Origin of the sequence: Chryseobacterium sp. JM1, from assembly GCF_000737715.1 — a bacterium.
Taxonomy (GTDB): domain Bacteria; phylum Bacteroidota; class Bacteroidia; order Flavobacteriales; family Weeksellaceae; genus Chryseobacterium.
The window spans coordinates 114,060-171,730 of record NZ_JPRN01000007.1; the positions used below are offsets into that span (position 1 = coordinate 114,060).

The 57,671-nt window shown below is 38.2% G+C and carries 55 protein-coding genes (2 of these 55 cut by a window edge); 20 read left to right on the plus strand and 35 right to left on the minus strand.

The features are described from left to right. From IW22_RS13620 to IW22_RS13660, 9 genes are all read right to left on the minus strand, one after another. On the minus strand, positions 1-84 hold the beginning of the coding sequence (locus IW22_RS13620) for a hypothetical protein (protein WP_034727270.1). Its footprint begins 1,083 nt before the window's first position; only the first 84 of its 1,167 coding nucleotides appear in the window; its start codon is at positions 82-84; its stop codon lies beyond the left edge, outside the window. Between the two features lie 17 nt (positions 85-101). Next, entirely contained in the window at positions 102-320 is a 219-nt protein-coding gene (locus tag IW22_RS13625) for a PRTRC system protein C (protein ID WP_002978317.1), read from the minus strand. A 27-nt stretch (positions 321-347) separates the two neighbouring features. Beyond that, positions 348-950 carry a PRTRC system protein E gene (locus IW22_RS13630; RefSeq protein WP_034727273.1) on the minus strand — a complete coding sequence of 201 codons (603 nt, stop codon included), beginning with the start codon at positions 948-950 and terminating at the stop codon, positions 348-350. Positions 951-955: 5 nt separating this feature from the next. After that, positions 956-1,156 (minus strand): hypothetical protein, encoded by a 201-nt coding sequence (locus tag IW22_RS13635; protein ID WP_034727275.1) that lies wholly within the window; start codon positions 1,154-1,156, stop codon positions 956-958. Next, the gene (locus IW22_RS13640; protein WP_034727277.1) at positions 1,153-1,629 is read right to left on the minus strand and encodes a hypothetical protein; all 477 of its coding nucleotides are present in this window, start codon (positions 1,627-1,629) and stop codon (positions 1,153-1,155) included. Before IW22_RS13640 ends, IW22_RS13635 begins: the two co-directional genes overlap by 4 nt. A 52-nt stretch (positions 1,630-1,681) precedes the next feature. Beyond that, positions 1,682-2,755, minus strand: coding sequence for a DUF932 domain-containing protein (locus IW22_RS13645; protein WP_034727280.1), 1,074 nt, complete (start codon positions 2,753-2,755; stop codon positions 1,682-1,684). Between the two features lie 44 nt (positions 2,756-2,799). Next, positions 2,800-3,177, minus strand: a complete 378-nt coding sequence (locus IW22_RS13650) for a single-stranded DNA-binding protein (protein ID WP_034727283.1) — start codon at positions 3,175-3,177, stop codon at positions 2,800-2,802. A gap of 675 nt (positions 3,178-3,852) precedes the next feature. Then, positions 3,853-4,866 (minus strand): hypothetical protein, encoded by a 1,014-nt coding sequence (locus IW22_RS13655; protein ID WP_131401731.1) that lies wholly within the window; start codon positions 4,864-4,866, stop codon positions 3,853-3,855. Between the two features lie 122 nt (positions 4,867-4,988). Then, complete coding sequence (locus tag IW22_RS13660) at positions 4,989-6,254, minus strand: site-specific integrase (protein ID WP_034727288.1); 1,266 nt, start codon at positions 6,252-6,254, stop codon at positions 4,989-4,991. A 238-nt stretch (positions 6,255-6,492) separates the two neighbouring features. Between IW22_RS13660 and IW22_RS13665 the strand changes: the two genes are divergently transcribed. From IW22_RS13665 to recG, 7 genes are all read left to right on the plus strand, one after another. Next, positions 6,493-6,801: a hypothetical protein gene (locus IW22_RS13665; protein ID WP_051891232.1), complete on the plus strand. Its 309-nt coding sequence runs from the start codon at positions 6,493-6,495 to the stop codon at positions 6,799-6,801. A gap of 125 nt (positions 6,802-6,926) precedes the next feature. Next, a complete protein-coding gene (locus IW22_RS13670; protein WP_034727420.1) occupies positions 6,927-8,582 on the plus strand; it encodes a peptide MFS transporter in 1,656 nt (551 codons plus the stop codon). 132 nt (positions 8,583-8,714) lie between these two features. Further along, positions 8,715-10,469 (plus strand): peptide MFS transporter, encoded by a 1,755-nt coding sequence (locus tag IW22_RS13675; RefSeq protein ID WP_034727291.1) that lies wholly within the window; start codon positions 8,715-8,717, stop codon positions 10,467-10,469. Positions 10,470-10,527: 58 nt separating this feature from the next. Next, a complete protein-coding gene (locus IW22_RS24650; protein WP_228384047.1) occupies positions 10,528-11,160 on the plus strand; it encodes a DUF1016 N-terminal domain-containing protein in 633 nt (210 codons plus the stop codon). Between the two features lie 35 nt (positions 11,161-11,195). Next, positions 11,196-12,671, plus strand: a complete 1,476-nt coding sequence (locus tag IW22_RS13685) for a peptide MFS transporter (protein WP_034727293.1) — start codon at positions 11,196-11,198, stop codon at positions 12,669-12,671. 41 nt (positions 12,672-12,712) lie between these two features. Further along, on the plus strand, positions 12,713-13,246 hold the full coding sequence (locus IW22_RS13690; protein ID WP_034727295.1) for a thioredoxin family protein: 534 nt from the start codon (positions 12,713-12,715) through the stop codon (positions 13,244-13,246). 118 nt (positions 13,247-13,364) lie between these two features. Continuing rightward, entirely contained in the window at positions 13,365-15,449 is a 2,085-nt protein-coding gene (gene recG / locus IW22_RS13695; protein ID WP_034727297.1) for an ATP-dependent DNA helicase RecG, read from the plus strand. Positions 15,450-16,049: 600 nt separating this feature from the next. Here the strand turns inward: recG and IW22_RS13700 are convergent. From IW22_RS13700 to dapA, 4 genes are all read right to left on the minus strand, one after another. Beyond that, positions 16,050-16,496, minus strand: coding sequence for a response regulator (locus IW22_RS13700; protein ID WP_034727299.1), 447 nt, complete (start codon positions 16,494-16,496; stop codon positions 16,050-16,052). Then, positions 16,489-17,070, minus strand: coding sequence for a helix-turn-helix domain-containing protein (locus IW22_RS13705; protein WP_034727301.1), 582 nt, complete (start codon positions 17,068-17,070; stop codon positions 16,489-16,491). Before IW22_RS13705 ends, IW22_RS13700 begins: the two co-directional genes overlap by 8 nt. Positions 17,071-17,364: 294 nt before the next feature. Continuing rightward, the gene (locus IW22_RS13710) at positions 17,365-17,868 is read right to left on the minus strand and encodes a GNAT family N-acetyltransferase (protein ID WP_034727303.1); all 504 of its coding nucleotides are present in this window, start codon (positions 17,866-17,868) and stop codon (positions 17,365-17,367) included. A gap of 345 nt (positions 17,869-18,213) precedes the next feature. Next, on the minus strand, positions 18,214-19,086 hold the full coding sequence (gene dapA / locus IW22_RS13715; RefSeq protein ID WP_034727304.1) for a 4-hydroxy-tetrahydrodipicolinate synthase: 873 nt from the start codon (positions 19,084-19,086) through the stop codon (positions 18,214-18,216). Between the two features lie 192 nt (positions 19,087-19,278). On the opposite strand from dapA, the gene IW22_RS13720 reads away from it, so the two are divergent. The 4 genes from IW22_RS13720 to recO are packed head-to-tail and all read left to right on the plus strand — an operon-like array spanning position 19,279 to position 23,930. Next, positions 19,279-20,037, plus strand: coding sequence for a 5'-nucleotidase C-terminal domain-containing protein (locus IW22_RS13720; RefSeq protein ID WP_034727306.1), 759 nt, complete (start codon positions 19,279-19,281; stop codon positions 20,035-20,037). Next, a complete protein-coding gene (locus IW22_RS13725; protein ID WP_034727308.1) occupies positions 20,037-20,987 on the plus strand; it encodes a bifunctional metallophosphatase/5'-nucleotidase in 951 nt (316 codons plus the stop codon). The genes IW22_RS13720 and IW22_RS13725 overlap by 1 nt, the downstream gene beginning before the upstream one ends. 1 nt (position 20,988) lies before the next feature. Next, the gene (locus IW22_RS13730) at positions 20,989-23,244 is read left to right on the plus strand and encodes a T9SS type A sorting domain-containing protein (RefSeq protein WP_034727311.1); all 2,256 of its coding nucleotides are present in this window, start codon (positions 20,989-20,991) and stop codon (positions 23,242-23,244) included. Then, on the plus strand, positions 23,244-23,930 hold the full coding sequence (recO, locus tag IW22_RS13735; RefSeq protein ID WP_034727314.1) for a DNA repair protein RecO: 687 nt from the start codon (positions 23,244-23,246) through the stop codon (positions 23,928-23,930). The genes IW22_RS13730 and recO overlap by 1 nt, the downstream gene beginning before the upstream one ends. 47 nt (positions 23,931-23,977) lie before the next feature. Here recO and IW22_RS13740 read toward each other — a convergent pair whose 3' ends face one another. The 4 genes from IW22_RS13740 to IW22_RS13755 form a co-directional block, all read right to left on the minus strand. Then, the gene (locus IW22_RS13740; protein ID WP_034727316.1) at positions 23,978-26,638 is read right to left on the minus strand and encodes an MGH1-like glycoside hydrolase domain-containing protein; all 2,661 of its coding nucleotides are present in this window, start codon (positions 26,636-26,638) and stop codon (positions 23,978-23,980) included. Positions 26,639-26,846: 208 nt separating this feature from the next. Next, positions 26,847-27,656, minus strand: a complete 810-nt coding sequence (locus IW22_RS13745) for a glucose 1-dehydrogenase (RefSeq protein WP_034727318.1) — start codon at positions 27,654-27,656, stop codon at positions 26,847-26,849. A gap of 73 nt (positions 27,657-27,729) precedes the next feature. Further along, the gene (locus IW22_RS13750; RefSeq protein WP_034727320.1) at positions 27,730-28,203 is read right to left on the minus strand and encodes a GNAT family N-acetyltransferase; all 474 of its coding nucleotides are present in this window, start codon (positions 28,201-28,203) and stop codon (positions 27,730-27,732) included. A 5-nt stretch (positions 28,204-28,208) separates the two neighbouring features. Then, a complete protein-coding gene (locus IW22_RS13755) occupies positions 28,209-28,826 on the minus strand; it encodes a DUF1684 domain-containing protein (protein WP_034727322.1) in 618 nt (205 codons plus the stop codon). 134 nt (positions 28,827-28,960) lie between these two features. Between IW22_RS13755 and IW22_RS13760 the strand changes: the two genes are divergently transcribed. Beyond that, the gene (locus tag IW22_RS13760; RefSeq protein WP_034727324.1) at positions 28,961-30,544 is read left to right on the plus strand and encodes a GMC family oxidoreductase N-terminal domain-containing protein; all 1,584 of its coding nucleotides are present in this window, start codon (positions 28,961-28,963) and stop codon (positions 30,542-30,544) included. Here IW22_RS13760 and IW22_RS13765 read toward each other — a convergent pair. The 3 genes from IW22_RS13765 to mqo all read right to left on the minus strand — a co-directional run bounded on the left by IW22_RS13765 (position 30,541) and on the right by mqo (position 33,489). Further along, complete coding sequence (locus IW22_RS13765) at positions 30,541-31,413, minus strand: AadS family aminoglycoside 6-adenylyltransferase (RefSeq protein WP_034727326.1); 873 nt, start codon at positions 31,411-31,413, stop codon at positions 30,541-30,543. The two genes, IW22_RS13760 and IW22_RS13765, sit on opposite strands and share 4 nt — an antisense overlap. Positions 31,414-31,422: 9 nt before the next feature. Continuing rightward, positions 31,423-31,830 carry a hypothetical protein gene (locus IW22_RS13770; RefSeq protein ID WP_034727328.1) on the minus strand — a complete coding sequence of 136 codons (408 nt, stop codon included), beginning with the start codon at positions 31,828-31,830 and terminating at the stop codon, positions 31,423-31,425. Between the two features lie 153 nt (positions 31,831-31,983). Then, the gene (mqo, locus tag IW22_RS13775; protein ID WP_034727331.1) at positions 31,984-33,489 is read right to left on the minus strand and encodes a malate dehydrogenase (quinone); all 1,506 of its coding nucleotides are present in this window, start codon (positions 33,487-33,489) and stop codon (positions 31,984-31,986) included. Positions 33,490-33,931: 442 nt separating this feature from the next. Here mqo and IW22_RS13780 point away from each other — a divergent pair, with 442 nt between their 5' ends. The 4 genes from IW22_RS13780 to IW22_RS13795 all read left to right on the plus strand — a co-directional run bounded on the left by IW22_RS13780 (position 33,932) and on the right by IW22_RS13795 (position 37,854). Beyond that, positions 33,932-34,699 carry a hypothetical protein gene (locus IW22_RS13780; protein ID WP_034727332.1) on the plus strand — a complete coding sequence of 256 codons (768 nt, stop codon included), beginning with the start codon at positions 33,932-33,934 and terminating at the stop codon, positions 34,697-34,699. A gap of 4 nt (positions 34,700-34,703) precedes the next feature. Next, positions 34,704-35,441, plus strand: coding sequence for a hypothetical protein (locus IW22_RS13785; RefSeq protein WP_034727334.1), 738 nt, complete (start codon positions 34,704-34,706; stop codon positions 35,439-35,441). A gap of 16 nt (positions 35,442-35,457) precedes the next feature. Then, positions 35,458-36,237, plus strand: a complete 780-nt coding sequence (locus IW22_RS13790) for a hypothetical protein (RefSeq protein ID WP_131401732.1) — start codon at positions 35,458-35,460, stop codon at positions 36,235-36,237. 219 nt (positions 36,238-36,456) lie between these two features. Continuing rightward, positions 36,457-37,854 carry an aminopeptidase P family protein gene (locus IW22_RS13795; protein WP_034727337.1) on the plus strand — a complete coding sequence of 466 codons (1,398 nt, stop codon included), beginning with the start codon at positions 36,457-36,459 and terminating at the stop codon, positions 37,852-37,854. A 105-nt stretch (positions 37,855-37,959) separates the two neighbouring features. On the opposite strand, the gene IW22_RS13800 is transcribed toward IW22_RS13795, so the two are convergent. After that, positions 37,960-39,000 carry an NAD(P)H-dependent glycerol-3-phosphate dehydrogenase gene (locus IW22_RS13800; RefSeq protein ID WP_051891233.1) on the minus strand — a complete coding sequence of 347 codons (1,041 nt, stop codon included), beginning with the start codon at positions 38,998-39,000 and terminating at the stop codon, positions 37,960-37,962. A 226-nt stretch (positions 39,001-39,226) separates the two neighbouring features. On the opposite strand from IW22_RS13800, the gene IW22_RS13805 reads away from it, so the two are divergent. Next, the gene (locus IW22_RS13805) at positions 39,227-40,255 is read left to right on the plus strand and encodes a M23 family metallopeptidase (protein WP_034727339.1); all 1,029 of its coding nucleotides are present in this window, start codon (positions 39,227-39,229) and stop codon (positions 40,253-40,255) included. 450 nt (positions 40,256-40,705) lie between these two features. Here IW22_RS13805 and IW22_RS13810 read toward each other — a convergent pair whose 3' ends face one another. The 5 genes from IW22_RS13810 to IW22_RS13830 form a co-directional block, all read right to left on the minus strand. Beyond that, positions 40,706-41,881, minus strand: a complete 1,176-nt coding sequence (locus IW22_RS13810; RefSeq protein WP_034727341.1) for an MBL fold metallo-hydrolase — start codon at positions 41,879-41,881, stop codon at positions 40,706-40,708. Between the two features lie 18 nt (positions 41,882-41,899). Beyond that, on the minus strand, positions 41,900-42,553 hold the full coding sequence (locus tag IW22_RS13815; protein WP_034727342.1) for an NAD(P)-dependent oxidoreductase: 654 nt from the start codon (positions 42,551-42,553) through the stop codon (positions 41,900-41,902). A gap of 58 nt (positions 42,554-42,611) precedes the next feature. After that, entirely contained in the window at positions 42,612-43,022 is a 411-nt protein-coding gene (locus tag IW22_RS13820) for an Rrf2 family transcriptional regulator (RefSeq protein ID WP_034727344.1), read from the minus strand. Positions 43,023-43,088: 66 nt separating this feature from the next. Then, the gene (locus tag IW22_RS13825) at positions 43,089-44,039 is read right to left on the minus strand and encodes a hypothetical protein (protein WP_034727347.1); all 951 of its coding nucleotides are present in this window, start codon (positions 44,037-44,039) and stop codon (positions 43,089-43,091) included. Between the two features lie 268 nt (positions 44,040-44,307). Beyond that, complete coding sequence (locus IW22_RS13830) at positions 44,308-44,742, minus strand: FKBP-type peptidyl-prolyl cis-trans isomerase (protein WP_051891234.1); 435 nt, start codon at positions 44,740-44,742, stop codon at positions 44,308-44,310. A gap of 367 nt (positions 44,743-45,109) precedes the next feature. On the opposite strand from IW22_RS13830, the gene IW22_RS13835 reads away from it, so the two are divergent. Further along, positions 45,110-46,114 carry a catalase gene (locus tag IW22_RS13835; protein ID WP_034727349.1) on the plus strand — a complete coding sequence of 335 codons (1,005 nt, stop codon included), beginning with the start codon at positions 45,110-45,112 and terminating at the stop codon, positions 46,112-46,114. Between the two features lie 73 nt (positions 46,115-46,187). Here the strand turns inward: IW22_RS13835 and IW22_RS13840 are convergent, their stop codons facing one another. The 9 genes from IW22_RS13840 to IW22_RS13880 all read right to left on the minus strand — a co-directional run bounded on the left by IW22_RS13840 (position 46,188) and on the right by IW22_RS13880 (position 53,624). Beyond that, positions 46,188-46,601, minus strand: a complete 414-nt coding sequence (locus IW22_RS13840; RefSeq protein WP_034727351.1) for a DUF1348 family protein — start codon at positions 46,599-46,601, stop codon at positions 46,188-46,190. A gap of 3 nt (positions 46,602-46,604) precedes the next feature. Continuing rightward, positions 46,605-47,132: a TetR/AcrR family transcriptional regulator gene (locus IW22_RS13845; protein WP_034727352.1), complete on the minus strand. Its 528-nt coding sequence runs from the start codon at positions 47,130-47,132 to the stop codon at positions 46,605-46,607. Between the two features lie 422 nt (positions 47,133-47,554). Next, positions 47,555-48,598 carry a TerC/Alx family metal homeostasis membrane protein gene (locus IW22_RS13850; protein WP_034727353.1) on the minus strand — a complete coding sequence of 348 codons (1,044 nt, stop codon included), beginning with the start codon at positions 48,596-48,598 and terminating at the stop codon, positions 47,555-47,557. A gap of 175 nt (positions 48,599-48,773) precedes the next feature. Next, positions 48,774-49,382 (minus strand): TerD family protein, encoded by a 609-nt coding sequence (locus IW22_RS13855; protein WP_034703446.1) that lies wholly within the window; start codon positions 49,380-49,382, stop codon positions 48,774-48,776. 59 nt (positions 49,383-49,441) lie between these two features. After that, entirely contained in the window at positions 49,442-50,365 is a 924-nt protein-coding gene (locus IW22_RS13860) for a hypothetical protein (protein ID WP_034727431.1), read from the minus strand. A gap of 40 nt (positions 50,366-50,405) precedes the next feature. Then, positions 50,406-51,575: a toxic anion resistance protein gene (locus IW22_RS13865; RefSeq protein ID WP_034727355.1), complete on the minus strand. Its 1,170-nt coding sequence runs from the start codon at positions 51,573-51,575 to the stop codon at positions 50,406-50,408. Positions 51,576-51,577: 2 nt separating this feature from the next. Further along, positions 51,578-52,135, minus strand: coding sequence for a TerD family protein (locus IW22_RS13870; protein ID WP_034727356.1), 558 nt, complete (start codon positions 52,133-52,135; stop codon positions 51,578-51,580). After that, positions 52,125-52,949, minus strand: a complete 825-nt coding sequence (locus IW22_RS13875; protein WP_034727359.1) for a phosphoribosyltransferase family protein — start codon at positions 52,947-52,949, stop codon at positions 52,125-52,127. The genes IW22_RS13870 and IW22_RS13875 overlap by 11 nt, the downstream gene beginning before the upstream one ends. A gap of 6 nt (positions 52,950-52,955) precedes the next feature. Continuing rightward, positions 52,956-53,624 (minus strand): HAD family hydrolase, encoded by a 669-nt coding sequence (locus IW22_RS13880; protein ID WP_034727362.1) that lies wholly within the window; start codon positions 53,622-53,624, stop codon positions 52,956-52,958. A 511-nt stretch (positions 53,625-54,135) separates the two neighbouring features. Between IW22_RS13880 and fusA the strand changes: the two genes are divergently transcribed. Continuing rightward, on the plus strand, positions 54,136-56,202 hold the full coding sequence (gene fusA, locus IW22_RS13885; protein WP_034727364.1) for an elongation factor G: 2,067 nt from the start codon (positions 54,136-54,138) through the stop codon (positions 56,200-56,202). Between the two features lie 407 nt (positions 56,203-56,609). Further along, positions 56,610-57,671 carry the 5' portion of a SulP family inorganic anion transporter gene (locus IW22_RS13890; RefSeq protein WP_034727366.1) on the plus strand. It continues 468 nt past the right edge of the window, so the window shows 1,062 of its 1,530 coding nt (coding positions 1-1,062); the start codon lies at positions 56,610-56,612; its stop codon lies off the right edge, out of view.

The following is a 57,671-nucleotide window of genomic DNA, read 5'->3' on the forward strand; positions in this document are numbered from 1 at the left end:
CCCAACTGTCGGTGTAACTGCTGTTGTCGTTTCTGTTCGGGTATGTTGATTATTCCCGATATGATATTGCGTTGCATAATTCATCGTTTTAAAATTTTGGTTTAACCTTTCGTACCCATTACGCTCTCAAATTTGTACTCGACTGCATCATCTTTTATCTGTGGTGCAGATGCTTTTGCAGTTGTCAAAATCGGGTACATATTGGCGTAAAAATTCATTACGGCTTCCACGCTCCAACGTGGTTCGGGGTCGGTCAGCCTGATGTCCTGTCCTTTATCTTTGAGTATGAAAACTCGTTCTAACTGTGTTGCTAATAACATAACTTTCTAATTTTTGGGTTAACACTTTTATTCTTCCTCGTCCGCTTCATCAATGGGATAATCGGCAGTAAGTTCTTCCACCTTTGGCGGTTCGGGCGTTGCTTCTTCCATTGCTCCGAAAAGGCTCGGTGTTGCGAACTTGTCGGACAATGATGTTTTGCGTTTGCGTATCTCGTCCGCTTTTTCGGAGAACTCCGTTATATCGGGAACTTTTATCCACGCTTCACGGAATTTGCCCTCTTTTTCCAACTCATCCGCCTTTGCCATTGCATCTTTAAACTTCTTGTCTTTGGCTTCTTTTTCTTTTTTCTCTTTTTCGGTTTTTGCTTTCTCGATTGCCGATTGTGCTTTGGCTTCATCAAGTTGCTTTTGAAATTTTTCCATATCCACCATTAAGCCCGATACCTTTTGTATAGGTGTTGTTATCTGCTCAAAAAATCCCTCGTCAAACTCTTGGGGTGTGGCGTTGAATGTCAATGGGGGAATACCGTTTTTGGCACTATCTCCGCATTGTTCGTTGTTAAGCAATACTGTTACAATTAGGTTGCTTTCTATTCCTTTTGAAATGTTCAGTTGTAAAACTCCTGTAAAGTCCAACTGCTGTATCTGATTGAAAAAATTTGTATTCATCGTTCTTAAATTTTAATTGTTGAAGATTGTTTTTTGATTGCTATCAATTTCTTGTGTATATCCGTCCAATAGGCATTTTGCCTTTTATCGAAGTCTGAAAAACTTTTGTCCTCGTGGCTATATCCTGTATTTCGCTTCGCAATACGGATAGCTTCTTTTAGGTCGGTTACTTCAATTTCGTAACCGTTCAAATCCGTTACTTTCATAGTGTTACAATTTTGCGTTCCAAAAGAGTTTCCAATATCTCATAATCACTTTCGTACTCTTCTCCCTCAAAGTGGTAGAGGTCTGTTTCTTCATCCTGTTCGTAGGCTTCAAAATCATCATCGCCCAAAAATATATCGCTGAGTATGCCATCCCGATAAGTTGCTCTCCCGTAAACAAGGTTTCCCATTTCTTCATAGTCCTGTACAAAATCCACTTGGTAGTATTCTGCTATCTTTTGAATAATTTCAATATTGGGCGACCATTTTGTTTCATATTGAAATTGCCCTTCATCGCCCTCGTTCCAATAGATATTGAAGAAATACCCACCGTTGGTATCTTCCATAAATTCGGGTAGTTGCCCTTCTTCGGTTTTTTCTTCCTTTTCCTTCATTGATTGGAAAAGTTCTTGTATTGCTGTGATTGCTTCGGGAGTTCCCTCGAATACAACCGTGTTACTGCACCAATTTGCCATAATGAATATTTTTAGTAGGCTACCACCGATTAAGGCGGTAGCCTGTTGTTATTTAATTAAGGTTTAGGATTTCCGCACCGTCCAAAGCAAATGCGGTACACAGTTCAAATGCTTTTTGCGATTTCAGTTGGGCAGTACCACCCAATACAATGCTCTGCAATTTGGCTTCGTCATTCTTGTAATTTCTCACGTTCTGATAGTAGCCTGTGACAGCGTTATACGCTCCGAACAAAGTGCCTTTTGTTGTGTCCATTTGTTGTGTATCGCTTATCATTGCGTATGCAAATGCGTCCTCAACGGTATTTTTAAAAAGGGTTGAAATTTCATCTTCCGCACCTTTTTTGATTAAATCAAAGGTTTCCTTATTCGGGCAAAGTGCCAATTGAATTAGCTTTTTTACCTCTCGGTCTGTGACCTTTACTTTTGCCCATTCATTGAAAATTCCCTCTAATTGGTTGCTAAATGTATTGGCAAGTCCCATAATCTTATGGGCATTCTCAACACGTTGTTTTGCTCCCGAAGTGTGTTTGATGCGGACAACATTTGTCATACTGCGTAACGAAGCATTTAAGGTGTTTTGGCAAACAATTCTGATAGGTGTAAATGCGGCTGTGATACTTCCGCTACCATCGTGCGAAGTGGTTAGGAAAATGTATTTTTCCGTAACGTCATCGCCATTCCCAACTCGGATATAGTCGGGTAATTTGGCGGTGATAAAAATACGTTCTCCATTGCCTAACGCTCCTGCGGTTTCATAGAGAATGCCCTCACCACCGCCTACAATAGCATCAAAGAAATTAAAGGCTTCACGGTTTTGTACAATGTGGTAATCCTTGCCAACCACGCCCAATACGGCATTGTTATCGGTGCGGATGTTGGCGAAATAGTTAGGTACTTGTAATTCGCTACTGCCTATCTCTATGCTGTTGGTGGTTTCGATAATGCCCGAACCTTTTGTAAATAGTGGGGATTTTACGACTTCGTAATCTAACCCTGCGTGTTTGATAGCTTCCTCGCTTGTCGGGTACTGTTCTACGATTTGCCCCAAACCGTGCCACGCTTTTTGTTGTACACTAAAAAATGAATAACGTCCTGTTCTCTCGTTGAAATTGATATTATGTGCCATAATGCTTAAAATTTGATGTGAAAAAAATGATTGAATACTCGTTGTTAAAATGGGAGGTCGTCTTCTGTCGTGTTATTGTTTGTGCCTGTGGTAGTTAGTACCGTTTCCTTTTTTTTGCTACCTCCGTGCAATTTGATTTGTGAGGTATGGAAATTCAGACCTGCTCTTGGCTCTCCGTCATTACCTGTCCACGCTCTGGTACTTACTCGTCCCGATAGTTCTACCAAAGTGCCTTTTGTAAGTAGCTTGGCTACATTCGGGGTTATCCAATAGGAGCAGTCGAAATAGGTTGTTTGCTCAATGCGTTCGCCCTGTTTGTTACGGTAGCTGTCGTTGGTCGCTACTGAAAAATTTACTACTTGTTTGTCCTGTGACGTTGTGCGTACTTCCGCATCTCTTGTCAGTCTTCCTGTAATGTTCATGATTTCTACTTTTTTGCGTTATTAATTTTGTTCTGATTTTTCCCTTGATTTATTCGGCAATGAGAGGAGGTGCTGAAGTTTCGTTTCACTCTTTTGCCATTTTCAATGCTGTATTTTTTCATTTCTGACATTTTTTTTATTCGTCTAAAGAGCCGGAGTATGCTTTGTTTCGTTTCACGAGCATAAAAAGGTTAGTGTTTAGCAGGAACAAGGTTTTGTCAAAAAAATACGACCCGAATGGGTGGAGATTTTTTTGCAAATCTGGAAGGCACGACCTTGTTCCTGCGTTAAGAACACGGAAATACCTTTGCTCTTGAAATGGAACAAAACAGCATATCGGTTCTTGAATAAAAATCATGTGGAAGCACGTGAAAAAGGCATTGAGTAAATGGCCTTGTGATTACAAAACCTGCAATTACATTTTGCAGAATTTATAAATTTGGAGTTTAGTATCTTAAAGTATTGTGGCTTTTGGAAGCCACGTAAACGGTACTGAAAAATATTTATTGAGGATATATTAGGAGTTTTTCAGTATGGTTTATTAACTCATCCTGCCAAAGCTCTTTTATTGCATGGGATGGGCGCTGGAGGAATAAATGTGCTTTGAAGATTAGTATAGGCTAAAAAAAGCCGAGGATTATTTACCTCGGCTATCTGTATAATATTATATGCAATTTATTTGGTGACATTGAAAAGTTTAGCCATATAAGCTACGGTAAATTCAAAAACCTGCTGTTTTGAGTATTTAATTAAGTTATTGTCATCACCATTGATAAGACTCTGGATATACCTTTCTTTTTGTAGCACCGGAGCGTCGACACCAAATAGCTTTCTCCAGAACATATCAAACATATCTCGGTAGTATTGTATTGTTTTCTTAACCTTTTCATTGACGATTACCGTATTGAGAAAAACCTTTCTTTCTGCATTGTCAAATATTTTAAAAGCAAAAGATTCTTCGTTGATGTTTATAGCAGAGACAAAAGTTTCTTGTTCATTTAGTCCATGGAAAGGTAGAAATTTTATTGCATCTTCATTCTCGTAAACCTGTATAACAAAATCATTCATGAAGACAATAAAAGGGTTTTTATCATCAGTAAATCCAATGTAGTTTTCTGTATATATCGCGTTTCCTCCAAGAGTTTGGAGATGTGTCACCGAAAGGGGGATGGATGTGTCACCATTTTTTTGGAGGATACTGTGACGTAACTTCTCCTTAAACTCAGGTGAAAACGCCAAAATATCTTCACAGACTGCACTTCTGTACAACTGTATGTGAAAGAAGTTACGAATTGTAACAACATCAGCTTCGCTCACTATTTTGAGACCTGAAAGATCTGCTTGTCGGAAGTGTGGTAGTATGTTTTGAATAAATGGTGTTTCAATATCTGTAAACAGGTTTTCGCAATCACTACAAAATACGTAATCCACTGAAAATGGAATGGATTTCGCATTTTCAATTTCTTCCTCTGTTGGTTTTCTTCCAATTGTAGTCTCGAGGGTCAGCTCATCAAGACGTTGGAAATTAAAGTCTATAAATGGATTGGTATTATCCAGAGCAAAATATAATCCTTTCTCGCGTTCATTACTACCTTCTATGTTAAGACAGGTGCGGATAATTGCATCAGTAAGATAGTGAGTATTCTTTTTGTTTGCTTCGCGTTCAAGACACAGTTTACATAAAGACATAGTTTTTTTGTTTAAAGAATTGTTGTAAGTAAATTTAAAAAAAAGAATTTTATTAAAAGCACCCAGCTTCTCGAAACAAACAAAGCAGGAAATCATCCTGCTTTGTTTAGTAAGCAATAATTCTAAACGAGAACTTCTTTCTCCATTTCTGCAAATGATGCTTCCATTCCAGCAAATTTATGCGATACCAAATCCATATCTTTACTTATTTTCTGGCTTGTAATTTTAGCATAAATCTGTGTGGTAGAAATATTTTTATGCCCCATCATTTTACTAAGGCTTTCAAGTGGTACGCCTTCAGTCAAAAACATTGTTCCAAATGTGTGTCTTGCGGTGTGAAAGGTTACTTTTTGTTCTGTAACAATACCTAATTCTTGAATTAGTTTGTCTATATGGCTGTTACAAATTTTGTTTGTAGGAACAGGAAAAATAGAATCATTTCGGGTGGTACCTTTATATTTTTCAATAATTCGTTTGGGTATTTCCATAAGCCTTACATTAGAAGCAACATCAGATTTCTGTCTTCGGCTTATAATCCAATCGTGACCATCAAAAAAGGATTGTATGTTAGTACTTTTAAGTTGTTTAATATCTATGTAAGATAGTCCTGTAAAACAGCTGAATACAAAAAGATCCTTTACAATTTCATAATTTTGTTTTGAAGGATTGTGTAATAACAGGGATTCAACGTTTTCCTTAAGTAAATAGCTACGGTCATTTTCCTTCATCGATATTTCATAATCTTCAAAAGGATTTTTCCTGATAAGACCGTTTTTGACAGCTATTTCCGCAACACGATAGAGTGGCATAGTATATACCCAAACAGTATTGTGTGTGCACTTTTTGTCTATTCGAAGGAAGAAATCAAACTCTCTGATAAAATCACACGTCAATTCCCTGAACGCCATGTCATCACGATGATACCTGCTTTTGATAAATTCAGCAACGTGGTTATAGACAATTTTGTACTTGTAGTAGGTACTTTCGGAGCGTTCTCCTTGTACTACCATTTTCCCAAAATCATCATTGTTCTTTTTAAATACTTTCAGCAAGGAATCTTCCATAATACCAACACCGAGAAATGCAAGTTTCAGCTTTTGTGCCGTTACAAAACCCTCGTGTTTCAGCATATCTTCATAAAGGGTATCGATACGTGCCCTTATATTATCCAATTTTTGGTTAATACCTAGTGCTTTTGCACTCTTACCTTCAACTCTTCCATACTTTAAATCCCAATTCTTTGGATTGATCTCTAACTTTGTTCCTAAAGTCTTAGGTGTTCCATCAATAGTAATACGTGCCATAATCGGGGCATTACCGTTCTTTTTCGGCTCGTTCTTTTTCAGGTAGAAAAGTAATTTGAACGTAGATTTTTTTGTCTGCTCCATAACTCAAATGTTTAATGTTTAAAATTAAATTGTATTGAGTTACAAGGGAATATGAAAAATAGGGCAAAACACTGAAATATAACCTGTTACATCTTTGATTACCTTTGCTAATCGGTAACGAATTAGTAACCTATCTTTGTATTTTTAAGACCAAAACCTATCAGACACCGAGTTCCAAACTAAGACTACTGTTTTATAAAGCATTGTATATAAACGGTTTTAACCGTTTTGCTTATTTTTGCTTTATACTAATCTTTTTATAGTAAAAAATTCTGAATACAGAACGATTAACGGCATTAAGGTACTTCACATAGAATATAGTGCGAATGTTAAAGGATTAGATTTTGAATATATTGCGAATCTGTATCTTACCAACGAAGGTTATTGCAGTATTTCCACTTACACATATGCCAATCAGTTTGATGCTGATAAAAAAGAAATGGAAAATTTCGTGAACGGCATTGTAAAAGTTGAAAAAGGAAAAGATGTTGTAGAAATTATAGAATCCGGACCTCCACCACCAATGCTTCCTAAAAAATCAAAGTAAAACTAACATCCCCTTCATTCTGGAGGGGATTTTTTATTCATTTCATTAATCGTTTTCCACAAGTATTATTTATTTTATCAATTAAAATTAAAAGACTATTTTTGGGAAATTTGAAATTTGATTATATGAAGACTAAACATCCTAAAGGCCTGCCCTTCCTCTTTTTCACAGAAATGTGGGAGCGTTTCGGGTACTACCTGATTCTTGGAATCTTTGTTCTTTATGTCATTGAGCCTACCGGAATGAAAGGCGGACTTGGACTTCCGGATAAGACAGCTGATGATATTTTCGGAACATACATCGCTTTGACCTATTTAACGCCATTCCTTGGAGGATTTCTGGCGGACAGAGTTTTAGGATATATAAAATCTATTTATCTGGGCGGAATTTTGATGGCTGCCGGATATATCGGAATGGGAGTATTCAAAGAACTTCCTCTTTTTTATGGTTCATTAGCACTGATCATCATTGGAAACGGTTTCTTTAAACCTACTATTTCCACATTGTTAGGAAACCTTTATTCTGAAGAGCCTTACAAAGCCAATAAAGACTCCGGATACAATATTTTCTATATGGGAATCAATATCGGAGCGTTTATCTGTAATATTATTGCGGCTTTCATGCGTAATAAATTCGGATGGGGTGAAGCTTTCATCACTGCCGGTGTAGGAATGCTGGTAGGTCTTGTGATCTTTACAATCGGAAGAAAACATTACATTCATGCAGCACAAATGAAACCTGTTGAAGAAGGGGACACTAAACTTTCTGAAATTTTAATCAAGGTTTTCGTTCCTGCGATTGCCATTGGGGCTATTGGCTGGTTTATTCCAGGAAATATTTTTGGAAGCGACAGTACAGATGCCTTTATTTTCGCGTGTGCTCCTGTGATTTACTTTTATGCTTCATTATACTTTAAAGCTAAACCGGAAGAAAAACCTTCAATCGGGGCTTTGCTTTCCGTATTTCTGATCAGTATGTTCTTCTGGGCGGTGTTCAAACAGAACGGGACAGCGCTTACAAGATGGGCCAATTATTATACGGACAGAAGTGTTCCTGCCTCTCTGGAAAAACCTCTTGAGGATATCTATATGGTGGAAGGAAAGAGCTATGAAGACAAAGAAGTTCCTGTATACGACAACCAGTTCCAGTCTCAAAAAGATAAAGATGGAAAAAGCATCAAAGAAACCGGAAAAGATATTTACTTTAAAAACATTTCACCTGAACAGCGTGCAGCTCTGGAAAGAAATCCGGAATCTAAAGTCTACCTATACAACACAGAACTATTCCAGTCTATCAATCCATTCTGGGTGATTGCACTGACTCCTGTGGTGGTAGGATTCTGGGCTTTGCTGAGGCGAAAAGGAAAAGAACCGCTGACCCCTACAAAAATTGTATTGGGACTATTCATCTCCGGATTGTCATGTTTAGTGATGGTTCTTGCCGTTATGGCCGGGGATAATGGCGCTGTAAAAGTTTCTCCGTTATGGCTCGTTGCCGGATATGGCGTTATCACTATCGGTGAATTATGCCTTTCTCCAATGGGACTTTCTTTTGTATCCAAACTTTCACCTGCGAGAATTACCGCATTGATGATGGGAGGTTTCTTCCTGGCCAACTCGGTAGGAAACAAGCTCTCAGGGATTCTGGCGAGTACATGGTACAACTACGACAACAAAATGAATTACTTCCTGGTGAACTTTGCTTTGTTAATATTTGCGACACTTTTAGGGCTGTCTATGTTAAAAAGATTAAACAAGATCATGAAGGAAAAAGGGCACTAATCCCTGTTTATCATAAAGAATATTAAGCTGCAGAATCACTCTGCAGCTTTTTTATTTAAATATAAAATTAAAACCTTGCCAAAAACTCAAAAAAAACTATATTTGTCAGTCTTAACAAAAATTAACAATAGAATGGATAATATTGAAGCATTAAGTCCGAAACCGGATGAATTTGTAGAGAATAAGAATTCAAGGCATCCAAAAGGGTTGTGGGTTCTTTTCGGAACAGAAATGTGGGAGCGTTTCAACTTTTATGGGATGAGAGCACTTTTGACGCTCTTTATGGTAAATTCCTTATTAATAAAAGAGGCTGATGCGGCAATCATTTACGGTGGATTTTTAGCTTTATGTTATTTAACACCTCTTTTGGGAGGATTTATTGCAGATAAATATATCGGAAACAGAAATGCCATCTTAATCGGTGGATCTCTTATGGCTATCGGTCAGTTTCTATTATTTATCAGTGCCTCTACTTTCTCTGCCGATCTGGGCAGCTCCAAAATGATCATGTGGCTGGCGTTATTCGTTATCATTTTCGGTAATGGATTCTTCAAGCCGAATATTTCCTCAATGGTAGGAAGTCTTTATCCTAAGCAGGAAAAATCCAAACTGGATTCTGCTTTTACCATTTTCTATATGGGGATCAACATTGGAGCATTCCTTGGACAGTTTATCTGCCCGTACGTAGGAGATGTGAAAGATGCAACAACAGGAGTAAGAGATATTTTTGCTTTCAAATGGGGATTCTTAGCCGCTTCAATTGCGATGGTGATTGGAACCGTAACATTCTTTATCCTTAAAAATAAATATGTGGTAAATCCGGAAGGAAGACCTATCGGTGGTTTACCCAAGAACAATACAAGTGAAGACTTTGAAGAAGGGGAAACTCAAACCGCTAAATTCTCAGGTTTATCTTTAGGGATCACCGGAATTATATTTGTTGTTTTATTCTTTGCTTTCCGATATTTACTGGTAGGGGAATTCGGATTTAAAGCAGTAGAAATGGGTCAGCTGATCAAAGGAATTATTTATCCTTTCATCTATGCAGCCGGTATTTCACTTGCTTTCCTGATCATGAGTTCTGCAGAAAACAAGATTGAAAGACAGAGAATCTGGGTAATTTATATCGTATCCTTCTTTATCATTTTCTTCTGGGCAGCTTTCGAGCAGGCAGGATCTTCACTAACGTTTATCGCAGATAATCAGACAGACAGAAACATTTTCGGATGGAATATGCCTCCTTCAATGGTTCAGATCTTCAACGGTATCTTCGTAGTTCTGTTAGCCGTTCCATTCAGTTTGACATGGGATAAATTAAGAACAAAAGGAAGAGAGCCAGTTTCACCTTTCAAGCAGGCAATGGGACTTGCATTGATCGCTCTTTCTTACTTCATCATTGCACACAATGTAAAAGATCTTGGGAATTCAGGATTATTAGCTATCAAATGGTTAATGCTTCTTTACTTCATCCAGACTTGTGGTGAGCTTTGTTTATCTCCAATCGGTCTTTCATTGGTAGGAAAACTAGCCCCAAAAAGATTTGCATCATTATTATACGGAGTATTCTTTATTTCCAATGCTGCAGGTTATGCTTTGGCAGGTTCATTGGGAGCGCTTATTCCTGCTACAGGTGATAAATTCACAAAGGCACAGGAAATAGGCGTAAACCTTCAGGACGTTTTAGATAAAAAAGTAACGCTAACTGCTGAACAAACAGTAGCATTTGAGAAAGCTCAGTTACCATTACACAATCCTACATTTGCAGGATTTGAGATCCACAATCTGTTCGAATTCTTTATGGTATTCGTAGTACTTTGTGGTATTGCAGCTGTGATTTTGGGTCTGATCTCTCCAATCTTAAAGAAAATGATGCACGGTGTAAAATAACTGCATCAATAAAATACAACAAAACCTCTGCTAAGTCAGAGGTTTTTTTTATTTTCGTATGATGGAAATTTCCGAAGATTCTTTATTTCAATCCGTAAAGGAAATTATTAGGCAGTCGCGCGAAAAAGTGTTTCGGATAGCGAATTCTACTTTACTGCTTACGTACTGGCAGATCGGAAAACTGATCGTAGAAGATGAACAGCAGGGAAAGGAACGCGAATATGGCAAGCAAACCTTAAAAAATATTTCTAACAAACTTTCTCTGGAGTTTGGAAAAGGTTTTGATTGCTCCAACCTTTCCAATATGCGCAAATTTTATCCAGCTTTCCCAATTGTTGACACATTGTCTCTACAATTGAGCTGGTCTCATTACAGATTGCTTTTTGGACAGGATGATAAATCAAAAAGAAGCTATTATCTTAATGAAGCTGTACAAAATAAATGGAATGTACGGGATTTGAAAAGACAGATCAATTCACTTGCCTACGAAAGAGTTTTGGAACATAAAAAATCCTTAATAGAGAATATCCACAGCATTATACAAGACCCCTATATTTTTGAATTTTCAGGCTTTCTACCTAAAAAACAATCTCTTTGCCAGCAAATACTTACTCTAACTTCCAAAAGAAGAACAATTAAAAGAAATCATAGACCAGGACAGAATCCGTTTCGAGCTGGATCAAAACAATAATAAACAACCTTAATTAAAATCAATCATATACGATTATGAGCTTAACTCTAGAAGAAATACAAAATTTTAAAGGGAAATATCCTAAACAGCTTTGGACGCTGTTCACGGTAGAAATGTGGGAGCGTTTTTGTTTTTACGGAATGCGGGGTGTCCTTACCATCTTTATGGTAGATCAGCTGGGTCTGTTGGAAGATAAAGCCAATCTACAGTATGGAGCTATACAGGCTTTTATCTATGCATTCACATTCATAGGTGGAATTTTTGCCGATAAAATTCTTGGATTCAAAAAGTCTCTGGTATTCGGAGGACTTATCATGACGGTAGGAAACCTTATCATTGCTTTTTCTCCGCATGATTTCTTCTATTTCGGGATTACCTGTTCGATTATCGGTACAGGATTTTTCAAACCCAATATTTCTTCCATGGTAGGAGAACTTTACAAGGAAGATGACCCCAGAAGAGATGCCGGATACGGACTTTTCTATGCCGGAATCAATATTGGCGGACTTTTAGGAGGAGCACTTTGTGTTTATCTCGGAAAGTATCATTCGTGGTCGTGGTGTTTCTTGGCAGCAGCTATTGTAATGCTTTTAGGTTTAATCACCTTTTTTGCTACCAAAAAATCATTGGGACCTATCGGAGATTCACCGTTACAGGTACTTCCACAGTCTAAAAGAACTTTACGTGAAGTCTTGGTATATATTGGTGCATTGCTAAGTATGCCTCTTATTTTTATTATGGTTAAAAATACTGACTATACAGATTATTTCATGTATTTAATCGGTATTGCGGCTGTAGGTTATTTTATTATTGAAACATTGAAACAGACAACGCCTTATCAAAAGAAACTTGTTGCTGCTTTCATCTTTATCTTCATGTACTTCCTGTTCAATTCCATCTATGAACAAAGTGGAGGATCTCTGTCTTTATTTGCAAAAGACAACCTGGTTCACAATCTGTTAGGCTTTGGGATGGATCCGAATATCATTAACAACAGTGCCAATTCTTTTTTCATCATTCTTTTCAGTCCGCTTATTGGTCTGGCATGGGTTGCTTTAAATAAAAAGAAGCTGGAACCCAATACGATTAATAAGTTTGGAATTGGATTTTTATTCCTTGCCGGAGGTTTCTTTCTGTTTTACAGCTTAAGATATTTCGCAGGTGCAGACGGTAAGTCTTCCCTTAATTTATTTACGTTCACGTGGTTGGTGATCACATTCGGTGAATTGTGTCTGGGACCTATCGGAATGTCTATTATTACGAAATTATCTCCAAAGAAAATGTTCGGGATGATGATGGGATTATGGTTTCTGGCCAGTGCTTTCGGACAGTTTGCTGCAGGAAAAATCGGAGCGAGTTTATCTGAAGCCAATACAGGAAATACCAACATGAGTAAACTTATCGCGTATACCGATGGATACAAAACTCTGGGAATCTATGCCTTAATTGCCGGTGTGGTACTAATTTTGCTATCCTCGTTCGTAAGAAAATTAATGCAGGATGTAAAATAGAATAAGCAAGATTATGCTTATTTTTACGTAAATATCAAATTATGAAAAAAATTATAAGCATATTTCTTCTTTTTATAGTAAGTTTCAGTTTTGCTCAGGTAAAATGGATGACTATTGAAGAAGCTTTAAAAGCTCAGAAAGAAAATCCAAAAAAAATCCTGATCGATTTTTATGCAGACTGGTGTGGCCCGTGTAAGATCATGGATAAAAAAACATACGGTCATGCTATCATTGCTCAGTTTTTAAATGAAAATTACTATCCTGTAAAGTTTAATGCTGAAGAAAAACAATCTATTGATGTTTTCGGAAGAACATTTTCCAATGATAATACAGAACATAAAAAAGGGAAAAATTCTCTTCATGAATTTACCCAATATATGAATGTAGGCGCCGTTCCAAGTACCGTGTTTCTGGATGAAAAAGGCGGACCAATAACCATTCTACAGGGAGAATTATCTGCTAAAGAACTTGAACCTTATCTGGAATTCATCTCTAAAGATCTCTTCAAAAAGATCCGCTCCAGGGAACAGTGGGAAGATTATCAGAAAAAATTCAAATCTAAAATTAAAGATTAAGACCATACAGCGGCTTTCAACAATTGGAAGCCGCTTTTTTTGATTGTAACGGCCCATATTTTCAACAAAAAATTTTAATCTTAAATCTATTTTTCCGAAATTAGGCCTCATTTTTAAAATGACCTTAGAAACATCCATAGAATTCATCAAAGGAATTGGTCCTGACAGAGCCAAACTCATCAAAAGTGTGTTGGGACTCTCCACCGTAGATGACCTTCTGAACTTCTACCCTATCCGCTATCTGGATAAGAGTAAGGTATTTAAAATTTCCCAGCTCGAGGAAAGCAGCATTGAAATACAGCTGAAAGGAAGAATCACGCAGGTACAGGAGGTTCAGACTGGAAAAACAAAAAGACTTTCGGCGAAATTTAATGATGATACCGGAACAATGGACTTGGTTTGGTTCCAGTATTCAAAATGGCTGAAAGAGCAGCTCCCGATCAACCGTGAGGTTTATATTTTCGGAAAAATCAATGTGTTCAACCGTCAGTTTTCCATGCCGCATCCTGAAATAGAAGCGGAGGAAAAAAAAGAAGGTGACAATCGGCTCAAACCCATTTATCCAAGTTCAGAAAAGCTGACCAAAAGAGGTTTGAATCAAAGATTCTTCCAGGTAGTTTTAAGGAATATCTGCAAAGAGATCCCCAATCTGGTTGAAGAAAACTTTCCGGATTATCTGACGAAAGCATTTAAATTTTTATCAAGACAGCATACTTATTTAAATATCCATTTCCCAAAGGATATGGAGTATTATGAAAAGGCTGACAACAGGCTGAAATTTGAGGAATCCTTCTTTTTTCAGTTAGGATTTGCCCTAAAAAAGTTACATCACAAAAGCCATTCACCCGGAAATCCGTTTCCAATTATAGGTGATCACTTTAATAATTTTTATAATCATCATATTCCTTTTGATCTTACCAATGCACAGAAAAGGGTTTTAAAGGAAATCCGTCTGGATATGAAAAGGCCAATTCAGATGAACAGGCTTCTGCAGGGCGATGTAGGATCCGGAAAAACAATGGTTGCCTTAGTTACCATGCTCATCGCAATGGACAACGGTTTTCAAAGCTGTATGATGGCTCCGACTGAAATTCTGGCGCAGCAGCATTATAATGGTATCAAAGATCTTTTAGAGGCTACGGGTATTAACGTCCGAATTCTGACGGGTTCTAGTAAAACTTCAGAAAGAAAGATCATTCACGAAGAACTTGAAAATGGCAGTCTTTCTATATTGGTAGGAACACACGCTGTTTTGGAAGATAAAGTGAAATTTAAAAATCTTGGACTGGCTATCATTGATGAGCAGCACAGATTCGGTGTGGCACAAAGAGCGAAATTATGGGCTAAAAATAAGATTCCACCACACATTCTGGTGATGACGGCAACTCCTATTCCCAGAACGCTGGCCATGAGCTTTTATTCTGATCTTGATGTCTCTGTAATCGATGAAATGCCGGTGGGAAGAAAACCGATTATCACAGCTCACAGGCGTGAAAAAGACAGAGATTACGTTTATAATTTCTGCAGGGATGAGATCAAAAAAGGAAGACAGGTTTATTTCGTGTATCCATTGATTGAAGAATCTGAAACCCTGGATTACAAAAATCTGATGGAAGGTCTCGACCATGTCATGACTGCATTCTCCGACTACAATACTACGATGCTCCACGGCAAAATGAAACCTGCTGAAAAAGATGCCGCAATGAATTATTTCGCATCTGGAAAAGCAGAAATTATGGTCGCTACGACCGTCATTGAAGTAGGTGTGAATGTTCCGAATGCTTCTGTAATGGTGATCGAAAGTTCAGAAAGATTCGGGCTTTCCCAGCTCCATCAGTTGCGGGGCCGTGTAGGAAGAGGTGCAGAACAGAGCTACTGTATCCTGATGACTTCCGATAAACTGTCTAAGGAGAGCAGAACCCGCATCAAGACGATGACGGAAACCAATGATGGATTTAAAATTTCAGAGGTGGATATGCAGCTCAGAGGTCCAGGAGATATTCTGGGGACACAGCAGAGCGGTGTTGTCGATTTCAAAAGACTGGATCTGGTGAATGATTCCGCCATTATCAAAACCACGAAAAACACGGTTGACAAAATACTGGAAGCAGATCCGCATCTGGCCAATCCGGACAACCTGATCATCAAAAACTACTACCTGCGGTACTACAAAGGAAAAAATAAGTGGAGTAAAATTTCATAAAAAAACCGCGAAAAGAAATCTTTCCGCGGCCCCCTTATAAAACTGTTATTTAGAAGAAATTACTTTTGGTCTGTTTAAAAAATTTATTTTAATAGCAAGAACTAATATCCTGTGATTTGGTGTGAAAATATTTATATACTACTTGAATTTTTTCAGCTCATACTATTAAAATAAATTAAAAAAACAAAATGAATTATTTTTCCAACTTGCTTATTATAAAAACTAACTGTTCAGGTTGAAGGAAGTGGGAATGAAACGAATAAATACCCTTCAACTTTCTTAAGTTTTCATGATTGTACCGTTTTGTTTAAAGATCTTCTATGCTTTATAGTTGGAAATGAACATAATTCATTTTGTTAAAACTAACATTGTGATTTATATTTTTATTTCTAATGAAATAATCTATTCTCTACCATCCACTGCTTTTTTATATAGCTAATTTGTGTTGCAATGTTTACATTTACAAAATTGCTGATATTGCGTGGATTTCTCCTTATATGATTTTAATTATTAGTTATACAATTTTCACCTTTATGTGAATAGTATGCTTTAAATACAAAATATTTATTCATAATCAAATATCTTTAAAGTCTTTATTCATCACACTTTCATAATGAAATTATCTTTATTGAGTCCTGATGTGTGATACTGCCAGTTGATGGTAATAATTTCTGTTAGTGCTTTTTTAAGGCCTTCATACGTTTCAGGTTTCTTCATAAAAATATTCGCCCCGTTCACAAAAACCTCTTCTATTTCAGTTTCAGAAATCTGATCCGCATAAGCAGCAATAGTTATATTGCTGAACTTTGGATCTTCTTTGATTTCTTCCAGACATTCCTGAAATTTTTTTCCCGGAATATCATATTTAATGAAAACTATTTCCGGAACAATAGCGCTGCAGCTGTTCAGATATTTCATAAGATCCTCACCGTTTGAGAAACACTGGGACTTTACGCCTATCTTTAAACCTTTGAAGATATTTTTAAAGAATATTATATTGCCCTCGTCATCATCTGCTGCCAGTATATTTAAATATTCTTTATTCATACAGCATTGTAGAATTTATAGCCATGCTTTGAATTTTTCTCCTTTTCGTAATGATTTTCTGAAACTGGGACGGCGTAATCCCGGTTGTATTTTTGAACTGGGTACTCAGATGCGCCACACTGGAATAATTCAGTTTGTGGGCAATTTCCGTAAGGCTTTGCTTGTTATTTAAGATCAGTTCCTTTGCATACTCGATCTTCTGCAGGATAATAAAATTTTCTATAGATGTAAAAGCAACCTCTGAAAATAGATTGGAAAGATATCCGTAACTGTGGTTCAGTTTCTCAGCAATATAAATAGAAGCTTTCACGGGAACTGCGTTTTCAGAAAAAACAAGCTCTACGATAGCATCCTTTATTTTCTGTACTAAAGCCGTCTTCTGGCTTTCAATAATCTCTATGCCGTAATCTTTAAGGTTCTTCTTAAAGAGATTATGCTGCTCCTGGGTAATGGGTTCGTAGAACTCCACTTCCCCAAAGTTCAGCAGGCGGTATTTCAGCCCGTGCTCTTTTAGCTTCTCATCCAACACTTTCTTACAGAGCGCGTTGAAATCAAATTTTACATACATTTTCATCCTGGTATAAGTGTGTCAAATTTCGGAGTAAATATAATAATTTATTTCATTTAAAAGTGAAATAGTATTGAATATTTTTAACATAATGTATAAATACAAAAAACTCCTGCATTATGAATACAGGAATTTAAACACTAAGGATGAAAAAAATATACTGATAAAAAGCTACTGTAGCTCAAAACCAAGCATATGAATGTATTATTGAAAGTGATTTGGTTCTGATACAAAGATGAACCAAAAAGAAACATCACATGTTATAGAATTAAAATTAAATGTTACACAATTTTAAGTCAATCAATTGTGAATTAAGAACTCCATAAGATAGTCATCCATCACATATCCGCGCCCTATATCAAAGACTCCTTCATCATAAACCGTATATCCCTGAGACTCATAGAAGTTTCGGGCAGCATTGTTTTTATTTACATTCAGGATGATTCTTTTGTCTCCGTTTTCAGATACTTTACCGTTCAAAAACTGTAACGCGCCTTTTCCAAAACCTTTTCCTTTGCTTTCCGGAACCAGATAAATACGGTGAAGTTTTGTAGTCTCTTCTTCATAATGATGCTGATACCCAATAAAGCCTTCATAAGAGCCGGTACTTTCGTCCTGAATCATATAATAATGATAATCCGGATTCCTGAGATGGCTCCCGATTTCAGCTTCGGAATACATCTCTGAAAGCATATATTCCATCTGTTCGTCTGAAAGAATGTCTGCATAAGCATTTTCCCAGGATCTTCTCGCCAGATCCTGAATAAGGGGAATGTCTTTTTCTGTTGCTTTGAGTAATTTCATAATTTTTATGATTAAAAAAAGTGAAAAGCCGGAACTTTTCACCTGTTATTTTTTTACGTTAATGGTCAATTTTGCTTCGCAAGTGAATGGTCAATTTCTCACCGTCATTTAAAAATTCACAATTGACAATTGACATTTCACTATTTACGGCAATAGTCAATTTTGCTTCGCAAGTGAATGCTCAATTTTTTAACCGTCATTTAAAAATTCACGATTGACAATTCACAATTCACGGCAATGGCCAATGGTCAATTTTGCTTCGCAAGTGAATGGTCAATTTTTTAACCGTCATTTAAAAATTCACGATTGACAATTGACAATTCACATTTTCTCCATTCCTATTTTTTAAATCTTCTCCATCTCAGCTTTGATCTTCGCATACAATCCTTCTGAAGCAGGAACTAATGGAAGTCTCAGATAGTTTTTAATGATTCCTTTTTCTGTAAGGATTACTTTAATTCCGCAAGGGTTTCCTTCTGCAAAAATCAATCTTGTGATGTCTACCAGTTTGTTGTGGATTTCATAAGCTTCTTTCACTTTTCCTTCAAAAGCTAACTGAACCATGGTAGAAAATTCTTTCGGATATCCCTGCCCGATTACGGAAATCACACCGTTTCCACCCGCTAAAGTGACAGGAAGTGTATATTCATCATCACCGGAAACCAGTGAAAATCCTTCAGGTTTTTTTCTTAAGATATCGAAATACTGAAGAATGTTCGGTGCCGCTTCTTTGATCATGAATAAATTCGGGAATTCATTGGCAAGACGGATGGTAGTATCTGCTTCAACATTCTGACCTGTTCTGGACGGAACGTTGTAGATAATAATATTTTTACCCGTAGCAGCAAGCGCTTTATAATGCTGATAAAGTCCTTCCTGATTAGGTTTATTGTAATATGGAGACACAGAAAGTACCGCATCAAATGCAGAAAGATCTGCATCTTCTATCTGTTTCTTTACTTCCAGAGTATTATTTCCGCCAATTCCTAAAACCAAAGGAAGACGTTTATTATTAACCTTAATGATATGCTCAATCACCTGTTTCTTCTCCTCTTCAGAAAGCGTTGCTGCTTCCGCTGTAGTTCCTAAAACAACTAAATAATTGGTTCCGTTTTCGATATTATACTCAACTAGTTTTGTTAAACTGTCGAAATCAACGGATAAATCTTCATTAAAGGGCGTTACCAACGCAACACCTACTCCTTTTAAAATGCTCATCTGTTAGAATTATTTTTGCCAAATTTAATAATTTACGATAAGAATTTATAATAAATAATAATGTTTTATTCTACATATAATTATATTTGCATATACTAAAAGATATTATGACATCGTGATGACCAAAGTTGCTGATCAAAGCACTATGGTACCGGCGATTACATATGACCTTTAAAAATAAATTTGCAACATATGAAAAATAAATTCTTGTTACTAGGAATTGCTCTGGCCTCCCTTACTGCCTGCAAGACAGCTTCTACGCTGCAGCTGGCGGAAGTAAAGACCCAGAAGAATATTTCTATTAATAATGAGCTGAAAAATGATGAGGAGTTTGTAAAGATTATCGAACCTTATAAGCAGAAACTGGATAAGGAGATGAATCAGAAGATCTCCCACACCAGCATCGATCTTACCAAACAGGGCGATAACAGCAATCTGGGCAGTCTTTTGGCCGACTATACCTTCGAAGGTGCAGATGCCTGGACGAAAAAAAATCTTCAGAAAAACGTAGATGCGGCTCTGATCAACATCGGAGGAATTCGTACTACCATTGGAAAAGGAGATATTTTCCTTAAAAACGTCTTTGAAGTAATGCCTTTTGAAAATGAAGTGATCATTGTAAAAATGAAAGGATCAGACCTTCAGGGGCTTTTTGATTATTATGCAAAAACTCAGGTGAACAATCCTGTTTCCCACTTATACATTGAAACCAATAACGGACAGCTGACCAAATCTCTGATCAACGGAAAGTCTGTAGATCCTTCAAAGGAATATTACATCGCGACTTCAGATTATCTGGCGCTGGGCGGTGACAATATGAAATTCTTTTCCAAAGGGGAATCTATTTCTACAGGAATCAGACTGAGAGATCTTTTCATTGAGTATTTCAGGAAAAATTCTGAAGTGGTTCCGAATACAGATGTTCGTTTAAATTTTATCGGTAAGAAATAATGGATAGAAAAAGTTTTTTAAAAGTAATAGGCGGTGGATCTTTAGCAGCAGCTTTAGCTCCCAATATGATGATGGCAGAAGAATTGAAACTCAACCCTTTCACTTCTGCGAATAAACTCACCATTCTTCATACCAACGACCAGCACAGCAGAATAGAGCCTTTTGACGCCAGCTATACCAGAAATCCCAATCAGGGAGGATTTGCCAGAAGAGCAAGTCTGATCCAGCAGATCAGAAGTCAGGAAAGCAATGTGCTTCTTCTGGATTCCGGAGATATTTTTCAGGGAACACCTTATTTCAATTTCTTTGGCGGTGAACTTGAATTCAAACTGATGTCTATGATGAAATATGATGCTTCCACCATGGGAAATCATGATTTCGACAACAGTCTGGATGGTTTCTTAAAAGTACTTCCCAACGCGAAGTTCCCATTTATCTGTTCAAACTATGATTTTAAGAATACAGTTCTGGACGGTAAGACTTCACCCTACAAGATTTTTAATAAAAACGGAATTAAAGTAGGCATTTTCGGAGTAGGTATCCAGCTGGACGGCCTTGTGGGCAAAAAGCAGTATGGCGAAACTGTGTACTCAGATCCTGTAGAGGTAGCTCAGCATTATTCCAACTTCCTTAAAAACGAACAAAAATGTGATCTTGTGATCTGCCTTTCTCACATTGGCTATGATTATAAAGATGAACCTAATAAAATAAGCGACAAAGTTCTGGCTGCCAAAACAGAAAATATTGATATTATCTTAGGCGGACATACCCACACTTTCTTATCCGAACCACAATCTTTTACCAACAGACAGGGTAAAAATGTTCTGGTCAATCAGGTAGGATGGGCCGGCCTTCTTCTGGGCAGAATAGATTTTTACTTTGACGCCAATAAAAACGTAAAGCATATTTCCTGGAATAACCAGGCGATAGACAGCAGTATAACCGTATAATATGAAAAAACTCTCTTTAATCTCTCTGGGTATTTTAGCATCCCTGCAATTCATAGATGCACAGGTCATTTCATCAAAAAAATGGACGGATCTTTTTTCCTATAATAATGTTCTGGCCATGAAGGAGGACAACGGGAAGATAATTGCAGCCACAGAAAACGGACTGTTCTACTATACCATTGCAACCGGAGAAGTGACCAAACTGTCAAAAGCCAATGGTCTACACGATGTCAGCATCACTGCATTCGACTATAATCCACAAACTAAAGTAGGAGTTATTGGATATGCAAACGGATCTTTGGACATCGTTACTCCACAGGAGATTAAATATGTTGTTGATATTCCTATCGCTACCGGCTATAACGGCAGCAAAAAAGTCAATCACATTTCTATTACAGGAGATCAGGCTGTCATATCTGTTGGATACGGTCTTTCTGTATTCAATCTGAAAAAACTGGAATTCGGAGACTCTTCATTTTTTATGAACGGAGGAGTGTATGAAGCCAGTAATGAAGCAACAATTTTTGGAAACAAAGTCTATTCTGTGACGAATAGCGGTCTGAAAAGCCATGAAATGAACATCACATTTCCGGTATTCTCTACATGGACCACAGAAATAGCCGGATCATTTAAACATATAGACGCCGATGCTTCCTCAATGATTTATTCTTCCGCCACCTCTGCATTCATCTATAATAATGGGACCGGTACTCCGCTTCCTTCTTCTTTTGGAAATATCAGGGATATTGTTTTAACATCAAACAACATCGTTGTAACAGACAACAGGATTTATACATTCGGCTTAAACGGAATATCTTTAAATGCCGTAAGTTTAGGAGAGGAATGCAATACAGCGATTACAACAGGCAGTGGAAAAATATATGGAGGAACTCTATTATCCGGAATAAAAGATGAAGGAAGTACTACCTATAAACCTTCAGGTCCTTATTTAAATTCTGCCTACAAAATCAATCTGTATGATAATAACCAAATGCTGGTATCATCCGGATCCAGGATAAACAGATTTAATCAGGTCGCATTAAACCCCAAAAATCCCGGGTTTTATTATTTTAACGGATCAGAGTGGATATATTCTTCCTTTTTTGTAGGAAATACAACGACTCGATTCAATGTCCTGGATGCCGTTGTCAACCCTACTGATACCAATGAGGTTTTCTTTACCAATTATTTAGGTACTGCAGGAGGTGAAGGAGTTTACAGAATGAAATATAATGCCACCAATAAAGATTTCGAATTTGTGAAATATTATACGGGAACTTTCCGTCCGGTAGGTTTTGCATCAGACAACCAGAATAATCTTTTTGTATCCATCGCATTCAATAGCGGTAACCCCACGATTTGGATTTATGATAAAGCGGCAGATAATTTTCTCTTAAAAAAAGTAGTATTAAGCAGTGATGGTATACAAAAACCTGTTTTTTATGAAAATATGTTATGGATCCCGCTTCCCAGAACCAATAACTTCCTGGTATATGACTATAAAGCTGCCCTCAATCTTTCTGACGATACCGAATATATATTAAAAGATACAAATGGTTTCGCAGGAAACTCCAAAGGAACACTATCGGTAGCATTCGACAAGTCCGGAGATGCCTGGATTGGTACTGACAGCGGTTTGAGAATATTAGCCAATGCTGCTGCAGAAATAAAAACTCCAAACCCAACGGTAGAGCCTATCATTATAGAACAGAGTGGGCTTGGAGAAGAACTTTTCAGAGACGGGCAAATCCTCCAGATAGAAGTAGATGCCGGAAATTACAAATGGGTTTCTGTAGACGGAGGTGGGGTATACTATCTTTCTGCAGACGGTCAGCAGACCATTAAGCATTTTACAAAAGAAAACTCTCCTCTTCCTACCAATTCTGTAACCGATATCAAGGTGGACAAGAAAACAGGAAAGGTATATTTTGCAACCTTCAATGGTATCGTAGCCTATCACGGTGATGTAGGTGATGTAACATCCAACTTCGGAAATGTAGTGGTTTACCCTAATCCGGTAGTCTATTCCAACTTTAAAGGAAAAGTAACGATAAAAGGGTTGGCAGAAAAAACAAATATCAGAATCACTGATGCGGCAGGAAATGTCATCCACTCTGCAGTAGCCAGAGGAGGTTATTATGAATGGGACCTTACCAATCAAAAAGGAACCAGAGTAGCTTCAGGTATGTATTTCGTACTGATGACCAATGAGGACGGATCGGATAAAGCTACCGCAAAAATAGGTGTGGTCAATTAATGAATTCACAAAACGGATTTTTATTATCTTTTATAAAATACGGCGAAAATGATGCAGTTCTGCATTGTTTTACAGAGGAGGATGGCTTTCAGACTTATTTCGTAAAGGGGATTTATTCCAAAAGAAATAAAAAGAAAGCCCTGCTTCAGCCTTTGAGCATGCTCAGCTTTACCATTAATCCCACGAGAGGCAACGGAATCCCTTCCGTTTCAAGGTTTGAACTGGTGAAAAGCCATGATATGTATATGGATATCAAAGCCAATACCGTAATATTCTTTATCTCTGATTTCCTGAATCAGGTTTTAAGACACGAAAATAAAAACCCGGGTCTCTTTTTCAGTATAGATCAATTTATCGATGAGCTGAATGGGAAAAACTACCAGTGTCATCTTCTTTTTTTAATTACGATACTCAAAATTCAGGGCGTAGCTCCTTTGATCAACAACGGGCCATATTTAGATCCGGAGACCGGAACTTTTTCTATGGTTTCGACTCACCATCTGTTTACTGAAGAAATTTCAGCCATATGGAAGACAGCACTATACTCTGAAAACCTCTACACGACAAAGATTCCCAACGCTTTAAGAAAAGATTTTCTGGACAGTCTTCTCGTCTACTATCATTATCATATTACAGATTTTAAAATCCCGACATCGCTGGAAGTTATTCAGCAAATCTTTGAGTAGTTTGAGGTCCTAAAAGTAACTCCCATCTTCCCTCTTCCATCACCCAACTATTCACTCTTCACTTCACCCGGCATTTCCGTTTCAGACTCCGCTATTTCTTTTTTGGAGAATCTTGGCTGCAGGATTTTTGCAATCAAACCCGTCCATCCCGTTTGGTGGGAAGCTCCTACTCCTCTCCCATTATCGCCATGGAAATATTCGTAAAATAAAATATAGTCTTTGAAATCAGGATCGGTTTGAAACCTTTCATATTGGCCATTCACCGGGCGATTTCCGTTTTCATCCTTTAAAAAAATCTTTGATAACCTTTTGCTCAAAGAATCTGCAATTTGATCAAGGTTAGAATAATTTCCGCTTCCCGTAGGATATTCCACCATAAAATCCGGGCTGTAATAGAAGAAAAACCGTTGAAGACTTTCAATAATCAAAAAGTTAATAGGAAACCAGATCGGTCCGCGCCAATTGCTGTTTCCTCCGAAAAGACCACTATCGCTTTCTGCAGGCGTATATTTTACACAGTAATCCGTTCCGTTTAAGTTTAAGGTATAAGGATTATTTTCATATTCTTTGGACAAAGCCCGAACACCATAATCGCTTAAGAATTCTTCAGGATTCAGCATTCTTTTCAAAAGTCTCTTTAATCTGTGCCCGCGAAGCAATGACAGAAGGTGCTTGGAGTCCTGCCCTTTTACTTCCCATCTCGATACAAGTGAGGCCAGCTCAGGCTTATTTTCAAGAACCCATTTCATTCTTTTTTTGAAATTGGGCAACTTTTCGATCATCTCGTCATCAATGACCTCAACAGCAAACATCGGAATCAGTCCAACAATAGTCCGAAGCCTCAGATACATATGATCACCGTCGCTGGAAGCAATGGCATCGTAGAAAAATTCATCTTCCTGGTCCCAAAGACTGAACTCTTCATCACCCATATTATCCAGTGAATTGGCGATAGAAAGGAAATGCTCAAAAAACTTCATGGCCATTTCTTCATACACATTATTGTAAAGAGCAAGCTCAAGCGCAATTCTCATCATATTCAGCGCAAACATGGCCATCCAGCTTGTTCCGTCCGATTGTTCCAGCTGCTCACCATTCGGAAGCGTTGTATTTCGGTCAAAAACACCGATATTATCGAGCCCTAAAAAGCCTCCTTCAAAAATATTATTGCCGTTGCTGTCTTTTTTATTCACCCACCATGTAAAATTCATGAGCAGTTTTTGAAAAGCACTTTCCAGAAATTCAAGATCAGGCTTTCCATTGATATATTCATCAATTTTAAATACCCTGAAAACGGCCCAGCCATGAACCGGAGGATTCACATCGCTAAAGTTCCATTCATAGGCAGGAAGCTGTCCGTTGGGGTGCATATACCATTCAAACAGGAAAAGTTTCAGCTGATGTTTTGCAAAATCAGGATCGATTAATGAAAAACTGATCGTATGAAACGCCAGATCCCAGGTCGCATACCAAGGATATTCCCATTTATCGGGCATTGAAATGATATGTTCATTATTCAGATGCTTCCAGTCGTAATTCCTGATCTTCTCACGGGATTTAGGTGGTGGCATTTCTGCAGGATCACCTTTCAGCCATTTTTCTACGTTGTAATGATAAAACATTTTATTCCAGAGCATTCCTGCGAAAGCCTGCCGCTGAACCAGTTTTTCATCTTCCGTTTTTATTCCCTCCTGAATTTCAGCATAAAACTCATCTGCTTCTTTTTTTCTCAGTTCGAAAACCTTATCAAAATCAGCAAACGGTGTTTTTAAATCTTTATCGGTCAACCTGAATTCAAAAGTTTTGGATTCTCCGGCTTTCAGGATTTCATCAATGAAAAAAGAAGCTTTTGTTCCGCTACCTTTCGGATTGACCGCCTGAGAATTTCCGTTAATGACAAAATCATTGATCCCGTCTTTGCAGTATTTTGATTCATTTGCAGATTGATACAGTCTTTCAATATTCGTTTCGTTGTTACAGAACAATGTTTTTGAGGACTGCTTTGCGTAGATATTTTTAATGGTAAGATCTTTATGGCTAATCTCAATACGTTCCGCATCTTCGCTGTCCAGTTGCGGTTTGTAGTCGTCATATCCCCAATTCCACGTATTCCTGAACCAAACCGTTGGCAATATCACAATCGGAGCTTCTTTTTCAGATTTATTGATGACCGTAAGTTTTATCAAAATATCATGTTCGCTTTCTTTGGCATACTCAATGAACAGATCAAAGTATTCATTCTGATCAAAGATTCCGGTATCAATTAATTCATATTCCGCTTCATCCTTACTTCTTTCTGAATTGTTTTTTAAAAGATCTTCATACGGAAAAGCATTCTGTGGATATTTGTACAGCATTTTCATGTAAGAATGCGTAGGTGTGGAATCCAGATAGTAGAAATATTCCTTCACATCTTCCCCGTGATTTCCCTGTCCGTTGGTCAGGCCAAAGAAGCGTTCTTTCACCATTTTATCTTTCTTATTCCAGAATCCTATGGAAAAGACCAGCTTCTGGAGATCATCACAAATTCCACAAATCCCTTCCTCACCCCAACGGTAAGTTTTGGCTTCTGCCGTATCATGATTGGTGTAATTCCAGGCATCCCCGTTGGCGCTGTAATCTTCACGGACGAGCCCCCATTCGCGGTTGCTGACGTAGGGTCCCCATTTTTTCCATGCGAGATCTGAAAGTCTTTGTTTTTCGGACATGTGTTTTTTGGTGTATTAATGTATTGATGTAAAATGTATTAATGATATCAGATTTCAGATATGGGAGTCGTTATCAGTGGTGGCTTCGGGAGCCTCATCCACCGGGTATTTGTCGTTTGTTCAATACTTTCGGATTCACAGCTTTCAACTCTAATGCTCTCCACTCTAAAACTCTCAAACCCTAAAACTCTCAAACCCCAAAACTCGCTTACCCTCCTGTAGAAAAGCTCTCAAAAGTCGTCATCCCGCCATCTACAAAAATGCTGGTTCCGGTGATGTAGTCTGCAAGATCACTTGCGATAAAAGCGGCTAAGTTTCCGATATCCTGTGGCTGTCCTATTCTGTTGTATGGAATAAGGTTCAGTAATGAATTCAAGGCTTCCGGAGTACTCCATGCATCTTTATTGATCGGTGTTTGAATAGCACCGGGACAAATTGAATTGACACGGATCTTATTGGCTCCGTATTCCTGTGCAAGCGTCTGCATCAGCATTCTGACGGCGCCCTTGCTGGATGCATAATTGGCATGACCGGCCCACGGAATAATTTCGTGAACGGAACTAATATGGATGATTTTTCCACAGGCAATGGAACGGGAAGGATCTATACCTCTGCGCAGGAACTCTTTGATGGCTTCGCGGGCGCACAGAAACTGTCCGGTAAGATTCACACCTATCACCGCATTCCATTGATCGATGGTCATTTCTGTAAATTTTGCGTCTTTCTGAATTCCGGCATTATTGATAAGAATATCTACGGTCCCGAATTGTGAAACAGCATCCTGAAACATTTTAATGACCTGATCTTCTTTGGAAACATCACACTGGTATGTGATTCCTTTTCCACCGGCATCTGTAATTTCCTTTAAAACAGCTTTCGCCTCATCGGTTGATCTTTCTGAAGAATGATTGACGATTACTGTAGCACCGGCATCTGCCAGAGATTTTGCGATTCCTGAACCTATTCCGCTGGATGCTCCTGTAACGACAGCTACTTGATTGCGAAGTGATATTTCCATATTTTATGATTTGATGTTACTCAAAGTTATGGAAACAATTCACCAGGATGGAATTTTTAAATTTAAAATTTTCTTAAAGTTTTTTGTACATCAGATATTGCGGACCACTTCTTCCCATTCTGCTTTTACCATCATACGCATATCCTGTTTTCAGATAAAGATGATAGGCTGAAAGATTTTTCTGATTGACTGCAAGAACAATTTCATCACAGTCAGGAAAGGTTTTCTTCACAAACTCATCAACGATCTGCATGGCTTCTTTTCCAATCCCTCTTCCCTGTAAGGCTGGGTTTATGGATAAGGACCTCAACAATGCCGATTGAGTATTATCCGTCAGTTCGAATTTATCTTCTCCAAAATCCAGAACGAAAAATCCGGCAGGTTCGTTATCTTCAAAAACAGTAACGGAAAAAGACTTGGAATCATTTCTCTCACTGATCCTATTCAAAGCCTGTTCTACGGTTGACGTATACTGTTGCTGATTTTCATCCAGGGCATAATTAAGCGCGGAGAAATCTTCCTGTTTAAAAAGTTCTAATCTGACCATATTTTTTAATGATGATAAATATCCTGATACATCACACCCGCTCTGATCTCTACCGGAAGTTTGTTTTCTTCAGGAACAATCGGGCAGTTGTAATCGTAAGCGTTATAGGCGCAATAGGGTTGATAAGATTGGTTGAAATCCAGAACGATGGTGTTTCCTTTCGGTATCTTCAGATCCATATATTTTCCGCCTCCGTATGTGTCTTTTTCGTTCGTCGCATCACGGAAGGGAAGAAAAAGATGGTCTTTATATTTTTCCTGCTTGATCAGGTCGAGACTTTGATAAAGCGTCAGTGTATAAGGTTTTCCATCCAGCTCAAATGTTGCTTTTCCATATTCACGGTAAGACTTGGTTTTACCTGAAGAAGTAGGAAGGTCGAAAGGTTGTGGGTTTTCTGTTTTGGTGAATTGAGCAGTCACTCTGTATTTTAAATCAACCGGAAAGAAAGGATGTTCTTTAAAATGAGTAAAATTATCTCCGCGTAAAGGCGTTTCCTTCGGATTAAGGTATTCTGCATTAAGTTCTTTTTGAAATTTCTTAATCTCCAAAATCTCTTTTGAAACCTTTTTCTGGGCAAAAATAAACAGTGGGGACAGCAGAAATATGATTAGGTATTTTTTCATGAATGCTTCAAATTATAAGTAAAACTATGAATTTTTCATGGCATGAAAAGTTAAAATTGTAATAAAAACACACAATCTGTTTTAAATAATACCTGTTCCATTTTCTTTAGCATATTTTTTGACCCACTGAGCACATGGACAGAAAGAAATTCATTAAAACAGGCATTCTCGCTGGAGCGGGTTTTTATTTTCTCAATACGGATCTGTTTAAGGCGATGCAGCCCAAAACCGGTCAGCAGGAAAAAGAAATCACCGATGCTCCCATCCTGATTATCGGAAGCGGATATGGAGGGGCTGTTTCTGCCCTGCGTCTTTGTGAAGCCGGAAAAAAAGTGGTAATACTGGAGATGGGTCTCAACTGGGAAAAATCCGGAATTCCATTTTCTAATATGCTAAAACCCGGAAAAAGTGCAGCGTGGCTGAAAAAGAAAACGATTGCTCCGTTTATGAATATTTTTTCTTTAACGCCTTTTACCGGAACGCTGGACCGAATGGATTTTGAACATATCAACATTTGGGTAGGAAGAGGTGTTGGCGGCGGTTCTCTGGTGAATGGCGGAATGGCCGTGACTCCCAAGGAAAGCTATTTTAAAGAAGTTTTTCCTGATCTGGATGCTAATAAATTTTACAGCACGTATTTTCCGTTAGTCCATAAAGAATTAAAAGTCAATGTCATTGGCGAACAATTTTTACAGGACTGTCCTTATTATAAATTTACCCGGGTTGGTGAGGCTGAAGCCCATAAAGCAGGCTTTAAAACGATTAGAGTTCCGAACGTCTACGATTTTCAATACATGGAGAAGGAATATAAAAATGAGGTTCCCCGCTCGGCTTTCAATACGGAAGTGATTTATGGAAATAATCATGGTAAAAACAGTCTGGATAAAACCTATCTCAAAAAAGCTTTGGAGACCGGAAACCTTGAAATTCTGGATCTTCACTGCGTAGACAATATCAAGCTTAATGATGATAAAACCTATACTTTAAATGTTCAGCAAACGGATACTTCTGGAACTGTCGTTGCAGATAAAGTATTCAACTGTAAAAAACTGATTCTCGCCGCAGGAACCATGGGAACTTTGAAACTGTTGTTAAAATCCAATGCTACCAATAATTTTCCTATTCATGAACAGATCGGAAAAAGCTGGGGCAACAATGGCAATTTCATGACCGGGAGAAACTGGGTAAAACCTCTGTCAGGGGGAACCGGTGCCAAACAATCAACGATTCCTGTGGGTGGTATTGATAACTGGGAAGATAAAGAACATCCGTTTTTCACAGAGATTGCACCGCTTCCGATGGGAATGGATGTGGCTACCGCATTATATCTGCTGATCAACCGGGTGGATAAAAAAGGGGAAGTTTCTTATGACAGTATCAACAAAAAGCTCAGTCTGAACTGGGATCAAAGCAATACTGCGAAAATGAAAGAGAATGCCGATTATTTCATCAAAAAGATGAACCGGGCGAATGGCGGGACCAGAAGTCACTTCCTGTTCAATAACGGATTCGGGGCAGATGTGTGCTATCATCCTCTGGGCGGTTGTGTATTGGGTAAAGCGACTAATGAGTATGGAAAATTAAAGGATCATGACAATCTGTATGTTTTGGATGGTTCTTTAATTCCGGGAACCATTGGGGTCAATCCGTTTGTCACCATTACGGCTATTGCAGAATACTGTATTGAAAATTTAATCCGACAGAATGAATTTGCCTAAGGCTGAGGCATGGATTTCACCTCATCCAGGTATTTCCTGATATCATTTTCCAGTTTCTGAGGATATTCGAAATGAAGTTTTTCAGCTAAAGCTGTCCCGAGTTCATGAACCAGATCCGCGAAAGCGTACAGTGCACGCCAGTTGTCCTCTATATCACTTGCTGAGAAAGTAGCTTCTACTTTTGTCCAGAGTTCCGCGGACAAATGTTTTTTGAAAAGGCGGCCGTGTTTATTGGTGGTTATATTGTTCCAGTCATGAGTGCTGGCGATATACCATTCGATGAGAGGAACCAGATAATCTGTCCTGATCACATCTTCGGACATGAATTTAGCATAAAAAAGATCTCCACGTTTAAGACATTTGGCCACATAAGTCGTATCCCACCAGAAATCATTCATCAGTTGTCCAAACTTTTGTTCTGTCGGCCGATGGATCATAATGGATTGATAGGTTGGCGGTTTCAAATCCTTAGTCAGGTTGTCTTTATCCACCAAAACTTTATACCCCACATCCCAATCCTCGGGAAGAGTTTCTGCCTGAACCTCTTTTATAAATTCTGATTTTTGATACAGTTTAAAATCAACCTTCACATGATCGGCATACAGCACCATTTTCATCGCGTGTTTCCCGTCAAAATAAGTCTCATCTTCTTCCACCATGGAAACAGGCTCACCAAAAAGAGAGATCCATTGCTTATCGGTCACATATTCCTGCAAATTTTCAAAGACCAGCTCTACATCAAGATCACTGAAATCATCTACAGGTGCATACGGATTCACAAGCGAACTGGTCAGCAGCACGGCACGGATGTCGGGATTATTTTCTGCCCAGCTGATGATCTGTTCCAATTTTTCTTCCCGCGCCTTCATGGTTTTCTGTTAATAAGATTCTGAGATTTTCACCCGATACACATCAAGCGAATTTCTTTTAATAGATTCCACAAAAAATCCGCCTTCTTCAGGAATCACTTCTTTCAGATCAAAGCTTTTGCAGTCTCTCGGCAACCCGGAAAACACCAAGGTAAACCAAAAATCCTGCATAAACGGTACAGCCGTCCAGTTGGGATAGATGGTAATGTTTTCAGCATGAATCAGCTTACTTTTATGATCAGACTGATTGTCCAAAAGATAAGTGGAATTCCAGATCCTGATGAGATTTCCTAAAAACGGTGATGCCGGAAAACAGCAGTGAACAATGACCTGCTTCTCCTCTTCTATTTTGGTTTGAAGGGATTCCAGCAGTTCTTTTGCGATAATGGGTTTTACGAGTATTTCTTCAACCTCCATAAATGATGAGTAATAGGTAATGAGTGGTTAGTGGTTAGTTGTGAATTTTGCTTCGCAAGTCAATTGTCAATGGTGAATTTTGGATTCTGAATTTCTAAACATGCAGTTAAGAATTCACTATTCACTTGCAAAGCAAAATTCACCATTCACTATTTAATATTCCAGTTCCAGTTTTTCTTTTGTATAATTTCTCACCTTTTCAGTAAGCTCGGCATTGTGGGCTAATTTTTGGCCGTAAGAAGGGACTATTTCCAGCAGTTTGTCTTTCCACTCGCCCTGCAGTTTTTCAGGGAAGCATTTTTCAAGAACGTTCAGCATGGCATACACCGCAGTGGAAGCACCCGGAGAAGCACCCAGCAATGAAGCGATAGTTCCGTTTTTATTCACAACCACCTCAGTTCCGAATTCCAGCTTTCCACCATCTTTTTCATCTTTTTTGATGATCTGTACTCTCTGTCCGGCTACTTTCAATTCCCAGTCTTCTTCGTTGGCATCTTTGATAAATTCTCTCAGATGCTGCATTCTCTGGGATTTTGTCATCGCTACCTGCTGGATAAGGTATTTCGTCAGAGGAAGATTATGCCACCAGGCACCAAATAATGATCTTAAATTTTTTGTATTAACGCTTTCCGGCAAATCCAGATAACTTCCTTCTTTCAGGAATTTTGTAGAAAATCCGGCAAAAGGTCCGAAAAGAAGTGCTTTTTTGCCATCAATAATTCTAAGGTCTAAGTGAGGAACTGACATTGGCGGCGCGTCTACAGTCGCCTGAGTATAAACTTTGGCGTGATGCTTTTCTACCAATTCCTGGTTATGACTTACCAGCCACTGCCCGGAAACAGGAAAACCTCCATAACCTTCACTTTCTTTGATATCTGAACTGTCCAAAAGAGGAAGCGCATAACCGCCGGCACCGATGAATACAAAATCAGCCACTACTTCCTGTTTGTGATTGTGGATTCTGTCTTTCACCTTCATCTCCCACTTGCCGTCTTCTCTCGGATCAACATCTTTGACTTCGTGGTACAGGAAAACCTCAACATTGGAATCTTCCAGCAAATGTCTTCCCATTTTTCTGGTTAATGTTCCGAAATTGACATCGGTCCCCATATCCATTTTGGTAGCCGCCATCACTTCAGACTGATTTCTTTTGCTCATCACCAATGGAAGCCATTCTCTGAGCTGCTCATGATCCATAGAATATTCCATTCCGGAAAACAGAACGGAGTCTGCCATTTTCTCATGACGCTTTCTAAGATATTCAGCATCTTTTTCACCGAACACAAGACTCATATGCGGACATGAATTGATAAAATCTTTAGGATCCTGAACATATCCTTTGGTTACCAGATACGCCCAGAACTGTTTTGACATTTCAAACTGTTCTGCGATGCTTTCCGCTTTGGTAATATCAACGGTTCCGTCTGGTTTTTCAGGAGTATAATTGAGTTCACAAAAAGCCGAATGCCCCGTCCCGGCATTGTTCCAGGCTGCTGTACTTTCTTTCGCAAACCTTCCAAGTCTTTCGAATATGGCGATTTCCAGATTGGGATCAAATTCGTGAAGCAGTGTTGCTAAAGTGGCGCTCATAATTCCGCCGCCTATCAGTACAACATCATATTTTGGTTTCGGTGTTCTGCTTGTAAGCGAGTGTGGCATAATTCTAAAATTTACATCAAATTTCGGGAAAAGTTTTATAAGTATGGATGGGTTTAACGATTTTAACACGTTAATTTTTGGTACCTAAACGTTTTCATTTCCTACCAGAAGAGAGCACTACAACTAAAAAATATAGTACCTAGTGATTTTCAACAATCTGATTTCCTCTTCTGTTATTATAATAAAACACACAACAATTCCACAAGCATAGATTCATTAAAAAAAAGAATGGTTCATTAAAAAAAAGAATAAAAAATAAACAAACACAAAAAACAGTTGAAAAATTAAAATAAAACAAAACAATAAAAATTAATCAAAAAACATCATGAATAAAGATAAATTATTTAAAAAAAATATAGTTGAATAATTAAAAACGAAAAAATGAAAACTTTAAAATTATTGTATTTTTTTTACTATAATTTTGTATAAAACACAAGAAGTAATGAAAATTATTTATTTTACATGGCTATTTATCGTGACTAACCTATTAGCACAAAAGACAAGTGTGGGTCTAGGTACGCCTCAACCTGATGCTTCTGCAATCCTTGATATCAATTCATCAAATAAGGGATTGATGCTTCCTGTAGTTTCTCTTACATCGTCTTCAGATGTAACAACGATTCCCAATCCTAAAACAGGTTTTGTAGTCTATAACAAGAATGAAGCTGGGACAGGAAATACTATCGTTAAAAAAGGACTTTATGTGTTTAATGGAGCCAACGGTATTCTATGGGAAAAGATATGGACGAAAAATGATATCAAAACGGAAACCCCTAATATTCCATTTATTAATGCCGTTTTTGCAGCAAGTAAAATAGCTATTTCAAGCACTATTACTGCGGGAAGCACTCAAAACCTTACCTTCAATATTCTACATAGGAACAATCCTCTGGGAGCAGTGGGGACTGTAGGCACTTATACCGGGTATACTATACAGCAGAACGGAAGGTATGTAATCACATATGCAACTGAAGTCCGGACTGCAACTACCGCAGCTGGTGATACAATTTTCAGGATCCTTAAGAATGGTATTGTTGTTAATACCTCGGCCAATACAAGACTGAATCTGTTTAGTGGTGCATCCAATAGCTATTCTACAGATCTTAGTCTTGGAGATGTGATTAGCTTTCAAATAACAGTAACCGGATCCGATTACCAGATAGTCAATCCCAATGTATCTATCCATAAAATATCAAACGTAATTAATTAAAGCCATGCATAAAATTGTCTTCATTTTAACCTTTATAGTTTATATCTGTCAGGCGCAGGTAGTCATAGGCTCGGGTAATGTAACACCGGGTGCCATGCTGAAGCTGGACAGCCATGTAAAAGGTTTACGAATTCCGGTATTATCCATTACAAATAAAACCAGTACTGTTACCCCTGTTCTTTCCCCGGCTAACGGCCTTATTTTTTATAATACCAACACTGATATTGCCAATAATATAGGAGAAACACTAGCCTATTGGAGTACTGACAATCAATATCATTTTCACGGTACCCAAAATATCACTAAACAAATAATCTATGAAGCCCGAATCCCCGTCCTTATTTTCAGTGCAAAAATAGGCAGTAGACCTGCTTCTACCAGTAGTTTTACACAGGTGTCTGTTACTGCTTCAGAGATATTAGAAGATACATACTACGGCTGGAACAGTAATAAATATACTATTTCAACAGCTGGTGTATATACTGTAGAATTTACAGCAGAGATCAGCCATCCAACAGGAACAGGAGTAATATTGTCGAGGAGCACTATCTCAGTTAGCGGACAGGGGCCATCTTCTGTAATTACTAGTGCAAGCCCGTTTATTATTTCCTTAAAAAAAGGATTTTCTCCAGCTACTTTAACCTTCAACGCTTTGGCCAACACTAATATAGTGTTCCGTTATTCTCTTGACATGCCCAATTACCAGTTAGAATCCGGAACCATCAGTATTTACAAACATTAAAAAATAATCTTTTACAATGAAAGCCAACATAACCTTTTTCTTTCTCCTATCTATATTTTCACAGATGAAGACTCAGGTCGGAATAGGAACCTCTTCTCCGGATCCCGGAACAGTATTAGATCTGGTATCCACCAATACAGGACTGCTGATTCCTCGTGTAAGCCTTCAGGAAACTACCGATATGTCTACCGTTCCTGTTTCGGCTGATGATGAGGGCATCATAGTCTATAATATCAATGATGCGGGCACAGTACCCAAAAATGTGACTAAAAACACATTCTATATTTGGGTACAAAATGAATGGCAAGCCATCGGGGAGGTACCAGAAATACGAAATGAAATAACAGCCAATAATACGACACTACAAGTTTTTTCAGGTCAGCTATCTTCAGAGGTTAATTTTACAACTACTAATACTTACAGTCCCTGGACTCCAATAAGCTACTCTACCGAGTATTACGATGGATCTAATATCCACTCTGCAGGCATTTTTACCATTCCTGAAACGGGACTTTATTCTTTTTCATTAAGTGCCTATGTAAGTACTAATTTAAGACGGGCAGCAGGAATACGCATTATGAATATAACCAATAATACTGAACTCGTAACATCTTATTTATCTACCAATCGCGACCCTAACTCTCTAAACCCACTATTGAATGTTCCCCTATACTGGACGGGGCAGCTTACAGCGGGCACCCAATTACAAATTCAGCTTAGAACTTTTTTAACTACTAATCCTTTCAATCAGAAACCACTCTTTACCAGTTATATTTTAATTAATAAACATCTTTAAGAATTCGAGATGAGTATTGTTCAATACATTTTCAAAACCAAACACAAGGCGCTGTATCAAAAAATATTAGATAAAAAATAAAAAACTTATCCTGAAAACCTATACTAACTTTTATATCTTAGCTTATAATTTGCCTATACCACCCATATTTTAACCATTCACCTTTACAGGGTTTAATGAATAATCAATTTTGGGGATATTTGCTTAATACGTAATGATATGTTTGAAAAGAAAGTGTACCTGCAACGACGTGCTGCCTTACAATCGAAATTAAATTCCGGGATATTGCTCTTTTTGGGTAATGAAGACAGCCCAATGAATTTTAAAGATAATATTTATCATTTCAGGCAGGACAGTACTTTTTTGTATTATTTTGGAATCAATGAACCTTCACTGGCGGCTATTATCGATCTTGATGAAGATGAAACCATTCTCTTCGGAAATGAAATGAGTATTGATGATATTGTATGGATGGGCAGACAGAAAACGTTAGCCGAAAAAAGTGCTGATTCCGGTTTGTCAAAAATTCTTCCGTTGGATCAGCTCGATAACTATCTCAAAAAATATCAGGAGAAAAATCGTTCGGTTCATTTTTTACCGCCTTATCGCCCGGAAAATATAATTAAACTGACGAATTGGTTTAACATTCCTACAGATCAAATAAAAGAACGCTCATCATTAAGCTTCATAAAAGCCGTTGTAGCACAGCGTTCTGTCAAATCAACTGAAGAAATTGCAGAATTAGACCGTGCAGCAGCAATCTCGGCGGATATTCATTTAATGGTCATGCAACAAGCAAAACCAGGAATGTACGAGCGTGAACTTGCCGCTAAAATACAAAGTGAAGCACTCGCTTCAGGAGGGAATCTGGCTTATCCGGTGATCTTAACCGTTCAGGGTGAAATTCTCCACAATCATTATTATGGCAATCAGCTTAAGGAAGGACAATTGGTTTTAAATGATTCCGGAGTGGAAACCGCTTTAGGATATGCCGGCGATCTTACCCGTACTTTTCCTGTAGGCAAAACATTCAGTGCTGAGCAAAAAGATGTATATGATATTGTACTGAATGCTTATAATCATGCTAAAGATTTATTAGCACCCGGCGTAAGGTATCTGGATGTGCATCTGGCTTCGTGCAAAATTCTGGCACAGGGATTAAAAGACATCGGTCTGATGAAAGGAAATATTGATGATGCCGTACAGGCTGGCGCTCACGCTATGTTTTTCCAATGTGGTACAGGTCATATGATGGGTCTGGATGTGCATGATATGGAAGATTTAGGGGAACAATATGTAGGTTATACCGATGATCTCGTTAAAAATACAACCCAGTTTGGTCTTAAATCTTTAAGGCTGGGCAAAGCACTCGAAGAAGGTTATGTACTAACCGTTGAGCCGGGAATTTACATCATTCCTGAACTCATCGACCGTTGGAAAGCTTCCAATCAGTTTGCTGAATACATCAATTATGATCAACTGGAAACATTCAGAAACTTCAGCGGTATCAGAGTGGAAGATGATTTTCTGATTACGGATAGCGGAAGCAGAATGCTGGGTAAACATTTGGCCTTAACTACCGAAGAAATTGAAGCGATCCGAAGTGAAACTTATTAAAATGATCCTTATCAAGATTTTAAACCTAGAAAAGAATAAAAAAACCTTCATTTACTCTTGAGTAAATGAAGGTTTTTTTATTTGTAATTTGTCTATTCAACCAGACTAATTCAGTTTTGCTGTTAATTTTTTAAACTGCTTTTCCGCATTCTTTCCTTCATAAAGGATAGCATAAACGGTATCAATGATCGGAAGTTTCAGATGTTTCTGCTTAGCTGTTTTATAGATAGAATCTGCGGCATAATACCCTTCTGCTACCATGTTCATGGACTGGATTGCCGATTTTACGGTATACCCTTTTCCGATAAGGTTTCCTAAGCTTCGGTTTCTGGAGAAAAGAGAATACGCCGTTACCAGAAGGTCACCCAGATAAGCACTTTCATTCACATCTCTTGGAGCTTCGTATACCGCTTCCAGGAAGATTTCCATTTCACGGATCGCATTGGAAACAAACACAGCAGTGAAGTTATCTCCATACCCAAGTCCGCTTGCTATTCCAGCCCCTATCGCGAAAATATTTTTAAGAATTGCGCTGTATTCATTTCCTAAAATATCTTTGCTGGAATGTACTTTGATAAAATCTGAACTGAAAATTCCTGTCAGTTTATCTGCTGTTTCATCCTCCACGGCAGCAACGGTAAGGTAAGAAAGTCTTTCCATAGCGACTTCTTCAGCGTGACATGGTCCTGCAATAACGGCCTGGTTTCTGAAACCAATTTTAAATTCATCTCTTAAATAATGTGCTACCACATCATTTACTTTAGGAATAATCCCTTTAATTGCAGAAACAAAAATTTTGTCTCCATATTCACAGGTCATTTTATCCATCGTATCCGACAGGTAAATGGATGGTGTGGCCAGTACGACAACATCGCAGGCGCTCACCAGCTCGTTGATATCTGTGGTAAGTTTTAGACTTTTAAGATTAAAATTAACGGCTGTAAGATAAGATGGGTTGTGTCCGCGGAGTTCAATAGCTCCTTTTACGAATTCACTTCTTACACACCAGTGGACCGTTTTACAGTTTTCAACCAGCATTTTTACGATAGCGGTTGCAAAACTTCCGCTGCCTACTACTCCTACAGAAACGTCGTTCTTATTCTTTTTTGGATGAGAAGATTCTGAAATTATTTTCTTTTTAGCCATAATTGGAATGTGAACTGCAAATATATTAAAACAAAGACGGAACAAGGAGTTTGGGGCTATGATAAAAGCCACTTTCTGAAAAAATTAACACTTCAACACAATTAAATATCTAATTAGACGTTAAATACAGAAAAAACTAAGTTTAATTTAAAAATATGCCTCAAATAGTATTTTTAATTAAATTTGCAGGCTTAAAACCGTTTTGTAATTTACTAAGAGAAGAAATATGAAGAAATTTCTAAACAGCAGGAAGAACGTGAATATTCTCCTTGGAGGACTTTTGCTAGTAGTTTTTGCACAGGCTGTCTTTATCGCTAGGTTATTTTCTAAGAAAGATGACAAGATGTATGAAGTAAACCTCGTCAAAATAAACACTGAAAAAGACAGTGTAGATTATTTAAAAATGAAAACTGATCTCACCATGGTAGATCAGACTGTGGCTGAGCTGAATTCGTTCCTGAAATCCAAAAACATCACAGATCAGAAACTGATGATCCTCGCCAAAGACAGTATCTCCAATTCTGTATATCTGGCAAAACAGGCCAACCGCTACAGCCAGTACTTAATGAATCTCCAAAAAAAGCTGATGGAAGTTCCCCTGGGAATGCCTACCGATGGATACATCTCCTCAAATTTCGGCATCAGAAAAAATCCAATTCCTTTTAAAACCGTATTTGCTTCTGTAAAGCCAAGTGCCGCAGAATCCAAACCTGTGGCTGCTGCCGCACCAAAACCGGAAGTAAAAGCTGAACCTGTTGAAAAAATTATTGAATTAACGGACAGCTACGGTAATAAAAGAGAAGTAAAAGTAATGGTAACCCCGAAAGCGGCACCTGCTGCTCCGGCACCATCTACAGCGGCTGCCTCCACGAAAGCTGTAGCAGGAAATACCGCACCAAAAGCACCGATGGAAAAAAACAATCCACCTGCTGAAGCAGATCAGATGCAGTTCCACAAAGGACTGGACATTGCAGTGGCTTACGGCTCAGACGTGAGAGCTGCCGCCGCAGGAACCGTTATTTTCTCAGGCCAGAAAGGCGGTTATGGAAACTGTGTCATTGTTTCTCACGGAAACGGACTGGCTACCCTTTACGGTCACCTTTCGCAACTGGTTTCAAAAGTAAATGAGAAAGTAAAAGTAGGACAGGTTATCGCCAAATCGGGCAACTCCGGACGTTCTACAGGCCCACACCTTCACTATGAAGTACACAAAAACAACACCCCAGTCAATCCGAAACTATTTATGAATTTATAAAAAATGGCTGTCTGTTAGACGGCCATTTTTTATGTCATACTATCAAAAAAAATCTGTGTATTCTAAGAAATCGTGGGAGATTCTATGGGGAAAATATTTTATAAGACATTTTTTTTAAACCATTAAGTCCTATTAAGCTTTTAAGAATATTAAGATGCGCTCCGCGTTAAGTAATGCTGGCTTAAAAATCTATTGATTTTTCTTAATGAACCTTAATTACTTCAATATTCTTAATGGTTCAAATTAAAATCGGTGTCTTTTGATAAGCCAGTGGGAATGAAAAAACACCCACAAAAGTCACAAAAGCTTTTGTGGTTAAAATAATTGAAGTGCATGGGGGCTTCGGGAGCCTCAGCCCCCAGAAATGTTTGTCATCAATGATCTTGTTATCGGAAAACATCCTGTATTATTAATAAAAAAACTGCTGTCGTTGGACAGCAGTTTTATATATTATTTCAGAATTGTAAGCGTTCCTTTCAGATGCGTAAATGATCCGTCCGGTTCTGCAATATTGGTATAAATGATATTCTTGTTATAATCCTGAATATGGGTAATGTTAGAACCCAGTTTTGGTTCGTGCCAGTACACCATAAAGACATTTTTTGCTACTTCTGTCGCCGTATATTGTACTGTATCTGTATTACCTTTTACATTTCCGGAAACGCCTGTGAAAGACATTTCTTTGTTGTTTTTGAAATCCAGAACGAATTTAAATGTTCCGAAATCAGCCTCCACTTTGTTGCCTATTGCCGGATAAGGTGACTTCAGGTCCCAGTTGATTTCTCCAAAGAAAACTTTCGCTCCCATTTCCAGTTCATCTTTTCCGTGAAGATCAGGATATTGTTTCACCATAAAATCTACAACACCTGAAGATGTTTTGTTTTCGGTGACTGCCTTTTTATAGTTGTCCAGATAGTTTTTAACGAAATCCAGAGACTGTGGAGACAAAGATAATTTTGCAAAATGGGAAGGAACAACCTGTTCAGGTTTTAATGCCTTCATCGCATCAATCTGTCCGATCCATTGATCAATTGCCTTTATATTCTGAGTATCCGCCATCCAGATATGGGAATCTACGGAAACAGAAATACCACCAGCCACTGTTTTTAGAGATGGAATCCAGACAAAACTGTGAGCCGGATCTTCAGCATTCTGTTTGATCTCAATTTTATTTCCTTCCAAATCAGGAATAGCATTGGCAGCTTCCGGAACAATGATCGCTGAGGGAGCATCTTCTTTCAGCTGTGGTTTCCATACTGCCATTTTTTCATCTTTTGAAGCAGAAATCAGGTACGCGGTTTGGGCAGTGGAAATGATTTTTACATTGGGAAATGCTTTTTTAATCACATCCAGTCCGAAATAAAAATCCGGGTCGCTGTGAGAAATAAAAACAGTTTTCAAATTTTTCCCTGTTGCTTTAATTTCCTTTACCAACTGTTCCGCATACTGCTTCTGAAACTGGGCATCGATAAGCACAGCATCTTTATCTCCGTAAATAATAGTGGAAGTAATAGGAAAAATGGCTTTGGAGCCGGGATTGTATACTTTGATCTTCAAATTTCCTGCAAACATCATACTTACCAATCCCAGCACTGCTGCCAGTGATAATAATTTCTTTTTTAACATTGTCTCTTTTTTTGTGAATTAGTAAGCTGCTGTAAAACGCTCGCGGATATGGTTGTTCTGTTCCAGTTCGTCTACCAATACGGCTGCTACATCTTCTACAGACAGACGGCTTCTTCCGTTTTCGTCAAAAACAGGTGTTTCCAGAGAAGTTCTGTATTTTCCGGTTCTTTCCCCTACATTCGCCTGGTTCATTTCAATAGCCGGGCTGAAGAACGTCCAGTCAAGGGTATTGTTTTCTTTGATCTTGTTTAAATAATCTCTCGCTGCTGTTGCACCCGGTTTGTAAGCTTCCGGGAAATCCGGAGTATCTACAATCTGTACATGATCCGGTGTATAAAGGCTTCCGGCCCCTCCTACGACGATCAGTCTTTTCACGCCTGACTGTTCTACTGCTTTTTCAATATTTACAGAACCGTTCAGGAAATCGTTATACAGATTCGGGTTGGTCCAACCTGCGTTGAATGCGCTGATTACGGCATCACTTCCTTTCAAAGCTTCTGCAAGCTCTTCTGTATTGTTTACATCTACGCTTTTTGCCGTTACGTTTTCTTTTGATTCTACTTTAGAAGCGTCTCTTACCAAAGCTTCTACTGCATATCCTCTTGATGTTAGCTCATTCACTACTTTTGTTCCAACAAAACCGGTCGCACCGATTACTGATACTTTTTTCATACTATTTTATTTTAAATTAATTGTAATAACTTTTGTTACATTTATGGATAAAAAATTTTTATTCGAACTGATCGCTGAATTCCTGCAATGACTTATCTCCTAAAAAGTTAATGACTAACTGATCTGTTTCTTCAAACAGTGTATTTAAATGAACGTTCACTTCTTTACCCACGCTGCATGCCGGATTGGGATTCAGATTCTTTTTCCCCAACACATCTGTATTTTTCACAGATTTATAAATCTCCGAAATACTGATCTGATCTGCATGTCTCGCAAGCTGAGTTCCTCCGTCTTTTCCCTGTCTGCTTATAATCAAACCTGCTTCTCTCAATACACTCAATTCCTTTCTTACAATCACCGGATTTACATTCACGCTGCCCGCAATCCATTCAGAAGTGAGCCACTCCTGAGGACTTTTCGCCAACAAGGTCATAATATGTATCGCCGTAGCAAATCTTGTATTGTTCATTTTAATTACAGGGCAAAGATAGACAAATTCTTAAATGTAACAAATTTTATTACAGTTAAATTTTTCTTAAAGAATTAATTTGTCCAGATCCAGCAGCAGATAATTGATATTTTGGTTAATGGTACGGGTTGCCGACTGCATCTGATTCAGCATCGCTGCCCGGTTATGAAGATCATCGGCTCTGTAAAAGCCTCCATCACTGAAAATCACAGACTGATCGGCTTCCGTTGTGCTGTCGTCGAACTGATAATGAAGCCATCTCTCCTTCATGCTGCTGATAATGGAATGTTTCTCTTTATTGGAAAACTTTTTCTCGGTATACATATACCAGATGAAAGGCGGAAAATTCGGAGACTCCAGTTTTTCTCTCCAGATATCTCTCAAAAGGTTTCTCTGGTGGATAAACTCTACTTTCTTCCCTTTCGGATTTAATGTGGCGAGACCGAAACCAGCTCCCACAACACCCCCGCTGATATCAATCGCGTTGCTCCATCCTCCATCTGACACAATACCGCCGGCAATAGATGCTGCAGCACCCGTTACAATGGAATAAAGAATCATTTTATTGTTTCTGGAATCATTGAGATTATCCACATAATTTCCGATCTGAGCTACCCTTTCTCCTTCACAGTCGAATTCTGCGGCTACGGCATCCAATTCGGTAAGCGCAATCGTGATTTTACTGTTGATCTTACTTTTAAGCTGTAAAACTTTGACCTGAGCGGCTATAGAAGAGTCTTTTTTCAGATCAATGATCTTATGAACTTCATCAAGGTTATCCAGGGCATTCAGGATGAGAATACTCTGATCGGAAAACGTGCCCTGAAGTTCTTTATTGGCCGCTAAAATAGAATCCGAATTATATGACGGAACTCTGTTGCTGTAGTTATATTGGAAAGGAGCTTTGCAGTAGCTGTCTTTCAGCGTAAGGATGTTCTGCCTGATGACCTGGTTCTTTTTTGAAACACAGGAAGTCAATACGCTGAATACGGCCAGAAGGTAAAAGAGTTTTTTCATTCAGTTTATATTTTTTCTTTGTGTGGTGTGGTAGCTGGATCATCGCAAAGGACACAAGTTTTTTAAACAAATTCGAATGCTTTAAGCCGCAAGGATTTTATCTTCGATAAAATTTAAATCTGCTTATTTTGTATAATATCTTTCAGACTTTCGTATCTGTTAAAAAATATAACAATCCTTCTTCTTTGAAATTGATCCATACGAATATAGTACAAATAAAAAAATTTACCTGAATTCAGGTAAATTTTTAAGCTATTTTTAAGCAGGATTATTTAATATCCAGCAATTCCACTTCGAAAACCAATGTAGAATTCGGTCCGATTTCTTTGCTGATCTGCTGATCTCCATAGGCTAAGTGCGGAGGAATGATTAATCTCCATTTGCTTCCAACAGACATGAGCTGAAGAGCTTCCGTCCATCCTTTAATTACTTTGTTCAAAGGGAAAGATGCCGGCGTTCCTCTTTTTACAGAGCTGTCGAAAATCTTCCCGGAAATAGTAGTTCCGTGGTAATGGCATTTTACGGTGGATTTAGGCCCCGGCTGTGCGCCGTCGCCTTCGGTAATGATTTCGTACTGTAAACCGCTTGGCAACTGTACAACACTTTCTCTTTTCCCGTACTCTTCCATGTATTCCTTACCGTCGTTAAGGTTCTTTTCTGCCTGTTCTTTTTTCTTTTTAAATAACATATCTGCTACTCCCATTGTTGATATTTTTTACAAAGATAGGGGTTTTTGAGAAGATGGAAGATAGAAGCCGGAGGATGGGAGTTATGGAGGTAGATGGCAGGGATAATGGTTAAGATGTTGTTTGTTGCTAGTTGCTGGTTGGCGGTTTAGAATATAATGAAGAAAAAAATTGAAAAAGTCTTTTGGTTAAAGGGTAAATCAGGAGTTCTTCCATCTTCAGTCTTCCATCTATTCTTCTAAATCACAGACTAGCAGTAACTTCCACCTTTTCTTCTTCCATATCCCGCCCCTATCTCCCTGACTGCCGCAAAATTCAAATAATTTTAACATTGGGTTAACGCAGATTCAGAAACTTGGCGTTATAATTGAATTTAAAAACTAAATGCCAGAACCACTAAAATATAATAAGAAATTTGACGAACTTACCGAAGAGGAAAAAAAGCTTTTCGAAATCAATAAAAAGACCATTGCTGATTTCGTTGAACAGTCTTCTTCCATAAGTGATGTTGACTACGCCACCAGAAATGCCCATGCCAAGACTTATGCCGCAGCTGATGGTACATTTTTTATCGATCAACACATTCCTGAAGAACTTCTTCCTTTTTTTGACGTTGAAAAATTTGATCTGACCATCAGACTTTCCAATGCCAATCTGAAAATCAAGAACTCAGAAAAAGATATTCCTGCTTACGGATTTGCGGTCAAAATAAAGGACGAAAAAGGCGGACTGATCGCGAATTTTCCTTTGGTTAATTTTCCTTTATTCCCCACCAATTCGGTTTCTCATTTCCTGAAACTGTTTACTGCGGTGAACCGGTTTTACATTAAAAAATGGAGCAGTTTCTTTTCACTGGCCACTCAGATGCTCAAAATGATTCCTTCTGTTTGTACATTGTCGTTTGCACGAAATATTTTAAAACTGCTGGGGAAAAGAAATGATTTTATTCTGTCATTTGATTATCATTCTGTAGGTGCTTATCGTCTTGGTGACTATATGATCAAGATCAAGCTGGTTCCGAAATCTGTGGATAAAAATTTTGGGAAAAAATTAAAGATGAAAGAGGCTTTGAAACATTATTTTCAGGACCACGATTATGCTGCCGATGTTCTTATCCAGTTTTGTTATAACCTAAAAGAACAACCCATCAACAGGCTGAATGTGGAATGGAAAAATTCACCCTATATTAAAATCGGGGAAGTGAAAATAAATAAAGGTCAGCTTCTGGATCCTCGTGATTGCACCACCGAGCTTCTTTCATTCAATCCGTTTGAAAGCAAGATCTTTTTCCAGCCTGTCGGAAAGATTCAGAAACTTCGTGATGAAGCGTATAAAGTATCTTTGCAGACGAGGAGGAAGATCAATAAGCTGCTGCACAAACATCAATGAATTTAAAGACGTAAATTCTCCCATTCTGATACCTATACAAAAAGACTACTCTTTTCGGGCAGTCTTTATATTATTATTTAAACTTACGGTCTTCTTCTTTGATGCTTACATCATTAATACTGGCATATCTTTTCTGCATAAGCCCGTTATGATCAAACTCCCAGTTTTCATTACCATATGCTCTGAACCAATTTCCATCTTTAGTTTGGTATTCATATTCAAATCGGACGGCAATACGGTTGTCGGTATGGGCCCAATATTCTTTCTTAAGATGATAATTAAGTTCTTTCTCCCATTTTTTCTGTAGAAAAGTGACAATCTCTTCTCTTCCGTTAATGAAAGTATCTCTGTTCCTCCATTCGCTGTCACTCGTATATGCTTTGGATACTCTTTCCGGATCCTGGCTGTTCCAGGCATCTTCTGCCATCTGTATTTTTTCTTTTGCCGTTTCAAGGGTGAAAGGCGGAAGCGGGTGTTTCTGTTCCATTTTTTAAGAAATTAAATGATTAATTATTTTTTTTGATCTTTCGATGAGTTCATTGGATTTAAAAAGCTGACTTTCTATGAGACTGCTTTCAAACAGTAGATAAATATGGTCTGAAAGTTCTTCCTCTTTTAACAGTTCTGAAAAATAGGTTCTGAGATCCATTTTGTGATGCTGGATCACGGTTAAAATCTTTACATTATCTACAGGAATTTCCGATAAAATATTAAGAAAGCTGCAGCCTTGGAAATGTTCTTTCTGGTTCATATGGATCAGAAAATCAAAAGATTTTAAGGCTTTTGATTTCGGGGTTTCTTCCTGTTCACAAAAATGATTTAATTCACTGAACCAATATTGATGTCTTACATTAAGGAATTCCACACACAGGTCTTCTTTGGACTTAAAATGCTGGTAAAAACTTGCTTTGGCAACTTTTGCTTCGGAAATAATCTGATTAATACCTGTGGAATTATATCCCTGTTTACGAAATAAATCTGAGGCCGTCTGAACAATTCTATCTCTTGGAGATGTCATATACTATCATTTATAGAACAAAGATACAACAAAATACAATACAGACAGACAAGTCTGTCTGTCTGTATATTTTTTTAATGATATTTTATTTTTAAGATAAGCTAAGGCATTTCGCTACAGATTTTTGTTCTGCTGTTTTTTTGAAACATTAAGGAGAATGAAGGAGATAAGAATAGTTAAGGAAAATCTAAAGATTTTTTTAAGCTTTGCCCTTAAAGCGGAGCTCTTCTTAATGTTCTTAAAAGCTTCATTCTTCTTAATGGTTTAATAGCTCAAAACTTTCTAGTCAATTTTTATATCAAAGGAAAACAAAGCTGTTTTCGATTATTAAAGTAATGCAAAAAATCTACTCGAAAGAGTACAAAAAAAGCCCCTGAAATTGAATTTCAAGGGCTTCTATTTTTAAAGAAAATTCTTAAGATTTATTTATCTTCCAGTTTCTCTTTCTCATCATCTTCCTTTTCAGGGAAGATAATAGATACAAGAACCGAAAGTACCAATACCCCTCCTACGATTCCTAATGAAACCGGAGACGGAATATGAATCCATGGTGCGATCAGCATTTTTACCCCGATAAATGAAAGGATAATCGCCAGTCCGTAAGGAAGCTTGCTGAACATATGGATAAAGTTCGCCAACAGGAAATATAATGACCTCAATCCTAAGATCGCGAAAATATTGGATGTATACAGGATGAACGGGTCATTGGAGATCGCAAAGATCGCCGGAATAGAGTCTACCGCGAAAAGAACGTCGGTAAATTCAATAACTCCAACCACTACTAAAAGCGGTGTTGCCATTTTGATTCCGTTTTGGATCGTGAAGAATTTATCACCATCATAATTATCGGAAACTTTCCAGAAGCTTTTGATCAGTCTTGCACCGGCTGTATTGCTATAATCTTCGTCGTCATCGTCACCTCCGTCACCCCAGGATTTAATTCCGGCATAGACAAGGAACAGACCGAACAGGGCCATTACTACGTTGATCTGTACTGCTTTTCCGAAAATATTCATTTCAGGAAGATACGTAAGGTTGATCAACCCTACTCCAGCGAAGATAAATATCGCTCTGAATATCAATGCCCCAATGATTCCCCAGAAGAGAACTTTGTGGTGAAGATATTTCGGAACTTTAAAGAACCCGAAAACAAGGATAAATACGAATAAGTTATCCACAGAGAGGGCTTTTTCAATCCAGTAGGCGGCCTGATACTGCGTAAATTTCTCTACGGCCACAGCGTGGCTTTCAGGACTTCCGTCTGTATTGAAAACCCAATACACCACTCCGGAGAATATCATGGATAGTGAAATCCATACGATAGACCAGATGGTCGCTTCTTTGGATGATACTTCATGGCTTTTTTTGTTGAATACTCCTAAATCCAGGAGCAGCATGATAACTACCGTTACCGCAAATCCCCACACCAAGCCCGGGTGCAATTCTAAAATACTTTGATGTTCCACTTCAGTTTATGTTATTATATGATAAAAGCAATAGATGTACTGGATGCACAAATATTGCTAATTTTTAATGTTTTTTATATGATACCAATAGGGTCAATAAGTTTTAGCTCAAGCCTGTAAAACTATTCATTTTTTTTGAATGGACCAAAGCTCATTCTTACTGATGATCTACTGATTATAAATAATTCGCCTGAACCGTCTGGATCGTCTGTTCCAGTTTTCTGTCTGAAGTAGGATCTCCGATTGCGTTGAATTTCCATTCTCCGTTTCTCTTGTAGAAAACACCCATTACCATAGCAACGTGCCCTTTGAAAGAAGCATCATTAGCGATATCATATTTAGCGAAAACCTCTCTTACATTGGTAGGTGTTCCTTCATAGATACGGATAGAAGCGAAAGGAATTGTTCCGAAATCCTGTCCCTGGTAACTGTTCAATACCAATGCAACGTGTTCTACGTTAGGCTCCAGCTGGCTGAAATCTACGGTGATCACTTCATTGTCTAATCCGTCATCTCCATTCACATCTCCGGTAAGGTCATCACCGCTGTGTTTTACAGAACCGTTTCTTGATTTCAGGTTTCCGAAATAGATCACTTCCGTAAGCGTTTTGTTTGAATCAAATAAGATACAGCTTCCATCTAAGTCTACCGCTTCTTTTTTAGTTCCGAAAAGTCCTTTTTTCTCAATTGCTCCCCAGTTGATTCCCACACAGGCTTGGGTAAGCTCGGCACCGTTTTCCTTTTTCAGGTTGATTCTTTGACCTTTTTGTAAGTTAATAGCCATCTTTTTATGTTTAGTATTGTTATGTATTCTAAGGCGAAATGATTGGTTTTTCTTTCGCTTTAATTGTTATTCAAATTTAAATTAAGCATTGCGCGCAGGATATTCGTTTCTTCGTCGAAATCGAATATTTTGCTCATAATATCTATATTTTCCAGGTTTTTGAGATAGTCTTTCAGCACATTGCCCACTTCTGCAGGAATCGTTCTTTTCCTTTCATTAATGGTATTTTCCAGCAGTTCATTTTTTGTTTTCAGCTGATTGATAATTGAACTCTGATTCGACTGGTTCTCGGAAACATCCAGTTTTTCAAGATCCCCGTCAAACAGGTAGAGTTTTTTATCATCGATGCCGAAAATAAAATGATCATCAGACTGAAATATCTTGAAGAGCTCATACTCATAAGTCCCGATGAGATAACCGCAGACAAAACGCACTTTAAAACTCTGGATATTGAGTCTTCCCAAAAGTTTCCTTTCTATCGTATAATCTTTGTACTGATAGGCCGGAAAAGGCTTGGGTTTCAACTGCTCTTCATCCGCATTGGTCCTGTAGAATTCCTGTCCGTATTTTTTATGGAAATACAGAACATTGTTCCAGTCTGCTGTAAAAATATCTTCGGTAAGGTCTTTATAAAGCATTTTCAGATGCTGGGAAAATATACCGCTGTACATCTTCCGGTCGGTCTGAAAACTGTCTACCCGTCTTTCCTCAAAACCTTCAATATATTTATTATTAACGTCAATTTCATTAATCACAGCCAGCATATCATTTTCCTTCTGCCGTTTTATTTTGGTGAGAAGTTCTATAAGGCTGTCGGTATACTGCAGGTGGAAAAGTTCCAGCTTATTGTAGTCCAGAGCGGTATTTTCTTGAAACAAATTATGGATGATATCCGTTTTGATGTAAATAGATATGATATCGATATGTTCAAAAAAATTAGCAAGAAGTTTAAGCTTTGTTAATCTTCTTTTGCTCTGAGACATTATGGTTGCTGCATCATCCCCCACCTTGGTATTCTGTTAATTAACCTCTGACGTTTGCTTTTAATTCATGCTCCAGTGTCTGAAGATCCTGATCCAGTTTTCTTCTTCCTTCGGCACCCTGTTTTTGGATCTGTTTTACTTCATTCAATGTATTGATAAGCATTGAAGTAGTTTCTCTCAATGTTTCTACCGATACGATGGTCTGCTCGTTGGCTCTCGCCACATTCACTGAATTCTGACCCAGACGTTCTGCATTTTTCTTCAGAATGGCTTCTGTAGTAGAAGATACCTTCTGCTGGATCTCGATATTCTGCTGCTGTCTGTACATTGCTACTGCCAGTGAAAGCTGGTTTTTCCAAACCGGAAGTGTTGTGGTAAGGATCGTCTGTGCTTTTTCAGCGATAGAAACGTTGTTATTCTGTACCAGTCTGATCTGTGGAAGAGACTGCATCATGATGATACGCACCACTTTAAGATCGGCCATTCTTCTGTCTAATCTCGCGATGAAATCTCTTTTATCAGCGATCTGGTAATCCTGATAGGTCTGTGGATCGGCTTCCATTTGGGCTAATTCTCCGGCAGCTCTTTCCATTCTTACATTACCGGCGATCACCAATTCTTCGATAGCTTTAATGGAATTCACATTGCTCTCAAAAATGGTCTGAAGAACAGCGTTATCTTTGGTAGAAGTGATGATTCCTGCATTTACTTTATGAGCGATTTGCTCGATATTGTTGATGATCTTATCATATTTCGTGAACAGATTTTCCACCTGCGTGATCACCTTTTTCATGAACGGGATCTTGCTTAGAAAGCTTTTCACTTTATTCTGCTGAAGTTCATCAACATCTACGTAGTTCAATTCTACCAATAGATCATTGATAAGTACGCCCACTTCACCTGAGTTGGATCTTCTTACATTTCCTAAGAAGCTGTCACTCTGATTGGATAAAGTTTTCTGAAGCTCAGCTCCATAATTCACGATGGAACCAGGATTGGTCTCATCGATAGAATTGGCAAGAACTTCATATTTCTTACGCTCTTCTACCTGCAGCTGAGTCAGATTTACATTCCCTTCTCTGTCTACAAGAACCGCCGGTGCCGTATTTTGTACAGGCTGACTCGGTGGAGCCATCGGAGCTGGTTCAAATGTTTTAAGAGGTTCAATGGATCCCATTGGATCTATAGGTTGATTTTCCTGATTGTCCATAATTACTTTTGATAAATTGATACGAATTTGTCAAGGCCGTCTCTCTGTCCTGCCCCAACAGCTTCAAATTTCCATTCTCCGTTTCTGTTGTAGATTCTTCCGAATTCTACAGCCGTTTCAATAGAGAAATCTTCGTCTAATTCATATTTAAGGATTTCTTCGTTGGTATCTGTATTGAAAATTCTGATGAAAGAATTTCTTACCTGTCCGAAGTTCTGCTTTCTTGCATCAGCATCGTGGATGGTTACCACTACTGTAATTTCCTGAATCGCTGAATCTATTTTTGTAAGATCAATTTTGATCTGCTCGTCATCTCCCGAACCTTCACCGGTAAGGTTGTCTCCTGTGTGAATCACAGATTTGTCCGGAGATTCTAAATTATTATAGAAAATAAAGTGACTGTCTGAAACCAGTTTTTTGTCCTCGCCCAACAAAAATAATGAAGCGTCAAGGTCAAAACCTGTTCCTGTAGAAGTATTATTGATATCCCATCCTAAACCTACAGTGAATTTAGGTGCGTTAATGTTTTCTCTCTGTCCTTTTTGTAAGTTAATAGCCATAATATAGTTCCGTTTGTGTTAAAGTATTGATGTTATTTTCGTATTCTTTTATTAAATGATAATTGTTGCTGATCGCCAGCTCCAGAAGCAGGTCCATCTGCTCCTTTTTTACTTTAGACGTAAGATAGTCAAAATTACTTGAATCCAGGCCTAAAATATATTTCACGATCCTTGTGTTAAATTCAAAACTTGGCTTTGTCATTACTTCTGCCACGTGTTTGATGTTTTTCACGGCATAATAATTAAAGAAATTTTCAATCTTAGGATCAAGGTCAAAATTCATCAGTTCCGCATAATAGAGGAACATAAAATCGGCCTCCACATGATATTCGTTCAAAATCCTGTTCACCGTATATTCGTGGCTTCCCGTGATTTTAATATCGTCTATAAAAATACAAAGTTTTCCGCGTAAAAAATCCTTATCGATATAATAAGTATCATTCGCAATCAGATTTTTACGGTCTTCAAAATTAAGATTCCCATAATCCGTGATATACGTGTGATTACGGTTGATCTTGGAGATAATACTGGATCTCATCCCTTTCTGAAACAGGTACAGATCCAGATGCTTTTTAAAGAAAAAACATAAAAAATTAGAAGCCGTAGGAATGGCCATATACGGACTTGGAAGAACCACGATCTCTTTTTCTGTGTTTAAAAGTTCCGCATGTTCTGCAATAAATCCGTTGAATAATTCTTTAGCAAACTTCTCAGCATACGACTTATCGCCATATTTGAAATAGCTGTATTCTGCGGGTGAAAAAGTGAACTCATCTGCAGAATGAATGTGGTGTAAGCTGTATCTTTTATTCATATTAATTTAGTGTTTAAGTAAATGAGCACTGAAGCCGAAATCTTTCGCTCCCTTGTAATCTGCCACTGGATTGTCTCCGATATGCAGGATACGATGCATCGGAAGATTCTGGTCTTTAAGGTTATTCTTCACTTCCTGAAAAATAAGAGGATTCGGTTTGGAAATATTGATCTCATCCGAATAAATATGAAAGTCTATATACTGATCCAATTCTTCCTGAACCAGAAACTTTCTCATTGTCCTTCCTTTGATAAATCCTGTATTGCTCAGAATATTTACCGTTTTTCCTTCATTTTTGATCTGATCAAAAAACTCTTTTATATTTTCGAAAATAATAACAGGTTTGTATTCTAAAAACAGTTCTTCGCTTTTCAGATAAAACCCTTCCAATTTTTCTTTATCCAATTGTTTTACATCTACATCCAGTGATCCCAGAATCAGTAAATACATTTCAAAAGTATCAATATTCCCTCCTGTAACTTCATTGATGGTATTGCAGAGATCATCATAATATTTTACAGTTTTCGCAACCTCAGCAATCGGTTTGTCAATATTAAAAAACGAGGTGAACAGCTCAACTCTTTTTGTTTTAAATTCAGGGTGAGATTTGATTAGGGTGAGCCACAGGTCAAAAGAAAAATGATAGTGGTTGTGAATGTCGATATCCGTTTTCAATAGTTTTAAGTTAAAAGTTTTATTTAGCTTTCTTGAAAAAGATTTAAAATTGTTTAATCATCAACAAGTGTTTAATTGGGTATTCTTCCCAAAGATAAAATTTTTCTTAGAAAAGCATTACGTACTTCTCTGTTTTAAGAAATTTTTATGAATTTTTGCCTGCTTTTCTATTGGTTGCGGTCAGGCTTAACAATTTGTTTAAATTCCCTGATCAAAAAATTTATCTAAAAAATTTTGGACAATTAAAAAATTTATCTAATTTCGCAACCGATTAAAAATCAACAATGTCAACAACAATGATAAATATAATAACTTTAAGTAACCCTGTGAGAGCTGTGTACTCTGGCAGCACTCAATATTTATCTGAATAGTTCCTTAGATCTTTTATTACTAAAAATATATTGAAGACCTATCTGTTCAGATGGGTCTTTTTTGCTGCCTTATTTTCAGACCTCGAAACGAGGAGAATACGTATCTGTATTCTCAAAATCAACAATTTAAATTCAGCAAAATGAAATATAACACAAGAAATATAGGAATCATAGCCCACGTAGATGCAGGAAAAACCACTTTAACAGAAAGGCTTCTTTATTACACAGGCCTCATACATAAGATCGGAAATGTAGACGATGGAAATACCACCATGGATAAAGACATCCAGGAGAAAAACAGAGGGATCACCATTTCATCCGCAGCCGTTTCCACACAATGGAAAAAAGGAGAAACGGTTTATAACATCAATATCATCGATACCCCCGGACACATCGATTTCGCAGTAGAAGTCGAGCGTTCTTTAAGAGTTCTGGATAGCGTTGTTGCTGTGTTCTGTGCCTCTTCAGGGGTTCAGCCGCAAACCGAAAATGTTTGGTTCCAGGCTGAGAAACATGGAATTTCAAAAATATGCTTCATCAATAAAATGGACAGAATCGGAGCTGATTTCTTCGCCGTTCTTAAGGAGATTGAAACGAAACTTAATGCAGTTCCTATGGCGCTTCAAATCCCGATCGGAGCTGAGGACCAGTTTGAAGGAGTGATTGATTTAATCAAACAGAAAGCTTTATACTGGACGGATGAAAACGGGGAAACCATTATTGAAAAGGAAATTCCTGAGGATCATAAAGCGGAAGCCGATGAATACAGGATGAAATTAATGGAAACCCTCGCGGAATACGATGAAACGTTCTTTGAGGTTTACATGAATCCTGAAAACAGTATTACCGGGGAAATGATCACTGAAGCTTTACAGAAAGTCTGCAGATCAGGTGCTGCGGTTCCGGTTCTCTGTGGTTCTGCCTTTAAAAATAAAGGAGTACAGCCTCTTTTGGACGCGGTGGTCACTTATTTCCCGGCTCCGGATCAACTTCCAGCCGTTCAGGGGAAAGATCCTGAGACAGAAGAAGCCGTGGAACTGGTCAGAAATGAAACGGAAACTTTTTCAGGACTTGTTTTTAAAGTCGTGATCGATAAACATATGGGAAGACTTGCCATGCTCCGTCTGTATTCCGGTTCGATAAAATCCGGCGATACGGTTCTGAATGTAAGAACAGGGGAAAGTTTCAGGATATCGAGGATTCTGAAGATGCAGTCTGACAAAACCTTATCGATGGAGGAAGGAAAAGCAGGAGATATTGTGGCTTTAACAGGAATTAAGGATGCCAAAACCGGAGATTCTTTATCCGCGGTTGAGAAACCTGTCCTTCTGGAAGCGATTACCATTCCGGCTCCTGTGATCAGGGTTTCAATAGAGCCTAAAACGAACAGTGATGAGAAATCTTTCGGTTTGGTTCTGGCTAAAATCCAGGAAGAAGATCCTTCTTTAGTGGTGGAAAGAGACAGGCAAACCGGAGAAACTCTATTGAGCGGTCTGGGCGAGCTTCACCTTGAGGTCACTCTGGAAAAGATCCGGCTGAATCATGGCATAGAAGTCAATCAGGGGAAACCTAAAGTGTCTTACCGTGAGATTTTAACAGAAACCAGAACGCACAGGGAAAAGCTTTCGAAGCAGAATGGTGGAAGCGGACAGTTTGCCGATATCACTTTTGAAATTGGACCAAGGGAAAATAATGAACCCGGATTGGAATTCATTAATTTGATCAAAGGAGGCGTAATTCCGGGTGAGTTTATTCCTTCCGTAGAAAAAGGTTTCAGAGAAGCCATGGAAAACGGACCATTAAAAGGTTATCCTTTGGAAAGTATGAAGATCAGACTTCTGGACGGTTCTTTCCATCCTCAGGATTCTGGTGCATATGATTTTGAAAATGCTGCGAGAGATGGATTCAGAGTGGCTGCTTTATCATGCAGTCCTAAGCTTCTGGAACCTATCATGCAGGTTGAAATCCAGAGTATTGAAGAGTACACGGGTGCTGTAACAGCTGATATCAACCGAAGAAGGGGAATTATTTCGTCCATTGATGAAAGATCAGGAAGAAAGATTTTCACGGCGGAAGTTCCGTTGGCCTCTACATTCGGATATATTTCCGATCTGAGAACGCTGACGAGCGGAAGAGCTTCCATCAGCATGAAACTGTCGCACTATGCTTTGGTGCCGGATTTCATTGCCAATACATTAATAACCTAAAAAACGAGGGCTGTAAAGTGATTTTACAGTCCTTGTTTGGTTATTATATGTGAATGGTGAAATGTCAATGGTAAATTTTTGTAGTTGATATTTTTATTTCCCGCAGATCTCTCAGATAACACAGATTTTTTAAATTTTTGAATCTCCAAATCTTTTAATTCTTAAATTTTTAAATCTTTCAATCTTCTTCCCCTCAAACTCCATTCGTTTTATTTTCTCTACCTTTGTGGTCTGTTATGAAAATATTTACAGTTACATCTTCGCAAATCACACCGCCTTAAGCTTAAGGTGACCTATTTTTCTTATATCCGGAATTTCTTTTGGATATTTATTTCTTTATATATCAATCCTTTTTAATCAGAACACCTTATTTGTTGAAGGGTGTACTATAATAATTTCAATCATTTATGGAAAACATATTATCTGGTTTTCAATTGCGTAATGTAAATTTTAAAAACGAAATTCTGGCTGGCCTTACAGTGGCTATGACCATGATTCCTGAATCATTATCCTTTGCCATTCTTGCTGGGCTTTCCCCTCTTACGGGATTATACGCGGCATTTTTAATGGGAATCGTAACGGCTGTTTTTGGCGGCAGACCCGGAATGGTTTCCGGAGGCGCGGGCGCAACAGTTGTTGTTTTAATAGCATTAGCTTCATCCCACGGCGTTCAGTATCTTTTTGGAGCTGTGATATTGGCGGGAATTATTCAGATCCTGGTAGGAACATTTAAACTTGGAAAATTTGTACGGCTTATTCCGCAGCCGGTGATGTATGGGTTCTTAAATGGGCTTGCCGTTATTATTTTCATGGCTCAGGTAGCGCAGTTTAAAGTTGTAAAGGAAGGCATCAGTACATGGATGGAAGGCTCAGCATTATTGATTATGGCGGGTTTAACGGCTCTTACTGTTATTATTGTCTTAGTTTTTCCAAAGATCACCAAAGCTGTCCCGTCATCATTAGTGGCCATTATTATTGTTTTTGCGCTGGTTTATTTCTTTAATATTGACACCAAAAAGGTTATAGATATTGCTTCGGTAAGCGGTTCTCTGCCTTCTTTTCATATTCCTGAAATCCCGTTGAATATGGATACTTTAAAAATTATTTTCCCTTATTCTATAGTGATGGCAGGAGTCGGTTTAATTGAATCTTTACTGACTCTGAATATGGTGGATGAAATAACCAATACCAAAGGAAAATCCGATAAAGAAGCAGTAGCACAAGGCATCGCCAATATCACCAATGGCTTTTTCGGAGGAATGGGAGGCTGTGCGATGGTCGCTCAGACATTAGTGAATATCGGAGCCGGTGCAAGAACCAGAATTTCTGCTATTGTGGGTGCGTTAACGATTCTTTTTATCATCCTTTTCGGAGGTTCTGCCATAGAGCAGATACCGATGGCCGCATTGGTGGGTGTGATGATGATGGTAGCTATAACCACTTTTGAGTGGGCTTCTTTCCGCATCATT

What these genes read in the sequence shown, in the direction of transcription:
- IW22_RS13870 (WP_034727356.1), bottom strand. Translation starts at nt 52,135, where the DNA reads ATGGCTATTAACTTACAAAAAGGACAGAGAGAAAACATTAACGCACCT.
- IW22_RS13875 (WP_034727359.1), bottom strand. Translation starts at nt 52,949, where the DNA reads ATGAATAAAAGATACAGCTTACACCACATTCATTCTGCAGATGAGTTC.
- IW22_RS13640 (WP_034727277.1), bottom strand. Translation starts at nt 1,629, where the DNA reads ATGGCAAATTGGTGCAGTAACACGGTTGTATTCGAGGGAACTCCCGAA.
- IW22_RS13710 (WP_034727303.1), bottom strand. Translation starts at nt 17,868, where the DNA reads ATGAAATTACTCAAAGCAACAGAAAAAGACATTCCCCTTATTCAGGAT.
- IW22_RS13855 (WP_034703446.1), bottom strand. Translation starts at nt 49,382, where the DNA reads ATGGCTATTAACTTACAAAAAGGTCAAAGAATCAACCTGAAAAAGGAA.
- IW22_RS13635 (WP_034727275.1), bottom strand. Translation starts at nt 1,156, where the DNA reads ATGAAAGTAACGGATTTGAACGGTTACGAAATTGAAGTAACCGACCTA.
- IW22_RS13780 (WP_034727332.1), top strand. Translation starts at nt 33,932, where the DNA reads ATGAAAATTATTTATTTTACATGGCTATTTATCGTGACTAACCTATTA.
- IW22_RS13760 (WP_034727324.1), top strand. Translation starts at nt 28,961, where the DNA reads ATGGACAGAAAGAAATTCATTAAAACAGGCATTCTCGCTGGAGCGGGT.
- IW22_RS13770 (WP_034727328.1), bottom strand. Translation starts at nt 31,830, where the DNA reads ATGGAGGTTGAAGAAATACTCGTAAAACCCATTATCGCAAAAGAACTG.
- IW22_RS13860 (WP_034727431.1), bottom strand. Translation starts at nt 50,365, where the DNA reads ATGTCTCAGAGCAAAAGAAGATTAACAAAGCTTAAACTTCTTGCTAAT.
- IW22_RS13755 (WP_034727322.1), bottom strand. Translation starts at nt 28,826, where the DNA reads ATGAAAAAATACCTAATCATATTTCTGCTGTCCCCACTGTTTATTTTT.
- IW22_RS13810 (WP_034727341.1), bottom strand. Translation starts at nt 41,881, where the DNA reads ATGTTAAAAAAGAAATTATTATCACTGGCAGCAGTGCTGGGATTGGTA.
- dapA (WP_034727304.1), bottom strand. Translation starts at nt 19,086, where the DNA reads ATGAGCATTTTAAAAGGAGTAGGTGTTGCGTTGGTAACGCCCTTTAAT.
- IW22_RS13805 (WP_034727339.1), top strand. Translation starts at nt 39,227, where the DNA reads ATGAAGAAATTTCTAAACAGCAGGAAGAACGTGAATATTCTCCTTGGA.
- IW22_RS13835 (WP_034727349.1), top strand. Translation starts at nt 45,110, where the DNA reads ATGCCAGAACCACTAAAATATAATAAGAAATTTGACGAACTTACCGAA.
- mqo (WP_034727331.1), bottom strand. Translation starts at nt 33,489, where the DNA reads ATGCCACACTCGCTTACAAGCAGAACACCGAAACCAAAATATGATGTT.
- recO (WP_034727314.1), top strand. Translation starts at nt 23,244, where the DNA reads ATGAATTCACAAAACGGATTTTTATTATCTTTTATAAAATACGGCGAA.
- IW22_RS13765 (WP_034727326.1), bottom strand. Translation starts at nt 31,413, where the DNA reads ATGAAGGCGCGGGAAGAAAAATTGGAACAGATCATCAGCTGGGCAGAA.
- IW22_RS13740 (WP_034727316.1), bottom strand. Translation starts at nt 26,638, where the DNA reads ATGTCCGAAAAACAAAGACTTTCAGATCTCGCATGGAAAAAATGGGGA.
- IW22_RS13825 (WP_034727347.1), bottom strand. Translation starts at nt 44,039, where the DNA reads ATGAAAAAACTCTTTTACCTTCTGGCCGTATTCAGCGTATTGACTTCC.
- IW22_RS13630 (WP_034727273.1), bottom strand. Translation starts at nt 950, where the DNA reads ATGAATACAAATTTTTTCAATCAGATACAGCAGTTGGACTTTACAGGA.
- IW22_RS13795 (WP_034727337.1), top strand. Translation starts at nt 36,457, where the DNA reads ATGTTTGAAAAGAAAGTGTACCTGCAACGACGTGCTGCCTTACAATCG.
- IW22_RS13660 (WP_034727288.1), bottom strand. Translation starts at nt 6,254, where the DNA reads ATGGAGCAGACAAAAAAATCTACGTTCAAATTACTTTTCTACCTGAAA.
- IW22_RS13840 (WP_034727351.1), bottom strand. Translation starts at nt 46,601, where the DNA reads ATGGAACAGAAACACCCGCTTCCGCCTTTCACCCTTGAAACGGCAAAA.
- IW22_RS13705 (WP_034727301.1), bottom strand. Translation starts at nt 17,070, where the DNA reads ATGAAAATGTATGTAAAATTTGATTTCAACGCGCTCTGTAAGAAAGTG.
- IW22_RS13700 (WP_034727299.1), bottom strand. Translation starts at nt 16,496, where the DNA reads ATGAATAAAGAATATTTAAATATACTGGCAGCAGATGATGACGAGGGC.
- recG (WP_034727297.1), top strand. Translation starts at nt 13,365, where the DNA reads ATGACCTTAGAAACATCCATAGAATTCATCAAAGGAATTGGTCCTGAC.
- IW22_RS13865 (WP_034727355.1), bottom strand. Translation starts at nt 51,575, where the DNA reads ATGGACAATCAGGAAAATCAACCTATAGATCCAATGGGATCCATTGAA.
- IW22_RS13830 (WP_051891234.1), bottom strand. Translation starts at nt 44,742, where the DNA reads ATGGGAGTAGCAGATATGTTATTTAAAAAGAAAAAAGAACAGGCAGAA.
- IW22_RS13745 (WP_034727318.1), bottom strand. Translation starts at nt 27,656, where the DNA reads ATGGAAATATCACTTCGCAATCAAGTAGCTGTCGTTACAGGAGCATCC.
- IW22_RS13845 (WP_034727352.1), bottom strand. Translation starts at nt 47,132, where the DNA reads ATGACATCTCCAAGAGATAGAATTGTTCAGACGGCCTCAGATTTATTT.
- IW22_RS13750 (WP_034727320.1), bottom strand. Translation starts at nt 28,203, where the DNA reads ATGGTCAGATTAGAACTTTTTAAACAGGAAGATTTCTCCGCGCTTAAT.
- IW22_RS13675 (WP_034727291.1), top strand. Translation starts at nt 8,715, where the DNA reads ATGGATAATATTGAAGCATTAAGTCCGAAACCGGATGAATTTGTAGAG.
- IW22_RS13730 (WP_034727311.1), top strand. Translation starts at nt 20,989, where the DNA reads ATGAAAAAACTCTCTTTAATCTCTCTGGGTATTTTAGCATCCCTGCAA.
- IW22_RS13655 (WP_131401731.1), bottom strand. Translation starts at nt 4,866, where the DNA reads ATGTCTTTATGTAAACTGTGTCTTGAACGCGAAGCAAACAAAAAGAAT.
- IW22_RS13800 (WP_051891233.1), bottom strand. Translation starts at nt 39,000, where the DNA reads ATGGCTAAAAAGAAAATAATTTCAGAATCTTCTCATCCAAAAAAGAAT.
- IW22_RS13820 (WP_034727344.1), bottom strand. Translation starts at nt 43,022, where the DNA reads ATGAACAATACAAGATTTGCTACGGCGATACATATTATGACCTTGTTG.
- IW22_RS13685 (WP_034727293.1), top strand. Translation starts at nt 11,196, where the DNA reads ATGAGCTTAACTCTAGAAGAAATACAAAATTTTAAAGGGAAATATCCT.
- IW22_RS13815 (WP_034727342.1), bottom strand. Translation starts at nt 42,553, where the DNA reads ATGAAAAAAGTATCAGTAATCGGTGCGACCGGTTTTGTTGGAACAAAA.
- IW22_RS13690 (WP_034727295.1), top strand. Translation starts at nt 12,713, where the DNA reads ATGAAAAAAATTATAAGCATATTTCTTCTTTTTATAGTAAGTTTCAGT.
- IW22_RS13650 (WP_034727283.1), bottom strand. Translation starts at nt 3,177, where the DNA reads ATGAACATTACAGGAAGACTGACAAGAGATGCGGAAGTACGCACAACG.
- fusA (WP_034727364.1), top strand. Translation starts at nt 54,136, where the DNA reads ATGAAATATAACACAAGAAATATAGGAATCATAGCCCACGTAGATGCA.
- IW22_RS13625 (WP_002978317.1), bottom strand. Translation starts at nt 320, where the DNA reads ATGTTATTAGCAACACAGTTAGAACGAGTTTTCATACTCAAAGATAAA.
- IW22_RS13785 (WP_034727334.1), top strand. Translation starts at nt 34,704, where the DNA reads ATGCATAAAATTGTCTTCATTTTAACCTTTATAGTTTATATCTGTCAG.
- IW22_RS13725 (WP_034727308.1), top strand. Translation starts at nt 20,037, where the DNA reads ATGGATAGAAAAAGTTTTTTAAAAGTAATAGGCGGTGGATCTTTAGCA.
- IW22_RS13670 (WP_034727420.1), top strand. Translation starts at nt 6,927, where the DNA reads ATGAAGACTAAACATCCTAAAGGCCTGCCCTTCCTCTTTTTCACAGAA.
- IW22_RS13720 (WP_034727306.1), top strand. Translation starts at nt 19,279, where the DNA reads ATGAAAAATAAATTCTTGTTACTAGGAATTGCTCTGGCCTCCCTTACT.
- IW22_RS13645 (WP_034727280.1), bottom strand. Translation starts at nt 2,755, where the DNA reads ATGGCACATAATATCAATTTCAACGAGAGAACAGGACGTTATTCATTT.
- IW22_RS24650 (WP_228384047.1), top strand. Translation starts at nt 10,528, where the DNA reads ATGATGGAAATTTCCGAAGATTCTTTATTTCAATCCGTAAAGGAAATT.
- IW22_RS13790 (WP_131401732.1), top strand. Translation starts at nt 35,458, where the DNA reads ATGAAAGCCAACATAACCTTTTTCTTTCTCCTATCTATATTTTCACAG.